This is a genomic window from Allobosea sp. Leaf344 (genome assembly GCF_001426225.1).
GTDB lineage: Bacteria > Pseudomonadota > Alphaproteobacteria > Rhizobiales > Beijerinckiaceae > Allobosea.
This window is the reverse complement of the sequence record NZ_LMRT01000013.1, coordinates 503,004-559,877: the sequence shown is the minus strand read 5'-3', so window position 1 is coordinate 559,877 and position 56,874 is coordinate 503,004. Positions and strand designations below refer to the sequence as shown.

The 56,874-nt window shown below is 67.9% G+C and carries 52 protein-coding genes and 2 pseudogenes (1 of these 54 cut by a window edge); 29 read left to right on the top strand and 25 right to left on the bottom strand.

Going from position 1 to position 56,874, the window contains the following annotated elements:
* Positions 1-1,865: the 3' portion of a hypothetical protein gene (locus ASG72_RS11300; protein WP_056712287.1), read on the top strand. 1,570 nt of this gene lie to the left of the window's left edge; the window shows 1,865 of its 3,435 coding nt (coding positions 1,571-3,435); its start codon lies beyond the left edge, outside the window; it ends in the stop codon at positions 1,863-1,865.
* Between the two features lie 81 nt (positions 1,866-1,946).
* Here the strand turns inward: ASG72_RS11300 and fliP are convergent, their stop codons facing one another.
* A complete protein-coding gene (gene fliP / locus ASG72_RS11295; RefSeq protein WP_056712284.1) occupies positions 1,947-2,714 on the bottom strand; it encodes a flagellar type III secretion system pore protein FliP in 768 nt (255 codons plus the stop codon).
* A 154-nt stretch (positions 2,715-2,868) separates the two neighbouring features.
* The gene (locus tag ASG72_RS11290; protein ID WP_156395904.1) at positions 2,869-4,419 is read right to left on the bottom strand and encodes a flagellar biosynthetic protein FliO; all 1,551 of its coding nucleotides are present in this window, start codon (positions 4,417-4,419) and stop codon (positions 2,869-2,871) included.
* Between the two features lie 257 nt (positions 4,420-4,676).
* On the opposite strand from ASG72_RS11290, the gene flgB reads away from it, so the two are divergent.
* From flgB to ASG72_RS11255, 7 genes are all read left to right on the top strand, one after another.
* Entirely contained in the window at positions 4,677-5,072 is a 396-nt protein-coding gene (gene flgB / locus ASG72_RS11285) for a flagellar basal body rod protein FlgB (RefSeq protein WP_056712278.1), read from the top strand.
* A 10-nt stretch (positions 5,073-5,082) separates the two neighbouring features.
* A complete protein-coding gene (gene flgC, locus ASG72_RS11280; protein ID WP_056712277.1) occupies positions 5,083-5,493 on the top strand; it encodes a flagellar basal body rod protein FlgC in 411 nt (136 codons plus the stop codon).
* Positions 5,494-5,522: 29 nt separating this feature from the next.
* Complete coding sequence (locus ASG72_RS11275) at positions 5,523-5,843, top strand: flagellar hook-basal body complex protein FliE (RefSeq protein WP_056712274.1); 321 nt, start codon at positions 5,523-5,525, stop codon at positions 5,841-5,843.
* A gap of 34 nt (positions 5,844-5,877) precedes the next feature.
* Positions 5,878-6,144 (top strand): flagellar biosynthesis protein FliQ, encoded by a 267-nt coding sequence (gene fliQ, locus ASG72_RS11270; RefSeq protein WP_056712271.1) that lies wholly within the window; start codon positions 5,878-5,880, stop codon positions 6,142-6,144.
* A gap of 71 nt (positions 6,145-6,215) precedes the next feature.
* On the top strand, positions 6,216-6,974 hold the full coding sequence (fliR, locus tag ASG72_RS11265; protein ID WP_056712268.1) for a flagellar biosynthetic protein FliR: 759 nt from the start codon (positions 6,216-6,218) through the stop codon (positions 6,972-6,974).
* Between the two features lie 6 nt (positions 6,975-6,980).
* Positions 6,981-8,048 carry a flagellar biosynthesis protein FlhB gene (gene flhB / locus ASG72_RS11260; RefSeq protein WP_056712265.1) on the top strand — a complete coding sequence of 356 codons (1,068 nt, stop codon included), beginning with the start codon at positions 6,981-6,983 and terminating at the stop codon, positions 8,046-8,048.
* Positions 8,049-8,149: 101 nt separating this feature from the next.
* Positions 8,150-10,651, top strand: coding sequence for a PAS domain-containing sensor histidine kinase (locus ASG72_RS11255; protein ID WP_056712262.1), 2,502 nt, complete (start codon positions 8,150-8,152; stop codon positions 10,649-10,651).
* 14 nt (positions 10,652-10,665) lie between these two features.
* On the opposite strand, the gene ASG72_RS11250 is transcribed toward ASG72_RS11255, so the two are convergent.
* Together ASG72_RS11250 and ASG72_RS11245 are read right to left on the bottom strand one after the other, a co-directional pair.
* Positions 10,666-12,123 carry a methyl-accepting chemotaxis protein gene (locus ASG72_RS11250; protein WP_244488768.1) on the bottom strand — a complete coding sequence of 486 codons (1,458 nt, stop codon included), beginning with the start codon at positions 12,121-12,123 and terminating at the stop codon, positions 10,666-10,668.
* A 298-nt stretch (positions 12,124-12,421) separates the two neighbouring features.
* On the bottom strand, positions 12,422-12,790 hold the full coding sequence (locus tag ASG72_RS11245; protein ID WP_056712257.1) for a hypothetical protein: 369 nt from the start codon (positions 12,788-12,790) through the stop codon (positions 12,422-12,424).
* Positions 12,791-13,051: 261 nt separating this feature from the next.
* Between ASG72_RS11245 and recA the strand changes: the two genes are divergently transcribed.
* The 3 genes from recA to ASG72_RS11230 all read left to right on the top strand — a co-directional run bounded on the left by recA (position 13,052) and on the right by ASG72_RS11230 (position 17,946).
* Complete coding sequence (gene recA, locus ASG72_RS11240) at positions 13,052-14,137, top strand: recombinase RecA (protein ID WP_056712254.1); 1,086 nt, start codon at positions 13,052-13,054, stop codon at positions 14,135-14,137.
* A gap of 496 nt (positions 14,138-14,633) precedes the next feature.
* Positions 14,634-17,276, top strand: coding sequence for an alanine--tRNA ligase (gene alaS / locus ASG72_RS11235; RefSeq protein WP_056712251.1), 2,643 nt, complete (start codon positions 14,634-14,636; stop codon positions 17,274-17,276).
* A gap of 4 nt (positions 17,277-17,280) precedes the next feature.
* Entirely contained in the window at positions 17,281-17,946 is a 666-nt protein-coding gene (locus ASG72_RS11230) for a hypothetical protein (protein ID WP_056712248.1), read from the top strand.
* A 93-nt stretch (positions 17,947-18,039) separates the two neighbouring features.
* On the opposite strand, the pseudogene ASG72_RS11225 reads toward ASG72_RS11230, so the two are convergent.
* The 3 genes and pseudogenes from ASG72_RS11225 to ASG72_RS11215 form a co-directional block, all read right to left on the bottom strand.
* A pseudogene (locus ASG72_RS11225) lies at positions 18,040-18,468 on the bottom strand (ATP-dependent Clp protease proteolytic subunit); the annotation flags it as partial.
* A gap of 311 nt (positions 18,469-18,779) precedes the next feature.
* Positions 18,780-19,241 carry a GFA family protein gene (locus ASG72_RS11220; protein WP_056712245.1) on the bottom strand — a complete coding sequence of 154 codons (462 nt, stop codon included), beginning with the start codon at positions 19,239-19,241 and terminating at the stop codon, positions 18,780-18,782.
* Positions 19,242-19,332: 91 nt separating this feature from the next.
* Positions 19,333-20,547, bottom strand: a complete 1,215-nt coding sequence (locus ASG72_RS11215; RefSeq protein WP_056712242.1) for an NADP-dependent isocitrate dehydrogenase — start codon at positions 20,545-20,547, stop codon at positions 19,333-19,335.
* A gap of 245 nt (positions 20,548-20,792) precedes the next feature.
* On the opposite strand from ASG72_RS11215, the gene ASG72_RS11210 reads away from it, so the two are divergent.
* Positions 20,793-21,512, top strand: a complete 720-nt coding sequence (locus ASG72_RS11210; protein ID WP_056712608.1) for an SDR family oxidoreductase — start codon at positions 20,793-20,795, stop codon at positions 21,510-21,512.
* Between the two features lie 118 nt (positions 21,513-21,630).
* Positions 21,631-22,176 (top strand): 2,4'-dihydroxyacetophenone dioxygenase family protein, encoded by a 546-nt coding sequence (locus ASG72_RS11205; RefSeq protein WP_056712239.1) that lies wholly within the window; start codon positions 21,631-21,633, stop codon positions 22,174-22,176.
* 13 nt (positions 22,177-22,189) lie between these two features.
* Here ASG72_RS11205 and ASG72_RS11200 read toward each other — a convergent pair whose 3' ends face one another.
* Positions 22,190-22,609 carry a flagellar assembly protein FliX gene (locus ASG72_RS11200; RefSeq protein WP_156395903.1) on the bottom strand — a complete coding sequence of 140 codons (420 nt, stop codon included), beginning with the start codon at positions 22,607-22,609 and terminating at the stop codon, positions 22,190-22,192.
* A gap of 224 nt (positions 22,610-22,833) precedes the next feature.
* Here ASG72_RS11200 and ASG72_RS11195 point away from each other — a divergent pair, with 224 nt between their 5' ends.
* The 10 genes from ASG72_RS11195 to flaF all read left to right on the top strand — a co-directional run bounded on the left by ASG72_RS11195 (position 22,834) and on the right by flaF (position 32,514).
* On the top strand, positions 22,834-23,967 hold the full coding sequence (locus ASG72_RS11195) for a flagellar basal body P-ring protein FlgI (RefSeq protein ID WP_056712234.1): 1,134 nt from the start codon (positions 22,834-22,836) through the stop codon (positions 23,965-23,967).
* Positions 23,967-24,326 carry a rod-binding protein gene (locus ASG72_RS11190; RefSeq protein ID WP_056712232.1) on the top strand — a complete coding sequence of 120 codons (360 nt, stop codon included), beginning with the start codon at positions 23,967-23,969 and terminating at the stop codon, positions 24,324-24,326. Before ASG72_RS11195 ends, ASG72_RS11190 begins: the two co-directional genes overlap by 1 nt.
* A complete protein-coding gene (locus ASG72_RS11185; protein ID WP_056712230.1) occupies positions 24,313-24,801 on the top strand; it encodes a hypothetical protein in 489 nt (162 codons plus the stop codon). Before ASG72_RS11190 ends, ASG72_RS11185 begins: the two co-directional genes overlap by 14 nt.
* A gap of 197 nt (positions 24,802-24,998) precedes the next feature.
* Complete coding sequence (locus ASG72_RS11180; protein WP_056712227.1) at positions 24,999-25,415, top strand: hypothetical protein; 417 nt, start codon at positions 24,999-25,001, stop codon at positions 25,413-25,415.
* A gap of 225 nt (positions 25,416-25,640) precedes the next feature.
* Entirely contained in the window at positions 25,641-26,939 is a 1,299-nt protein-coding gene (locus ASG72_RS11175; RefSeq protein WP_056712223.1) for a flagellin, read from the top strand.
* A gap of 391 nt (positions 26,940-27,330) precedes the next feature.
* On the top strand, positions 27,331-28,629 hold the full coding sequence (locus tag ASG72_RS11170) for a flagellin (RefSeq protein ID WP_056712221.1): 1,299 nt from the start codon (positions 27,331-27,333) through the stop codon (positions 28,627-28,629).
* Positions 28,630-28,875: 246 nt separating this feature from the next.
* Complete coding sequence (locus tag ASG72_RS11165) at positions 28,876-30,198, top strand: flagellin (RefSeq protein WP_056712218.1); 1,323 nt, start codon at positions 28,876-28,878, stop codon at positions 30,196-30,198.
* Positions 30,199-30,400: 202 nt separating this feature from the next.
* Positions 30,401-31,729, top strand: coding sequence for a flagellin (locus ASG72_RS11160; RefSeq protein ID WP_056712215.1), 1,329 nt, complete (start codon positions 30,401-30,403; stop codon positions 31,727-31,729).
* Positions 31,730-31,766: 37 nt separating this feature from the next.
* Complete coding sequence (gene flbT / locus ASG72_RS11155; protein WP_056712212.1) at positions 31,767-32,159, top strand: flagellar biosynthesis repressor FlbT; 393 nt, start codon at positions 31,767-31,769, stop codon at positions 32,157-32,159.
* Complete coding sequence (gene flaF, locus ASG72_RS11150) at positions 32,143-32,514, top strand: flagellar biosynthesis regulator FlaF (RefSeq protein WP_056712209.1); 372 nt, start codon at positions 32,143-32,145, stop codon at positions 32,512-32,514. Before flbT ends, flaF begins: the two co-directional genes overlap by 17 nt.
* 70 nt (positions 32,515-32,584) lie before the next feature.
* Here flaF and ASG72_RS11145 read toward each other — a convergent pair whose 3' ends face one another.
* From ASG72_RS11145 to ASG72_RS11115, 7 genes are all read right to left on the bottom strand, one after another.
* On the bottom strand, positions 32,585-34,129 hold the full coding sequence (locus ASG72_RS11145) for a hypothetical protein (protein ID WP_056712206.1): 1,545 nt from the start codon (positions 34,127-34,129) through the stop codon (positions 32,585-32,587).
* A gap of 11 nt (positions 34,130-34,140) precedes the next feature.
* The gene (gene flgK, locus ASG72_RS11140) at positions 34,141-36,003 is read right to left on the bottom strand and encodes a flagellar hook-associated protein FlgK (protein WP_056712203.1); all 1,863 of its coding nucleotides are present in this window, start codon (positions 36,001-36,003) and stop codon (positions 34,141-34,143) included.
* Positions 36,004-36,046: 43 nt separating this feature from the next.
* Positions 36,047-37,450, bottom strand: coding sequence for a flagellar hook-basal body complex protein (locus ASG72_RS11135; protein WP_082540271.1), 1,404 nt, complete (start codon positions 37,448-37,450; stop codon positions 36,047-36,049).
* Positions 37,451-37,637: 187 nt separating this feature from the next.
* Entirely contained in the window at positions 37,638-38,630 is a 993-nt protein-coding gene (locus ASG72_RS11130; RefSeq protein WP_056712198.1) for a TIGR01620 family protein, read from the bottom strand.
* A gap of 13 nt (positions 38,631-38,643) precedes the next feature.
* A complete protein-coding gene (locus ASG72_RS11125; protein ID WP_244488781.1) occupies positions 38,644-40,074 on the bottom strand; it encodes a YcjX family protein in 1,431 nt (476 codons plus the stop codon).
* A 28-nt stretch (positions 40,075-40,102) separates the two neighbouring features.
* Positions 40,103-40,618, bottom strand: a complete 516-nt coding sequence (locus ASG72_RS11120) for a histidine phosphatase family protein (protein ID WP_244488767.1) — start codon at positions 40,616-40,618, stop codon at positions 40,103-40,105.
* A 100-nt stretch (positions 40,619-40,718) separates the two neighbouring features.
* On the bottom strand, positions 40,719-41,564 hold the full coding sequence (locus ASG72_RS11115; protein ID WP_056712188.1) for a MoxR family ATPase: 846 nt from the start codon (positions 41,562-41,564) through the stop codon (positions 40,719-40,721).
* A 165-nt stretch (positions 41,565-41,729) separates the two neighbouring features.
* Here ASG72_RS11115 and ASG72_RS11110 point away from each other — a divergent pair, with 165 nt between their 5' ends.
* Positions 41,730-43,520, top strand: a complete 1,791-nt coding sequence (locus ASG72_RS11110; RefSeq protein WP_056712185.1) for a cation:proton antiporter — start codon at positions 41,730-41,732, stop codon at positions 43,518-43,520.
* Here ASG72_RS11110 and ASG72_RS11105 read toward each other — a convergent pair.
* Complete coding sequence (locus tag ASG72_RS11105; protein WP_082540270.1) at positions 43,486-44,568, bottom strand: glycosyltransferase family 1 protein; 1,083 nt, start codon at positions 44,566-44,568, stop codon at positions 43,486-43,488. The two genes, ASG72_RS11110 and ASG72_RS11105, sit on opposite strands and share 35 nt — an antisense overlap.
* Positions 44,568-45,392, bottom strand: a complete 825-nt coding sequence (locus tag ASG72_RS11100; RefSeq protein WP_056712180.1) for a UDP-2,3-diacylglucosamine diphosphatase — start codon at positions 45,390-45,392, stop codon at positions 44,568-44,570. The genes ASG72_RS11105 and ASG72_RS11100 overlap by 1 nt, the downstream gene beginning before the upstream one ends.
* 124 nt (positions 45,393-45,516) lie before the next feature.
* Here ASG72_RS11100 and ASG72_RS11095 point away from each other — a divergent pair, with 124 nt between their 5' ends.
* The 3 genes from ASG72_RS11095 (at position 45,517) to ASG72_RS11085 (ending at position 48,127) form a co-directional block, all read left to right on the top strand.
* Positions 45,517-46,296: an SDR family oxidoreductase gene (locus tag ASG72_RS11095; RefSeq protein WP_056712178.1), complete on the top strand. Its 780-nt coding sequence runs from the start codon at positions 45,517-45,519 to the stop codon at positions 46,294-46,296.
* A 149-nt stretch (positions 46,297-46,445) separates the two neighbouring features.
* Positions 46,446-47,369 carry a DMT family transporter gene (locus ASG72_RS11090; protein WP_056712175.1) on the top strand — a complete coding sequence of 308 codons (924 nt, stop codon included), beginning with the start codon at positions 46,446-46,448 and terminating at the stop codon, positions 47,367-47,369.
* A 137-nt stretch (positions 47,370-47,506) separates the two neighbouring features.
* A complete protein-coding gene (locus tag ASG72_RS11085) occupies positions 47,507-48,127 on the top strand; it encodes an XRE family transcriptional regulator (protein ID WP_056712605.1) in 621 nt (206 codons plus the stop codon).
* Positions 48,128-48,151: 24 nt separating this feature from the next.
* Here ASG72_RS11085 and ASG72_RS11080 read toward each other — a convergent pair whose 3' ends face one another.
* From ASG72_RS11080 to lysM, 8 genes are all read right to left on the bottom strand, one after another.
* Positions 48,152-49,093, bottom strand: coding sequence for a cytochrome c (locus tag ASG72_RS11080; RefSeq protein WP_056712172.1), 942 nt, complete (start codon positions 49,091-49,093; stop codon positions 48,152-48,154).
* A 130-nt stretch (positions 49,094-49,223) separates the two neighbouring features.
* Positions 49,224-49,658, bottom strand: coding sequence for a cytochrome c (locus ASG72_RS11075; RefSeq protein WP_056712169.1), 435 nt, complete (start codon positions 49,656-49,658; stop codon positions 49,224-49,226).
* Positions 49,659-49,790: 132 nt separating this feature from the next.
* Entirely contained in the window at positions 49,791-52,100 is a 2,310-nt protein-coding gene (locus tag ASG72_RS11070; protein ID WP_056712166.1) for a xanthine dehydrogenase family protein molybdopterin-binding subunit, read from the bottom strand.
* Between the two features lie 163 nt (positions 52,101-52,263).
* A complete protein-coding gene (locus ASG72_RS11065) occupies positions 52,264-52,578 on the bottom strand; it encodes a rhodanese-like domain-containing protein (RefSeq protein WP_056712164.1) in 315 nt (104 codons plus the stop codon).
* Positions 52,579-52,593: 15 nt separating this feature from the next.
* Positions 52,594-53,913 (bottom strand): TRAP transporter large permease, encoded by a 1,320-nt coding sequence (locus ASG72_RS11060; protein WP_056712161.1) that lies wholly within the window; start codon positions 53,911-53,913, stop codon positions 52,594-52,596.
* Positions 53,910-54,413, bottom strand: a complete 504-nt coding sequence (locus ASG72_RS11055) for a TRAP transporter small permease (protein WP_056712158.1) — start codon at positions 54,411-54,413, stop codon at positions 53,910-53,912. Before ASG72_RS11055 ends, ASG72_RS11060 begins: the two co-directional genes overlap by 4 nt.
* Before the next feature lie 6 nt (positions 54,414-54,419).
* Positions 54,420-55,472, bottom strand: a complete 1,053-nt coding sequence (locus tag ASG72_RS11050; RefSeq protein WP_056712153.1) for a TRAP transporter substrate-binding protein — start codon at positions 55,470-55,472, stop codon at positions 54,420-54,422.
* A gap of 166 nt (positions 55,473-55,638) precedes the next feature.
* Positions 55,639-56,076: a peptidoglycan-binding protein LysM gene (lysM, locus tag ASG72_RS11045; protein ID WP_056712150.1), complete on the bottom strand. Its 438-nt coding sequence runs from the start codon at positions 56,074-56,076 to the stop codon at positions 55,639-55,641.
* Positions 56,077-56,194: 118 nt separating this feature from the next.
* Here lysM and ASG72_RS11040 point away from each other — a divergent pair, with 118 nt between their 5' ends.
* Positions 56,195-56,629 carry a heme-binding protein gene (locus ASG72_RS11040; RefSeq protein ID WP_056712147.1) on the top strand — a complete coding sequence of 145 codons (435 nt, stop codon included), beginning with the start codon at positions 56,195-56,197 and terminating at the stop codon, positions 56,627-56,629.
* Positions 56,630-56,754: 125 nt separating this feature from the next.
* Positions 56,755-56,874, top strand: a pseudogene (locus ASG72_RS20735) (ferredoxin--NADP(+) reductase); the annotation flags it as partial.

Below are 56,874 nucleotides of genomic sequence, written 5' to 3'. Positions count from 1 at the left end.
GCGGCAACGGGCTGACCGTCTCGCTCGACCCGCTCGGCGAGAAGGGCAGCGAGGAGCAGAAGGGTCCCGCGCCGGCCACGCCGCTGATCGACCCCGCGCAATGGGCGGCGCTGCGCACGGAGGATGTGCTCGGCCGCTCGCGCGAGATCATGCAGGACGTCGCCGACGCCTCGCGCGGGCGCAAATCCGAGGCCCGCCTCGGGCTCGCCCGCTTCTACGCCGCCAATGACCTGATGCCGGAGGCGAAAGGCCCGCTGATCGCGCTGCTCAAGGACGATCCCTCGATGCGCGGCCATCGCGAGGCGCTGTTCCTGACCGGCCTCGCCGCGCTGCGCCTCCACCGCAACCAGGAGGCGCTCGCGGCCTTCGACGCGCCGCCGATCAAGCAGGATCCCGAGGCCGGGCTCTGGCGCGCGCTCGCCGAGCAGAGGCTCGGCCGCAACGGCGCCGCGCTGCTCGGCTTCCGCCGCGGCGAGGCGTTTCTCGACCGGTATCCGCCGGCGCTCCAGGCCGAGCTGCGCCCGGCTCTCGCCCGGGCGGCGCTGGCGATGCGGGACGTCACCATCGCCGAACGCGAGATCGAGAAGCTCACCGTCCTGCCCGCCGCCGTCGCGCCGGACCAGCAGACGGCGCTGCTGCGCGCGATGCTGGACGATCTCAGCGGCCGGCCGGAAGCCGCGCTGAACGGCTACAGGGCGCTGTTCGACTCTCCCGACCGGCCCGTCGCCGCCGAGGCGCAGCTGCGCGCCGTGCAATTGGCCCAGGCCGAAAAACGCAGCGACTTCACGCCGGACGAGGCCATCGCCAGGCTCGAGACGGTCTCGATGATCTGGCGCGGCGGGCCGATCGAGATGGAGGCGCTGGCCGAGCTCAGCCGGTTTTACGCCGACAGCCAGCGCTGGCGCGACGCTTTCATGATCGCGCGGCGCGCCAATGAGGTCTTCCCCAACGACCCGCTGACGCGGCGCATGCATGACGAGACCGCCCAGCGCTTCGCCGAGCTGTTCGGCGGCGACAAGGCCTCGACGCTGCCGCGGATCGACGCCCTCGCCCTGTTCTATGATTTCAAGGAATTCTTGCCGGTCGGACGGCGCGGCGACGAGATCACCAGGCTGCTCGCCGACCGTCTGGTCGAGCTCGATCTGCTCGACCAGGCCTCCGAGATCCTGCTCTACCAGCTCGACAAGCGGCTGAGCGGCGCCGCCCGCTCCACGGTCGCGGCGCGGCTCGCCATGATCAACCTGATGAACGGCAAGCCGGCCGAGGCGATCCAGAATCTGAACCGCACCCGCCTCGTGGAGCTCGCCAGCGATGTGCAGCGGGCGCGGCTCCTGCTCGAGGCGAAGGCGCTGTCGGATCTCTCGCGCACCGACCAGGCGCTGGAAATGCTGGAGGGCGAGAAGGGCCCGGAGATCGACCGGCTGCGCGCCGACATCTACTGGACGGGGCGCCGCTGGCGCGACGCCGGCGAGGCGCATGAGCGGCTGCTCGGCGAGAGCTGGCGCGGCGACGCGCCGCTGACCGATGGCGAGCGCGCCGAGGTGATGCGCACCGCCATCTCCTATGTGATGGCGGATGAGACCCTGTCGCTGGACCGGCTGCGCAGCAAATTCGCGGGCAAGATGACCCATAGCAGCGATGCCAGGACCTTCGCCTTCATCACCGGCTCGAGCCGCGCCAGCGCCGCCGATATCCGCGAAATGGCGCGCCGCGCCGCCGGGGCCGATAGTTTCACCGATTTCATGAAGGCCTATCGCGAGCGCTATCCCGATTACTCCACCTCCGTGCGCCAGCGGCCGAAGCCGGAGCAGCCGCCCGCGACCGGGACCGACGCCGCGGCCCCCGCCGCCGCCGCCCGCGGCTGACACAGCGCGGACGCTCTTCGCAAACCGGTCGAGACAAGGACGGCAGGGCCTTGTCGCAGCAGCGCTTTGGCCGGAGCTGCGCTAGCTTCCGTAACTCTTGACCAGCGAGCCCGCGACCAGCCCCCAGCCATCGACCAGCACGAAGAAGATTAGCTTGAACGGCAGCGCCACCGTGACCGGGGGCAGCATCATCATGCCGACCGACATCAGGATCGAGGCGACGACGAGGTCGATGATCAGGAAGGGCACGAACAGCAGGAAGCCGATCTCGAAGGCGCGGCGCAGCTCCGAAATCATGAAGGCCGGCACCAGCACCTGGATCTGGATGTCTTCCGGACGCTGCGGGCGCGGCTCCCGCGACATCTCCATGAACAGCATCAGATCCTTCTCGCGGACATGCTTGAGCATGAAGGTCTTGAACGGCACCACCCCGCGATTATACGCCTCCTGCGGCTGGATCTGCCCGGCGACCAGCGGCTCGACCGCATTGGTATAGGCTTCGCGCAGGGTCGGCGCCATCACGAAGCCGGTCAGGAAGAGCGCCAGACCGAGGATGACCGCGTTGGGCGGAGCGGTCTGCGTGCCGAGCGCCGAGCGCAGCAGCGACAGCACCACGACGATCCGGGTGAAGGACGTCACCATGATCAGGATCGACGGCGCCAGCGAGAGCACCGTGATCACGGCGATCAGCTGCAGCGCCCGTTCCGCCACGCCACCGCCCTGGCCCAGATCGAGCGACAGCGTCTGCGCCTCCGCGGTCCCCGCCAGCCCAGCGACGAGCAGGACCGCGGCGGCGAACAGGCTCAGCGGCAGGGGCCGGCTCGGGGATTTCGGTTCGTTCGGCGACACGTCTCTCGGACCGGCGCCCGACTCAGGCGACCGGGCCGTCAGACGCTAGAGCCCCGCCCCGGTGCGGGGCAACGGCCCGTGCCGTGACATCGGGGCGCGGCCCCGAACTTTCCTGTTGACCGCACCCGGTCCCGGCCGGTGCGGCGTCGCCGCCTCAGCCCTTGGCCTTCGGATCGCGGCCGAGCAGCCGCGCGAATTCCGCCTCGATCGCATCCACCGAGAAGGGATCGATCGCCGCAGGCTGGACATCCGCCTTCTCGTCCTTCGGCTCCTCGGCCTTCGTCGCGGGCGGCAGGCTCTCATCCTCATCCGCCTCCGACAGCACCGGTTCGGGCGCTTCGGGCTCGGACTCCGGCTCATGTTCGGGCTCGGGCTCCGGCTCATAGTCGGGCTCGGGCTCCGGCTGGACGAAGGCCGGCGCGCCGGTGCCGGAGGCCTGCCGCTCCGCCATGGCTGGCGCCTCGGCGACAGACGCCTCGGCTGCGGGAGCGAAGACGCTCGCGGCCGCGGCGCCCGACCTGCCGTTCGCCGGAGCCGGAGCCGGAGCCGCGGGCGCGGGCCCCTCGCTCCGGCCGATGGCCGGCACGGGCGGCGGCGCCGGCTGGGCGCCCGGCCGCGGCGCGCCCGGCTCCACATCGGCTTCTGCGGGCGCCGGCTGCGCGGGCGCCGGCGTATCGGTGCGCTTGGGCTTGAGACCGAGCGCGAATTCCAGCTCGGCCTCGACATCGATCGGCGTCGGCACCGGCCGTGCGGCGGCCTGCGGCGCCATGGCGGGCTCGGCGGCCGGCGCATCGAGCTCCGGCTCCGGCTCGTCCTCCGGCTCCGGCGCGCGCCGGGATTCGGTCAGGAAGGCGGGCGGCGTCCGCGGCTCCATGCGCACCTCCGGCGCACGGCTCGGCGGCGGCGGCGCGCGATCCTGGGGCTCGACCGCGGGGGCCGGAGCCGAGCCGGCCGGACGGACGGCGGAGAAAGGCCGCTTCAACGCCTCCTCGAGCTGGCGGGCCATGGCGTCGAGCTCGACCGTGCTCGCCGTCGGCGAGGGCGCATGGTCGCGCGTGAAGGGCGGCGGCGACACGCTCGGCGCCGGTTCCGGCGCGGGCTGCGCCGGTTTCGCCGTCACCCCGGCCGCGGCGCCCAAAGCCGCTCCGACCGCCAGCGCGGCCTCGACCTCGGCAGCGGGATTGCGCGGGGCGGATCGCGGCGCGCTCGGCTGCGGCGCGGCACCGGGCGGGGGCTCGGCCGCGGGCGGCGGCGCGGCGCGCGTCGGCAGCGTCGGCAGGAGATCCGGGGCGACGGGCTCCGTGCGGATGGTCTCGGCACGCGCAGGCTCGGCCGGCGCCGGCTCATAGGCCGGCGGGCGCTCCATCGGCGGCGCCTGGTCGAAGGGCAAGGGCGCGGGGGCGCGGCCGGCGCGGACGATATTGGTCTCCACCACCACGTCGGAGGCGCCGCCGATCATGATGAGATGCTCGACATTGTCCCGCCTGATCAGGACGAGCTGGCGCTGCCGGTCGAGATCATGGGTGTCGACGATGCCGAGCCGCGGCTGGCGGGCGCGCCCGCCGCTTTGCCCCTTCATCCGCAGCCGGCCGCCCTGGATCTGGCGGACGAACAGGCCCAGCAGAACGAGCAACACCAGGATGACGACCGAGGCCACCATGACCTTCTGGGCGGTCGAGAGATCGAAGCCAAACAACGTCTGCAAGGGCGGGCCTCATGAACGACGACGACAAGCTGCGCGTGATCGGCAATTCCGCACAAGCTTCAACGCCTTGCCTATAGCACAGGCTTCCGTCTGACGAAAAACATGGTGAATGCGTGGTTAACGCCGTCCACGGAAAACTGCGGGATTAACCACCCGTTAACCCTATGCCCGGCAATATTTGCCGAGTTGGCCCCGCCTGATCGCGGTGCCGACGGGGCGCGAGGCCCGGTGCGGCGCGCGAAACGGGGCAGATCAGCATGGCCAACACGACCCTTGGCGCCGGTGGCAACCTGATGCAGGCGCTGAAGACGCGCATGCATTGGAACCAGACCCGCCAGAAGCTCCTGGCCGAGAACGTCGCCAATGCCGACAGCCCGGGCTTCCGTCCGCGCGATCTGCGCGCGCCCGCCACGGAGAAGAGTTCGGTCGCGCTGGTGCAGACCAGCCCGGCGCATATGGGCCCGGCCGGCCAGCGCAACGGCTTCGACGGCGCGGCGGCCCGGCGTTTCGAGGTCACGCCCCGCGGCAATGCGGTCAATCTCGAGGACGAGATGCTGAAGGTCGCGCAGAACCAGGGCGAGTTCCAGCTCGCCGCTTCGCTCTACAGCAAGAGCCTCGGCCTGATGAAGATCGCCATCGGCAAGGGCCGCTAGGATAATCGCCATGGACCTGCTCAAGAGCATCGCCGTCGCCGCATCCGGACTGCGCAGCCAGTCCGGGCGCATGCGCGTCATCGCCGAGAACATCGCCAACGCCGATTCCGGCCCGGAACGCGCCGGCGGCGACCCGTATCGCCGCAAGATCCCGACCTTCAAGCAGCGCTTCGACCGGGAGCTCGACGCGCAGCTCGTCGATCTCGGCCGCGTCCAGCGCGACCAGAGCCAGTTCCGCAGCAAGTTCGATCCCGGCAACCCCGCCGCCGACGCGACGGGCAATGTCCGCATGCCCAATGTCAACGCCCTCGTCGAAAGCATGGACATGCGCGAGGCCCAGCGCAGCTACGAGGCCAATCTGAACCTGATCTCCTCCACGCGCCGGATGATCCAGCGCACCATCGACATCCTGCGCGCCTGAGCGCGCCGCAACCGGCTGGAGCCGACGCCATGGCCACACCGAATTTCGCTGCCGGCGCCTACGCATCGATGCAGGGCCTCGGCGCCGGCAATCTGATGCGCAAGCCGCAGGGTGCCGCCACCGGCGCCGGCGGGCCCGATTTCGCGGCGATGATCGGCCAGGCGCTGGAGACGACCGCCGATTCCGGCCGCAAGGCCGACACCCAGATGGCCAGCGTCGCGGCCGGCCGCGCCGATGTCGTCGACGTCGTCACCGCGGTCGCCGAGAGCGAGGCTGCGATCGAGACGCTGGTCGCGGTCCGGGACCGGGTCATCGCAGCCTATGAAGAAATCATGCGGATGCCGGTCTGATGACCGTCGTCCCCACCAGCACAGGATCACGCTGATGACCTCCGGCGCCATTCTCGACGTCGCCCGCGACGGCATGATCGTCTTCCTCAAGGCCGGCGGCCCCCTGATGCTGGTGGCCCTCGCCGTCGGCCTCGTGGTCTCGCTGTTCCAGGCGCTGACCCAGATCCAGGAGCAGACCCTGATCTACGTGCCGAAGATCCTCGCCACCTTCGGCGCGCTGATGCTGTTTCTCCCATTCATGGGCGACGCGCTTGCGGGTTATATGGGACGGATCGCCGTCCGAATCGCCACGGGCGAATGACCCTGCCGCATCGGCCGCCGGCCCGGCCCGACGCGCGGGCGTGTCACTGGCGCGGAGCCTGGAACCGGCCGATGCAGATCGCCATCCTGCCCGAGATCAGCGCCGTCTTCGCGCTCGTCTTCGCGCGCGTCGGCACCCTGGTCATGCTGATGCCCGGCATCGGCGAGCGCTTCGTGTTCTCGCGCGCGCGGCTGTCGCTCGCCTTCTTCGTCGCGCTGATGCTGGTGCCGATGGCGCGCCCGCTGCTGCCCATCCCGGCGAGCGTCCCCGGCATCGTCGGGCTGCTGCTCGGCGAGATCCTCACCGGCCTGGTCATCGGCCTCTGCGCCCGTTTCGTCATGGCCGCGCTGCAGACGGCGGGGACGCTGGTCGCGCAGAGCATGGGGCTCGGTTTCGCGATGACGGTCGATCCCTCGGGCGGGCTGCAGAACCCCTCGATCGGCAATCTCCTGACCATGCTCGGGATCACGCTGATCCTGGTGACGGACCTGCATCACGTGGCGATCGTCGCCATCCATGAAAGCTACCGCCTGCTGCCGCCGGGCGGGCTGCCGGGCATGGGCGACGCGCTCGGCCTCGCCATCCGCACGGCCTCGCAGGGCTTCTCGCTGGCGGTGCAGATCGCCTCGCCTTTCATCATCTTCGGCCTGTTGTTCAATGTCGGGCTCGGCGTGCTCGCCCGGATGATGCCGCAGCTGCAGGTGTTCTTCCTCGCCGTCCCGGCCTCGATCCTCGGCGGAATGCTCGTGCTGATGGTCGTGATGGGCGTGATGATGAGCGTCTTTCTCGAATCGCTCGGCGCCTTCCTGCGCCAGCTGACGGTAGGCTGACCGGCGATGTCCGAGGATGCCGAACAGGACGACAGGACAGAGGAGCCGACACAGCGAAAGCTGGACGAGGCGACCGAGAAGGGCGACGTCCCCAAATCGACCGAGATCGGGACCTTCTTCGTCCTGTCGGGGCTGACGCTCGCTTTGCTCGTCTCGGCCGGATGGTCGGCCCGCGATGCGGCGCTCTCGCTGCGCGGCTTCCTGATGAACGCGCATCAGGTGCCGAGCGACGCGGCCGGCTTCTACGCCGTGACCAGCAAGGGCGTGATGACCGGCTTCATGGCGCTGGGACTGCCCTTCGCCTTCATTCTCTGCGCCGCCCTGGCCGGGGCGCTGATCCAGCACAGGCCGCTCTGGACCTTCGAGCCGATGACGCCGAAGCTCGACCGGATTTCGCCGATGGCGGGGTTCAAGCGGGTCTTCGGCAAGGAGGCCTGGATCAACTTCGCCAAGGGCCTCGCCAAGACCGGCCTGGTCGGCGTCGTCCTCTGGATCACCTTCTGGGGCGAGCACGACCGGCTCGAGAGCTTCGTCCAGATGGACGTCCAGGCGATGCTGCCGACGACGCTGACCTTGACGATCAAGCTGCTCGGCAGCGCGCTCGCCCTGTTCGCGGTCATCGCCCTCGGCGACTTCGTCTGGCAGCGCTTTTCCTGGCACCAGCGCCAGCGCATGACGAAGCAGGAACTGAAGGACGAGTACAAGAATTCCGAAGGCAATCCCGAGGTCAAGGCGAAGCTGCGCCAGATCCGGGCGCAGCGCGTCCGCAAGCGCATGATGGCCGCCGTCCCCAAGGCGACCGTGATCATCACCAACCCGACCCACTTCGCGGTGGCGCTGCAATATGAACCCGGCATGGCCGCCCCGCTCTGTCTCGCCAAGGGCGTCGACGCGGTGGCGCTGAAGATCCGCGAGGTCGCCGGCGAGCACCGCGTGCCGATCGTCGAAAACCCGCCGCTCGCGCGTGCGCTTTATGCAACGGTCGAGATCGATGACGAAATTCCTGTCGAACACTACAAGGCCGTGGCCGAAGTGATCGGATACGTCTTGCGCCTGAAGGGCCGCCGCGCCTAACTCCCAGATATGCTCGACGCCCAGGAATCCCAGGAGCGCAGATGCGGCCCGCCGCCCGGCCCGGCCGCATGGCTCCCAGAACAACGGACGGAACGGCCGCAATGAGCGGAAGCACGGCGACCACCGCCATCGATCGCTCGGACAAGCCGGGCCATGTCGGCATCATCCTGCTAGTGGCGGGGCTGCTGGTCGGCGCCGCGATCGCGCTCGGTTTCATCGCCAATCACTGGGCGCAACCGCTGATCCTGGGGCTGCTCGCCCTGCTCTCCGTCATCGGCGTCTTCGGCCTCTTCGCCTTCGCCATCGGGCTGGTGCAATTCGCCGGCCGCGCCGCCCGCAACGATCTCACCAAGGCGATCGTGGACGGTTCCGAGACCGGCATGGTGGTGACCGAGGGCGAGAACCGCATCGTCTATGCCAACGAGACCTATCTCGCTCTGGCCAGCGCCCGCGGCGCCAGCGATATCCGCCCCGTGGAGCGGCTCTTCACCGGCAGCCCGGAAGTCTCGGAGGCGATCTACCGCCTCGCCACCGCGGCGCGGGAAAGCCGACAGCTCGCCGAGGAGATCCGCATCGAGCCCGGTCTCGGCGGACGCAGCGGCGTCGGCTGGTACCGCATCCGCGTCGCGCCGGTGCGCCGGGAGGGGCGGCCGGGCACGCTGTGGAGCGTCTCCGACATCACCCCCGAGCGCGAGCGCCAGGAGAACGCCTTCCAGGAGCTGCAGCACGCGATCGACTATCTCGATCACGCCCCGGCCGGCTTCGTCTCCATCGATGCCGATGGCGAGGTCTCCTATCTCAACGCCACCCTCTCCGGCTGGCTCGATTTCGATCTCGCCCGCTTCGGCTCCGGCGGGCTGCATCTCGAGGATATCGCGACGCCCAACGCCGCGGCCCTGATCCGGGCGATCCGCGGCCAGCCCGGCGATGTGCGGATCGAGGTGCTGGATGTCGACCTGAAGCGCCGCAACGGCGCCACTTTGCCGGTGCGCCTGCACCACCAGGTCGCCTTCGGCAGCGACGGCCGCGCCGGCCTGTCCCGCACGCTGGTCCTCAACCGCACCTCCGGCGAGGCGGGCGCGGATGGACGCAGCGACGCCGAGGTCCGCTTCTCCCGCTTCTTCCACTCCACGCCGATGGCCATCGCCACCGTCGACAAGAGCGGCGCGATCCTGCGCTCGAACGCCGCCTTCACCCGCCTGACCCAGAACGGCCCGCAGCCCGCGACCATCCAGCAGCTGCTCACCAGCGGCGCCCCTTTGGAGCGCGCCCTCTCGGAAGCCATGGCCGGCCGCGCCGACATCACCCCGCTCGACGTCACGCTGGTCGGCGAGGACGGCCGCTCCGCGCGGCTGTATCTGACGCCGGTCGCCAATGAGGATGCCGATGGCGAACGCGCCATCATCTACGCGCTGGAGACCACCGCCGAGCGCAAGCTGAAGGACAATATCGACCAGGCCCAGAAGATGCAGGCGGTCGGCCAGCTCGCCGGCGGCATCGCTCACGACTTCAACAACGTGCTGCAGGTCATCATCAACGCCTCGGAGTTCCTGCTGGCCAGCCATCGGCCGACGGATCCCTCCTTCCCCGACATCATGCAGATCAAGCAGAACGCCTACCGCGCCGCCGCGCTGGTGCGCCAGCTGCTCGCCTTCTCGCGCCGCCAGACGCTGCGGCCGCAGGTGCTTGAACTCGGCGACGTGCTCTCCGACCTGTCGCTGATGCTGAAGCGCGTGGTCGCCGACAAGGTCGCGCTCGACGTCCGCCAGGGTCGCGACCTCTGGCCGGTCAAGGCCGATCTCGGCCAGCTCGAGCAGGTGATCGTCAATCTCGCGGTGAATGCCCGCGACGCCATGCCCGATGGCGGCAAGCTCACCGTCCGCACCCGCAACGTCGCCGCCGCCGAATGCGCCGGGCTCGGCTATGCCGCGCTCCCGGCCGAGGATTATGTGCTGCTGGATGTCGAGGATACCGGCACCGGCATTTCGCCCGAGCATCTCGACAAGATCTTCGAGCCCTTCTTCACCACCAAGGAGGTCGGCAAGGGCACCGGGCTCGGGCTCTCCATGGTCTATGGCATCGTCAAGCAGACCGGCGGCTTCGTCTTCTGCGATTCGGTGATCGGCCAGGGCACGACCTTCCGCATCTTCCTGCCGCGCCATGTCCCGACCGAGGAGGACATCGCGGTCGAGGCGGCGGCGAAGGAGCCGCCCAAGCGCCTCGCGGCGGACCATACCGGGGCGGGCGTCATCCTGCTGGTCGAGGACGAGGACGCGGTGCGCGCGCTGAATGCGCGCATGCTGGTCTCCCGCGGCTATACGGTTCACGAGGCGGCCTCCGGCGTGGAGGCGCTCGACATCTTCCTGCAGCATGACGGGCAGATCGACCTCGTCGTCTCCGACGTGGTGATGCCGGAAATGGACGGGCCGACGCTGCTCGGCGAGCTGCGCCAGCGCAACCCGCGCACCAAGGTCGTCTTCGTCTCCGGCTATGCCGAGGAGGCCTTCCGCAAGAATCTTCCCGAGGGCGAGGATTTCCAGTTCCTGCCCAAGCCCTTCACGATGAAGCAGCTGATGGAGACGGTGAAGGCGGCGATGGGCTGAGCCCGCGCACCGGCTCAGGCGGCGCGGATATCGCGCAGGAACCGCGTCACCGCCTTGTCCAGCTGGTCGGCCTCGCTGCTCAGCGCCGTCGCCAGCTCCAGCGCCTGCCCGCCCAGCGCGCCCGCCCCGCTCGCGGCTTCCGTCGCGGCCAGGATATCCTCCGCGGTCGCCCGCGCGCGAGCCGCGGCCTGGCCGGCGCCATCGGCGATATCGGCGACCATGCCCGTCTGCGCCGTCACCGCCGCGGCGATCTCCAGCGCCGCTTCCGACATCGCCTCGACGATGCCGATGACCTGCCCGACCGCCTGCGAAGCGCCCGCCGCCTTCTCCTCGATCAGCCCGATCTGCGCCACGATGTCCTCGGTCGCGCGCGCCGTCTCCTGGGCGAGCTCCTTCACCTCCGCCGCCACCACCGCAAATCCCCTTCCGGCCGAGCCCGCCCGCGCGGCCTCGATCGTCGCGTTCAGCGCGAGCAGATTGGTCTGCTTGGCGATGCCCTGGATGACCGAGACGACACCCTCGATCTTCATCGCCGCATCGCTCACGGCCGAGACGGCGTTGACGGTGTCGCGGGTGCGATCGAGCGCCGCGCGCCCCACCGTCACCGACTGCGCGGTCTTCTCCGCGATGCCCCCGATCGTATGGCGCATCGATTCCAGCGCATCGACCGACTGGCCCACCGCCGCTTCCGAGACCGAGGCGCCATGCGTGGCGGAGCGCCCCGAGGCCTCGACCCTGTCGGCCGTGGCGACCAGCGATTGCGACGAGACCCGCAGCTGGGACGAGACATTGGCCATGCGCTGCAGGACGAGCGCGATCGCCTGGGCGAAGACTTCGGTATGGGATTCGATGCGCTTCGTCCGGCCCTGCTGCAGCTGCGCCGCCTCGGCATCGGCCGCCTGCATCTGCTCGTTGCGCATCTCCGCGACGAAGCGGTCGATGAAGGAGCGATAGGTGATCCTGGCGATGACGCCGACGATGAAGAAGTAGTTGAGATAGATCACGATCATCACAGGCAGCTGGTCGCCGGCATTCATCGTGACGAAGACGAAGCCGCTGAACGCGATCGGCGCCGCATAGGCGATCGAGGCCGAAGGCAGGCTGATCATCGACAGGAAGCCGTTGCCCATCAGAGCGGTGATCATCATCGCCAGGATGACCCGGTGATCGTCCGTCGGCGGCACCACCAGGAGCCCCGGCACCGCCCATAGGCAGCCATGCATTCCCGCCACGATGGTGACCTTTCGGCAGCCGCGACGCGAGGCCCTGAGCCTCGGGGTGACGGAGCGATTGCGCATCCAGTCCAGCAGGCCCAGCGCGGCGAGCGTCACAGCGAGCAGGCTCCACACCAGCAGCGGAAGCGAGCCCGGCGTCGGCGCGAAAATCGCCGCCAGGGCCATGGCGTTGACGATGTTGCAGAACATCAGGATCGGCGAGAGCCGCGTCACCGCCTCCATCTGACGTGCGCGCAAGCGCCCCGCGACCTCTTCATGGGAAGGGTCCAGGAACTCGAATTTGCGCGGTACATCTTGAACGAGCACGACCCTTGACCTCACCCGTTTTAGGTAATACCGCCCATCTTTACGTAAGGTCGTAAATATTTCACTGATTATCCGCCATATCTGTCGGCGTATCCCTTGGGGCAGGTCGTGAGATGGCATCCGGCCGGCATGCCGCAGTGCTGGTCTCGTGCCGCGAGAGCGGTCGGCGAACCATGTCGCTGCTGAGGGAGCCCCGCCGGCGCGCCGCGCACGATGCGGCCAGGGCGAGCTAGCGCGGCCTCTTGCGGCGCACACCCTGCCGGCGGCCGAGAGTTTGGCCGTCATTGCGATAGATGGGGACGGTGAGTGCGCGCGAGGACGGCACCGCCTGCCCCGTCACGCCGCCGCCGATCGGCGGGCCGGCGCCCGGAATGCCGTTGCCGGGGGCCCGCAGCCGCATATCCGGCACGTGATCGGTGATCGAGGGAGGACCGAGGCCCTGCCTGGGGCCACCGGGCGTCAGCGGCGCATTGCCCGGCGTGCCGATCTGCGCCTGGGCGCTATCCACCATGAGCAGGCCGGCGAATGCGAGGGCCGCTCCGACGCCGCGGGACCGGGAAAGCGCAAAGCCGGATCGTTTGAAGAAAAACCCGTCCATGCCCTGTCCCTGCGCCAGCGGATCAACCTGGTCCGGCGAGATCTTGTTCCGGCCGCGGATGATTGCGCGGAGTGTACTACCGTCGGAGCAGCGCCGCGAGGCCGAGGCTTTTGGCGACCCTCGCCTCCCGCGCCCACTGGACGTGGTCAGGGATGACAAGAACAAAAAAAGAACTTGCCGCTGAGAACAAAACATGATCATGTCCCGCATCGGCGCGTGGATTGAGATGTCCCTGCGCCCCTGCCATAAGGAGCGGCAATCGTGAATCAGGCGAATCTCAAGCTCGTGGAAGGCTCTTCGATGGACAAGGCCAAGGCGCTGGACGCGGCGCTCTCGCAGATCGAGCGCGCCTTCGGCAAGGGCTCGATCATGCGCCTGGGCAAGAACCAGCAGGCGATCGAGATCGAGACGGTATCGACCGGCTCGCTCGGCCTCGATATCGCGCTCGGCGTGGGCGGCCTGCCCCGCGGCCGCGTCATCGAGATCTACGGGCCGGAATCCTCCGGCAAAACGACGCTGGCGCTGCACACCATCGCTGAAGCCCAGCGCAAGGGCGGCGTCTGCGCCTTCGTCGATGCCGAGCATGCGCTCGACCCCGTCTATGCCCGCAAGCTCGGCGTCAATCTCGACGATCTGCTGATCTCGCAGCCGGATACCGGCGAGCAGGCGCTCGAGATCACCGACACCCTCGTCCGCTCCGGCGCCATCGACGTGCTGGTCGTCGATTCCGTCGCCGCGCTGACGCCGCGCGCCGAGATCGAGGGCGAGATGGGCGATGTCCAGCCCGGCCTCCAGGCCAGGCTGATGAGCCAGGCCCTGCGCAAGCTGACGGCCTCGATCTCGCGCTCCAACTGCATGGTCATCTTCATCAACCAGATCCGCATGAAGATCGGCGTGATGTATGGCTCGCCCGAGACCACCACGGGCGGCAACGCGCTGAAGTTCTACGCCTCCGTGCGCCTCGACATCCGCCGCATCTCGACCCTGAAGGATCGCGAGGAAGCGACCGGCAACCAGGTCCGCGTCAAGGTCGTCAAGAACAAGGTCGCACCGCCCTTCAAGCAGGTCGAGTTCGACATCATGTTCGGCGAGGGCATTTCGAAAGTGGGCGAGCTCATCGATCTCGGGGTCAAGGCCGGCATGGTCGAGAAATCCGGCGCCTGGTTCTCCTTCGACAGCCAGCGTCTCGGCCAGGGTCGCGAGAACGCCAAGGCCTTCCTCAAGGCCAATCCCGACATGGCCGCCCGCATCGAGGCGACGATCCGGCAGAATTCCGGCCTGGTCGCCGAGCGCATCCTGGACGAGGCCACGCCGACCGAGGATGATCTGGACGAAGGCCAGGCCTGAGCCGGGCCGGGTGGCGCGGGCGTGACCGCTGCTGCCGATACCACAGGGCGGCGCCGGGTCGGCGCTGCCGCCTGACGGGATCCATCGGGCGCTGCCCCGAGCCGGGCGGCGCGCCTGGCTTTCGATCCGGCCAGGCCCGCCGCGCCCACGACCCGGCTTTCGGGGCTCGCGCGATGAAGCGATGCTCCGCCCATGATGGTCGGCGCTTCAGCGGACCAAGGCAGGGGCGGTCTGCCTACAGACCGTCCGCGCGTGAGGGCGGCGCTAAACCGGCGACTACTGCGCGAGACGCTTCGGTGGGCTTGCATAGCCAGCGGCTCAGACCGGCCGACCTCATGCGCCCACCGTAGAAAATGTCCCCATCGCGAAAGATGCGCCGATCGTGAAAAATGCACGGCAGCGCGCCATTTCTGGACAGCCGCGCGCGGCCTGACTAGAAGCGGGTTCCCGTGCCGGATGACCGGCCACCCTGCCCCAGACCAGAGCGCAAACAGCGATGAGCGGCGTCAACGAGATTAGGTCCACCTTCCTGGATTATTTCAAGTCGACCGGCCATGAGGTCGTGCCGTCGAGCCCGCTGGTGCCGCGCAACGACCCGACGCTGATGTTCGCCAATTCCGGCATGGTGCAGTTCAAGAACGTCTTCACCGGCCAGGAGAAGCGGCCCTATGTCAGGGCGACCACCGCCCAGAAATGTGTCCGCGCCGGCGGCAAGCACAACGACCTCGACAATGTCGGCTACACCGCCCGCCACCACACCTTCTTCGAGATGCTGGGGAATTTCTCCTTCGGCGACTACTTCAAGGAACAGGCGATCAGCCATGCCTGGACGCTGGTCACGCGCGAATTTGGGCTGCCTAAGGACAAGCTGACCGTCACCGTCTTTTCCGAGGATGACGAGGCGCATGCGCTCTGGAAGAAGATCGCGGGGCTGCCCGATTCCCGGATCATCCGCATCCCCACCTCCGACAATTTCTGGCGCATGGGCGATACCGGCCCCTGCGGCCCCTGCTCCGAGATCTTCTACGATCACGGCGACCACATCCCCGGCGGCCCGCCCGGCTCGCCCGACGAGGATGGCGATCGCTTCATCGAGATCTGGAACCTGGTCTTCATGCAATATGAGGAGGCGGCCGGCGGGGTCAGGACCGATCTGCCGCGCCCCTCGATCGATACCGGCATGGGGCTGGAGCGCATTGCCGCGGTGCTGCAGGGCACGCATGACAATTACGAGATCGATCTCTTCGCCGCGCTGATCCGGGCGATCGCCGATCTCACCTCGGTCTCGTCGGACGGCCCGATGAAGGCGAGCCACCGCATCATCGCCGACCATCTGCGCTGCTCGGCCTTCCTGATCGCCGATGGCGTCCTGCCCTCGAATGAAGGGCGCGGCTACGTGCTGCGCCGGATCATGCGGCGCGGCATGCGCCATGCGCAGCTGCTCGGCGCCAAGGATCCGCTGATGCACAGGCTGGTGCCGGTGCTGACCCGCGAGATGGGCCGAGCCTATCCCGAGCTGCTGCGCGCCGAGGCGCTGATCACCGAGACCCTGCAGCTCGAGGAGACGCGCTTCCGCACGACGCTGGCGCGCGGCCTCTCGCTGCTCGACGACGCCTCGAAGGATCTGGTCGCCGGCCAGAGCCTGCGCGGCGATGTCGCCTTCACCCTCTACGACACCTATGGCTTCCCGCTCGATCTGACGCAGGATGCGCTGCGGGCCCGCGGCGTCACCGTCGACACCGAGGGTTTCGACGCAGCCATGCAGCAGCAGAAGGCCAAGGCCCGCGCCGCCTGGTCGGGCACCGGCGAGGCCGCCACCGAGAAGCTCTGGTTCCCGCTGCGCGACCGGCTCGGCGCCACCGAATTCCTGGGCTACGACACCGAGAGCGCCGAGGGCGTCATCACCGCGCTGATCAGGGACAATCAGGAGGTCGAGACGCTGGGCCAGGGCGAGACCGGGCTGGTGATCCTCAACCAGACGCCGTTCTACGGCGAATCCGGCGGCCAGCTCGGCGATACCGGCACGATCCGCGCCGCCCAGGCCAGCGCCGAGGTCGGCGACGTGCAGAAGAAGCTGGGCGATGTCTTCGCCCATGCCGTCACGGTGAAGCAGGGCGAGCTGAAGCGCGGCCAGCCGGTCGAGCTCGCCGTCGACCATGCCAGGCGCACCGCGATCCGCGCCAATCATTCGGCCACGCATCTGCTGCACGAGGCGCTGCGCCTGGTGCTCGGCGACCATGTCGCGCAGAAGGGCTCGATGGTCTCGCCCGACCGGCTGCGCTTCGATTTCTCGCATCCCAAGCCGATCAGCGAGGCGGAGCTCGCCAAGGTCGAGGACATCGCCAACGCCATCGTGCTGCGCAACGAGCCGGTGACCACGCGGCTGATGAGCGTCGACGAGGCGATCGCCTCCGGCGCCCGCGCTTTGTTCGGCGAGAAATATGGCGACGAGGTCCGCGTCGTCGCGATGGGTACCCATGAGGGCGGCAAGGCGTTTTCGGTCGAGCTCTGCGGCGGCACCCATGCGCTGCGCACCGGCGATATCGGCATGATCAGCGTCGTCGGCGAAAGCGCCGTCGCCTCTGGCGTGCGCCGTCTCGAAGCCATGACCGGTGCGGCCGCCCGCCGCCAGCTCAACGAGGACAGCCGCCGTCTGCACGGTCTCGCCTCGCTGCTGAAGGTTCCGGCCGGCGAGGCCGAGGCCAGGCTCGCGGCACTGATCGAGGAACGCCGCAAGCTCGACCGCGAGCTGACCGAGGCCCGCAAGAAGCTGGCCATGGGCGGCGGCGGTGCCGCCGAGGATCCGGTGCGCGAGATCGGCGGGACGAAGCTGCTGGCCCGCGCCGTCACCGGGGTCGAGATGAAGGATCTGAAGAGCCTGGCCGACGAGGCCAAGGCCCGCATCGGCTCCGGCGTCGTCGCGATCATCGGCGTCGCGGAGGATGGCAAGGCCGGCGTCGTCGTCGGCGTCACGCCGGATATGACGGAGCGCTTCGATGCCGTGGCGCTGGTGCGCGCCGCCTCCGAACAGCTCGGCGGCAAGGGCGGCGGCGGCCGGCGCGACATGGCCCAGGCCGGCGGCCCCGATGGCGACAAGGCGCAGGCCGCGCTGGACGCCGTGGCCGCGGCGATGGGGTGAGCCGGTGACGGCGCGGCCATGGCCGGCACGGGCTTTCGCGCTTCGTGCCGCTCTCGCCGGCCTCGCCGCCGCCTGGCTGTCCGTCGGCCTCGCCTCGACCTCCGTCCAGGGCCAGCCGCGGCGCGCCCCCGAGCTCCCCGCCCTCTCGGCCTCGCGCCAGGCCATGGCCGGCGCGCCGCTCACGGTCGGGGTCAGAAGCGCGCCGCCGGGCGCCCGCCTCGCCATCGCCCGTCCGGACGACCCCGCCGACAAGGCGATCGTGGTGGTCGAACTCGGGCCGCGCAGCATGGCTTCGCTGCCATTGCCCGGCCTGGCCGGAGCCTATGAGTTGCGGCTGACGGCCGATCGCGGCGGCGCCCCCGCCATCCTGCTGCGCCAGCCGCTGTCCACCACCGAGCCCAGCGCCACGGTCGCGGCGCCGGCCCGGATCCGGCGCGGCGCCAGTTTCGCTGTCCGCGGCATCGGCCCCAATGGCGAGCGCGACCGGGTGGTGCTGGTTCCGCCGGGATCGCCGGCCGAGGCGACCGGCCCGCTCTTCTACCCCCATGAGAACATCGAGGCGACGCTGGAAGCGCCGGACCAGCCCGGCGCCTATGAGCTGCGCTATGTCATGGAGGCGCCGTTGAGCGGGGTGCTCGTGCTGGCGAGGCAGGCCGTGACGATCGAGTGAAGCGCGCGACGACCGCCACCTCTGTCGCCTTCTCCCGTTGCGAGAGCAGGTTGCCGTGGGGGAAGCATGAGGGTTTGGCCGCACGCTTGATCGTCAGTGCGGCTGGAGCGTCGCCCCTTCGGTCTCGCTTTTCTGGACGATGCGGTCGATCAGGCCCCACTCCAATGCCTCTTCCGCCGACATGAAGCGGTCGCGATCCATCGCCTGCTCGAAATCCCGATAGGGACGTCGGCAATGCTGCGCATAGAGCCTCGTCATGCGCTCCTTGGTTTTTCTGATTTCCTCGACATGGATGACCATGTCGGAGGCTTGCCCCTTGCATCCGCCCGATGGCTGATGGACCAGGATGCTGGCATTGGGCAGGGCGACCCGCTCACCCGGCTGGCCCGCCATCAGGAGAAAAGACCCCATCGACCAGGCCGTACCCATGCACAAGGTGTGGATGGGGGACTGGATGTACTGCATCGTATCGTACATGGCGAAGCCGCTGGTGACGACGCCGCCGGGAGAGTTGATGTAGAGGTTTGCTTCTGCTCGTCACGAACCTCGAGGGCGCAGACCGCGCGAACGGTCGCCTTGGTGATCTCGCATAGCCGGACGCTCACCTCGCCTCCCCTTCATCGCCGCCCGGTCGCGCCATCATGCGCGGCTCCCTCTCGCGCACCACGCCCGCGCCAGAGCCACCGGAAGCTGGTCCGAGTGCCGGCCGATCACGGTTCCTCCGCAGTCTCGCTTTCAACACGACGCCTGTAACCGGATCCGCCTGAAGACGAGAGGTCGCGCGGCTTGGGGTGCAGTCAATCCTTACGTTCGACGCAGCGCCAATGCCGCGCTCAGACCTCGTGGTCCGGATGCTGGCGCGAGCGATAGCGCGCTCTGTCCTGCTCTGGAATGTCGTCCTCCGTGCGCGTGCCTTGCAGGCGGCAGAGCTCGTCGAACCAACGCGGCCGGCCCTCGATGCCGTAGGCGATGGTCGGCGGATGGTGGGCAGGGTCGTCCAGGCTGCCCGCGCTGACCGAGGTCCTGCCTGTGCCAGTATAGGCGAAGGTCAGCGGCGTGCCGCAGGACGGGCAGAAGCCGCGCTCGGCAGCCTCGGAGGAGGCGAAGATGGCCGGCGCGACCTTGGTCCACTCCAAATCGGCGGTCGCAATACTGGCATAGGCGCCGAAATAGCCGCCCACCGCCTTCTGGCACATCCGGCAAAAGCACACCGAGACCTCTTTCGGCGAGCGCTTCAACCGATAGCGCACCGCCCCGCATTGGCACCCGCCGGTGATCGTCTCGGCCTCTGCCATCGCTGCCTTCTCCCATGCCCATGAAAAAGCCCGGCCAGTCTGGCCGGGCTCGGTCTGTTCGGCAAGACGCCTGTTTTCAGGAGTTCCCGGCTCAGGCGGCCATGGCCTTCTTCATGTTCTCGCTGACCTTCTCGAGGAAGCCGGTGGTCGAGAGCCATTTCTGCTCGGCGCCGACCAGGAGGGCGAGGTCCTTGGTCATGTCGCCGGCCTCGACGGTGTCGACGGTGACCTTCTCGAGCAGCGTCGCGAAGCGGGCGAGCTCGGCATTGCCGTCCAGCTTGGCGCGGTGGGCGAGGCCACGGGTCCAGGCGAAGATCGAGGCGATGGAGTTGGTCGAGGTCTCCTTGCCCTTCTGGTGCTCGCGGTAATGGCGGGTCACCGTGCCATGCGCGGCCTCGGCCTCGACGGTCTTGCCATCCGGCGTCATCAGCACCGAGGTCATCAGGCCGAGCGAGCCGAAGCCCTGGGCCACCGTGTCGGACTGCACGTCGCCATCATAGTTCTTGCAGGCCCAGACATAGCCGCCCGACCACTTCATCGCGGAGGCCACCATGTCGTCGATCAGGCGATGCTCGTAGGTGATGCCGAGCTTGTCGAATTCCGCCTTGAACTCGGCTTGGTAGATCTCCTCGAAAATGTCCTTGAAGCGCCCGTCATAGGTCTTGAGGATGGTGTTCTTGGTCGAGAGATAGACCGGATACTTCCGGATCAGCCCGTAATTCAGCGAGGCCCGCGCGAAATCGCGGATCGATTCGTCGAGATTGTACATCGCCATGGCGACGCCGGCCTCGGGGGCCTTGAAGACCTCCTTCTCGATGATCTTGCCGTCCTCGCCGACGAACTTGATCGAGAGCGTGCCCTTGCCCGGGAATTTGAAATCCGTGGCGCGGTACTGGTCGCCGTAGGCGTGGCGGCCGATCACGATCGGCTGGGTCCAGCCCGGCACGAGGCGCGGCACGTTCTTGCAGATGATCGGCTCGCGGAAGATCACGCCGCCGAGGATGTTGCGGATCGTGCCGTTCGGGCTCTTCCACATCTGCTTCAGATTGAATTCCTTCACCCGGCCTTCGTCGGGGGTGATGGTCGCGCATTTCACGGCCACGCCATGCTTCTTGGTGGCGTTGGCGGCGTCGATGGTGACCTGGTCGTCGGTCGCGTCGCGGTTCTCGACCGAGAGATCGTAATAATCCAGCTCGAGGTCGAGATAGGGGAAGATCAGCGTGTCCTTGATCTTCTGCCAGATGATACGGGTCATCTCGTCGCCGTCCATGTCGACGACGGGATTGGCGACCTTGATCTTGTTCATGTGAAACGACCCCTGATGCTGGCCAGACTGAAACGGTCCCGGCGCTGCGACAGCGACGCCGCAGGCGGGTTGGCCGCTTCCTAGCGGGTTCCGGGCGCAGGGGGAAGCGCGGCTTTCGGCGGAAAGGGGGCGGCGGCCGTGCGGCACGAGCATCCCCGCCACAGCGCGCCGGGCTCTGGCCCCCTTCGCGTCTTCCGTCCTATTGAAGGACAGAGCATCCCTGTCAGCCGATGGATCCGCCGATCATGAAATTCGCAATCGTCACGGGCGGCGCGCGCGGCATCGGCGCCGGAGCCGCGCTCGCTCTGGCCAAATCCGGATATGAGGTGCTGGCGACGGGGTTGACCGAGGCCGAGGTCGCGGCCGCGCCGGCTCATTCGGCCATCCGGCACGCCCGGCTTGACGTCACCAGCGACGAGCAGGTCGCGGCGCTGGTGGCCGGCTGCCCGCGCATCGACGCACTGGTGAATTGCGCCGGGATGATCCAGCGCAACGGGCTGGAATTCGAGATCGACCGGTTCCGTCAGACCATCGAGGTCAATCTCAACGGCACCATGCGGATGTGCCTCGCCGCCAAGCCCAAGCTCGCGGCAAAAGCGGAAGGCCAGAGCGGCGGCGCGATCGTCAACATCGCCTCGATGCTGACCTTCCACGGCTCGGCCTTCGCGCCGGGCTATGCCGCCTCCAAGGGCGCGATCGGCCAGCTCACCAAATCGCTGGCCGCCGCCTGGGCCGGCGACGGCATCCGCGTCAATGCGGTGGCGCCGGGCTGGATCGCCACGGAGCTGACCCGGCCGCTGGTCGAGGACAGCGCCCGCTCGGCCCCGATCCTCGCCCGGACGCCGATGGGCCGCTGGGGCGAGCCGGGCGATGTCGGCGGGGCCATCGCCTTCCTGCTCTCGGAGGCGGCGGGCTTCGTAACCGGCGCCATCCTGCCGGTCGACGGCGGCTATCTCGCCGTCTGAAACGCCTGCTGCGGCAAGGGTTTCCTGCCGTCGCTTGAATCGGTTCGCCAGCTTTCCCGCCTTGCCTGCGGGACCTATGATCGGCCTCAGCCGACAGATGTCACAGGGAGTTTACGCCATGAACAAGGTCAGCCCCATCCCGGTCGCCGCCTCCGATGCCGAGCGCTGGACGCCCTATCGCCACCCCCAGCCGAAGGATTCGCCGCCGGAGCTGATCGTCCCGAACGTCATCCCGCAGGATGAGCGCGTCTGGGTCCCCGTCGACGACAATGTCTGGTTCCGTCCGCTCTGCCTGAGCGTGACCCGCGGCTATTGGATGAACCTGCTGCGTGTCCGCCGCGCCGGCGTGCTTTCCCGCCACCGCCACCCGCAGCCGGTGCATGGCTATGTGCTGAAGGGCCAGTGGCGCTATCTCGAGCATGATTGGGTCGCGACCGAGGGCGCCTATGTCTATGAGGCGCCGGGCGAGACGCATACGCTGGTCGTCGACCCAGACACCGAGGAGATGATCACCATGTTCCAAGTCAATGGCGCGATGATCTATGTCGATCCGGACGGCAAATGCCTCGGCTATGACGACGTCTTCACCAGACTCGACAAGTGCCGCGCGCATTACGCCGCCAACGGGCTGGGTGCCGATTACGCCGACCAGTTCATCCGCTAGGCGCGCGGCGGCGTCAGCGCTGCCGCTGCAGCTTCGCCAGCTCCACCGCGGCGCGCAGCTCGATATGCGCCAGCACCTCGTCGAGGCGCGGGTCGTCGGTCGTCTCGCGCCGTGCCGAGAGCATGGTCTTCAGCCGCTCCAGCTCCGAGAGCTGCACCCGTCCGCCGAGCAGCGCGGCCTTCAGCCGATCGAGCCCGTCCAGCAGATCATGGCCGCGCCGGGCCTGGCGCCGCTTGCGCTCGCCCGGCTCCTCATCGGCCTGCAGGGCGATCAGCGTGTCGAGCGGCCCGGCTGCGCTCAAGGCCTGGGACGCGCTCGCGCCGGCGCTGGACGCCGTCTTGCCGGGTAGCGTGAACGCCGCCCCGCCGCTGCGCCGCGCCGCATGGGCGGCGTTGGTGCCGATGACGGGCGCGCGCTGGTCGATCCTGATCATGGCGGCCTCGCAAATCCTGCCGCCAACTAGGCGGCGCCAGGGTTAACAGCCGGTAAACCGCCCGGCAAAAACTGCCGGCCCGGCAGGAACGACAGGGCCCGCTCCCTGCCGCAGAGCCTGAACCGGAAATCCAAACAACTGATAAAGCACGTGTTTCCATTTGTCCGGGCATGGCACGGGCTTCGCAAGGCAGGACCGGATGATGCCCTCCGACCGGTGACTGCATGTTCAACCTGCCCGCCTTCCCGACCCTGCTGAGACCGCTGGCGGCGCTGCTGGCGCTGGGCGCCGTCCTCGCATCGGGGCCGGCCGAGGCCCTGTCGCGGATCAAGGATCTCGCCTCGGTCGAAGGCGTCCGCACCAACCAGATCCTGGGCTATGGCATCGTCGTCGGCCTGAACGGCACCGGCGACACGCTGAACAACGCCCCCTTCACCAAGCAGTCGCTGCAGGCGATGCTGGAGCGCCTCGGCGTCAATACGCGCGGCGCCAATATGCGCACGGCCAATGTCGCGGCGGTGATGGTCACGGCCAACCTGCCGCCCTTCGCCACCCAGGGCACGCGGCTGGACGTCACCGTTTCCGCGCTCGGCGACGCGAAATCGCTGCAGGGCGGCACCCTGCTGGCGACGCCGCTGCTCGGCGCCGATGGCGAGGTCTATGCGGTGTCGCAGGGCCCGGTGGCGATCGCCGGCTTTTCCGCCGAGGGCGAGGCCAGCAAGATCACGCGCGGCGTCCCCACCGTGGGGCGCATCGCCAATGGCGGCCTCGTCGAGCGCGAGATCGACTTCGCCCTGAACAAGCTGAAGACGCTGCGCCTCTCGCTGCGCAATCCGGATTTCACCACAGCGCGCCGCATGGCGGCGGCGATCAATGATTTCCTGGGCGGCGAGGCGGCGGAGCCGACCGATCCCTCGACCGTGGTGCTGCAGATCCCGCCGCGCTTCCAGGGCAACATGATCCGCATGCTCACCGATATCGAGCAGCTCAAGATCGAGCCGGACCAGCTCGCCCGCATCGTGATCGACGAGCGCTCCGGCATCATCGTGATGGGCAAGGAGGTCCGCGTCTCCACCGTCGCGGTGGCGCAGGGCAACCTCACCGTCACCATCAGCGAGCAGCCGCAGGTCAGCCAGCCCAACCCGCTGGCCGAGGGCCGGACGGTGGTGACGCCGCAGACCAATGTGAAGGTCGATACGCAGGGCGGCAACAAGCTCGCCCTCGTGCGCGACACCGTGACCCTGGCCGAGCTCGTCGACGGGCTCAACGCGCTGGGCATCGGTCCGCGCGACCTGATCTCCATACTCCAGGCCATCAAGTCCGCAGGTGCCCTGCAGGCTGAAATCGAGGTGATGTGATGACCGCAGCCCTGCTCGCCGCTCCCGCGGCCAAACTCGCGCTCGGCGCCGCCGGAACCGTGCTCGATGCGGTGAAATCCGCGATGGATCCGGCCAAGGCCAAGGCCAAGCAACAGGCCGAGGATTTCGAGACCATGTTCCTGGAGCAGATGACGCAGCATCTCTTCGCCACCGGCGAAGGCAGCGAAGGTCCGCTCGGCGAGAACGGGACCGGCGGCGGCATCTTCAAATCGCAGCTGACCCAGCAATATGCCCAGCAACTGCAGAAGGCCGGCGGCGTCGGCCTGTCGAACCAGATCATGCAGGACCTGTTGCGCGTCCAGGAACAGGCTGCGGGAGCTGCGAATGTCGGTCGCTAAACGCGTTCTCGACGAGAGGCCGCGCATCGCCAGCGCCCTCGAGGCGCGCGCGCTGATCGAGGCCGTGCTCGAGACGCTGGCGGCGCTGTCGCATCTGATCGGCGAGGAGACCGAGCTCGTCCGCGCCGGGCGTCTGCCCGAGGCGATGCAGCGCGAGCCGCGCAAGGCGGAACTCGCCGGCATCTATATGCGCGGGGTCGAGCAGGTGAAGCTCAACGCCGTCGCTCTCGCCCGCTTCGCTCCGGACCAGGTCAGGCGGCTGAAGGAGGCCCATGGCGGCTTCCAGGGGCTGGTCGAGACCAACCAGCTGGTGCTCGCCACGGCGCGCGCCGTCTCGGAGACGATCGTCCGCGAACTGGCGAGCGACGCCAACCGCCCGTCCCGCGCCGCGGGTTATGGTCCGACGGCGACGGTCGGCGCCGGCGCTTTCGTCCGGCCGAATTCCGGCCCGCTGGTGATTTCCCGGCAGCTCTGAGCGGACGCGCCGGCTGGCCCCGTCGCGGCCTGGTCGGCAAAATGGGCGGCTGCCACATAAACTATAAAAATTGACCTAATTTCCTTACGGGGAATTCAGATCCCTGTGCCACCTTGAGGTGTAGAGGTGGGGTATGTTCCCCGCCCCGAGCAGGCCGTCGGCCGTCGGGCCGGCCGAAACTCCAGAAGGAGTGTGCCATGGACTTCAGCGGCGCCAACAGAAGTGCGCCGGTCAGCGGGACGCCAGCCGTTGTCCGCGCCGACGTCATCGCGACGCGCAACAGCGTCCCGGTCGAGCTCTCGCCGGACCGGACCGTCCAGTCCCTGAAAGCCGGGGACGCCGTCCGCGTCGATATCCAGCAGAAGGACCAGCGCGCCCAGCAGCGGGCGGCCAGCGATCAGCAATCGCGCCTGCAGACCGCCAAGGATCGGCTCGTCATCGAGCCCGAGACGCAGACGGTGGTGCTCGAGCGGCTCGATCCCGAGACCGGTGAGACCGTGTCGCAGCTGCCGGACGAGACGCTGCTGAAGCTGAGGATCTTCTCCAGGCAGCTGGCGGAGCGCGCCCTCGAACGCAAGGCCAGCGCCTCCTCGGATCTCGCCCAGACGGCCTGAGCCCCCTCCTCGACGACGGATCGACGCCCGCCTCGTGCGGGCGTTTTGCGTTCCGGCGCTTGCGGGCCGGTCACCTCCCGTTAACCATGACGAACATGTCGCAACGTCAGTTCAATAACATGCTTACTCGTTAACCATTCTTTTCGACAAACCCTGCAATTGTCCTTACGTCATTTTCGGAATGTTCCGAAGTCGAAGGACGCTGTCCCAGAAGGGTTTTCGAGCATGTCCGCATCTCTGTCCGTCGGCGTCCGCAACGCCCTCTCCTCTCTCGCGAATATCGGATCCGCCGCGCAGGAATCGCAGTACCGCCTGTCGACCGGCAAGAAGGTCAATTCGGCGATCGACAACGCCGTCAACTATTTCACCTCCGCGCAGCTGCGCTCCCGCGCCCTCAGCTTCACCAATCTGCTCGACGGCATCGGAGCCGGGATCAAGACCATCCAGACCGCCTCCAAGGGCCTGGATGCGATCATCAAGCTGGTGCAGTCGGCCCAGTCGACGATCAAGCAGGCGCAGGGCGATATCGGCAGCCGCCCCGCCGTCACCGGCGCCGCGGCCATCGGCACGGCGAACTCCGTCACCGCGACCGGCAAATCCCTCAAGGATGTGACGCTTTCGACCGAAATCGGTGGTCCCGCGGGCGATGCGACGACCACCGCCAACCAGAAGCTCGGCATCGCCGGGCCTGCCTACACTCTTTCCCTCGCGGTCGGCGACAAGACCTATACCGAGAACTTTTCGCAATCCGCGACGATCAAGGACATCGTCGCCTCGATCAACAAATCGGGCCTGGCGACCGCTTCCGTCGGCGATGACGGCAAACTCTCCATCAAGACCTCGACCTCCGACAAGCTGACCTTCGGCATCGGCACCGGCGCGGATTCGGCCGCCGCCAAGCTCGCCGCGGAGAGCGACACGGCGAATTCCAACGACAAGTTCGGGCTCGACAAGACCCTGGCCAAGACCGGCAAGGAGCCGGAAGTCAGCGCCGTGCGCAACGCGCTGGTCAGCCAGTTCAATGATCTGCGCACGCAGATCGACCAGCTCGCCAAGGACGCCAGCTATAACGGCATCAACCTGCTCACCGGCGACAAGCTCTCGGTGATCTTCAACGAGAAGACCGGCAACAACCAGAACAAGCTCGATGTCCAGGGCCAGAACATCGACTCTGACACGCTGGGCATCAAGAAGGCCACCACCGACAAGACCGAGACCTTCAACATCAACTTCCAGAGCGACAGCTCGCTCGCCAAGACGGCCGACGCCCTGACGGCGGTGCTCGCCACGCTGCGCTCGACCGCCTCGACCTTCGGCGCCAATCTCGGCGTGGTGCAGACGCGCCAGGATTTCTCCAAGGAGCTGATCAGCGGGCTGAAGGCCGGTGCCGATGATCTGGTGCTGGCCGACACCAATGAGGAAGGCGCCAAGCTCCTCGCTCTGCAGACGCGGCAGCAGCTGTCGCAGCAGGCCTTGTCCCTGTCCAACCAGGCCGACCAGGCGATCCTGCGCCTGTTCTCCTGATCCGTTCCGCATTCGACGAAGCAGGGCCGGCCGGCCTCCCCGGCCGGCCGCAGGCCTGTCCGGCCTAACGCCGGCCCGCCCACCCCCTCCGGTGACGCGCCGCCTCCAGGCGCCTCTGGCACCGAGACAAATTTCCCCCTGCGAAAAAAGCCGCCGGCTGCCGGCGACGATCGGATCGTCGCCCAGACGACCCGCCGCTCATCTCGGTTGCCCTCCTCCGCCCCCCTGCGAGAGCGCTAATCATTGATTAAGCATGTCAATAATTCCGCTGCGTCAGTTATAATCTCAGCTCCGAAATTTACGATTTTTAGCGACAACCGAACCCAGTGTCGCAACGTCATTTCCAGAAGGAAACGACGTCGTCGACATCATCCCAGAAGGGTTCCTGATCATGTCCATTTCCGTTTCGGCCGGCGTCCGCAACGCCCTCACCTCTCTCGCCGGCATCGGCTCCGCCGCCCAGGAAGCGCAGGCGCGCCTGGCCTCCGGCAAGAAGGTCAATTCGGCGGTCGACAACGCCGTGAACTACTTCACCTCGAGCTCGCTGGCGGCCCGCGCCGGGCAGTTCGGCAATCTGCTGGACAGCATCGGCAACAGCATCAAGACGATCCAGGCGGCGTCGAAGGGCCTGGACGCCATCACCAAGCTGGTGCAGTCGGCGCAGTCGACGATCAAGCAGGCGCAGGGCGATATCGGCAGCCGCCCGACCGTCACCAGCTCCGCGTCCATCGGCACTGCGGCCTCGGTCACGGCGACCGGCAAGACGATGCGCGAGGTCACGCTCGCCGCTCAGCTCGGCGGCACTGCGGGCGCCGCGACCACCACCACCGCCCAGCAGCTCGGCATGGGGCCCGCCGCCTATCACCTGCAGCTTTCGGTCGGCGAGAAGACCTATACCGACACCAGCCTGAGCGCGACGTCGACCGTCAAGGACGTGGTGGACTCCATCAACAAATCGGGCCTGGCGACCGCTTCCGTCGGCGATGACGGCAAGCTCTCCATCAAGACCTCGACCTCCGACAAGCTGGTCTTCGGCATCGGCACCGGCGCGGATTCGGCCGCCGCCAAGCTCGCCGCCGAGAGCGACACCGCGAGCTCCAACGACAAGCTCGGGCTCGACAAGACCCTGGCCAAGACCGGCAAGGACCCGGAAGTCAGCTCCGTGCGCAACGCGCTGGTCAGCCAGTTCAACGATCTGCGCAATCAGATCGACCAGCTCGCCAAGGACGCCAGCTTCAACGGCATCAACCTGCTTACCGGCGACAAGCTCTCGGTCGTCTTCAACGAGAAGACCGGCAACAACCAGAACAAGCTCGACATCCAGGGCCAGAGCATCGATTCCGACACGCTCGGCATCAAGAAGGCCACCACCGACAAGACCGAGACCTTCAACATCAACTTCCAGAGCGACAGTGCCCTGGCCAAGGCCGCCGACAGCCTGACCGCGACCTTGGCCACGGTCCGTTCGACCGCCTCGACCTTCGGTGCCAATCTCGGCGTGGTCCAGACCCGCCAGGATTTCTCCAAGGATCTGATCAGCACGCTCAAGGCCGGCGCCGACGATCTGGTTCTGGCCGACACCAATGAGGAAGCCGCGAAGCTCCTCGCCCTGCAGACGCGGCAGCAGCTGTCGCAGCAGGCCTTGTCCCTGTCCAACCAGGCGGACCAGGCGATCCTGCGCCTGTTCTGATCCTGCGAAGCTTGCGCCGGCGAGACGATCGCCGGCGCATTCGCCCTCTCCGCGGACCGAAAGCGCGTACTACAAGAATGGAGACGTGATTTTCAGTTTGATTAACTATGCTCAGCATTGCCCCTTCAGACTTAAAAACTGAAGGCTGCGATTCACTAATTGTTACGGGCTCGAGGATGAGTGTCGTGACGTCAAGGCCAGGACGGCCTGACGCCAGAAGGCACACTCCCAGAAGGGCTCGATACAATGGCTGTCACTCTCTCCTCCGGCGTTCGTAACGCCGTTTCGTCGCTCTCGTCGGTCCAGTCCCAGGCGAGCGCCATCCAGAACCGTCTCGCCACCGGCAAGCGCGTCAACTCCGCCATCGACAGCCCCGTGAACTTCTTCACGGCCGCCTCGCTGAACGAGCGTTCCTCGGCGCTGACCGGCCTGCTCGACGGCATTTCCAACGGTATCCAGACCATCCAGTCGGCCTCGAAGGGCATCGACGGCATCACCAAGCTGGTGTCTTCGCTGCAGTCGACCGTGAAGCAGGCTCAGGCCGATGCGGCTCAGAACCGCCCGACCAAGGCCGGCACGGCTCTCGCCACGGCGGCCGAAGCGGCCGTCACCAGCAAGAGCCTGAAGGATATCGCGCTCGACAAGAAGCTCGCCAGCGCCGACGCCGTCGCCACCGCGGCGACCGCTTCGACCCCTGGTGACATCGGCATCGACACCAGCGCCAGCCCGCAGTCCGCGATCTCGATCACGGTCGGCTCCACCACCTATGAAGCCAACTTCGCCAACGCCAACGCGACGGTCCGCGATCTCGTCAACGAGATCAACAAATCCGGCCTCGCGACCGCCTTCGTCGACGAGAAGGGCCAGCTCAACGTCAAGGGCAACGGCTCCGAGACCGTCGACTTCGGTTACGGCGTCGGCACCGACGCCGCTGCCGCTCGCACGGCGGCCGGCACCGGCACGGGCAACGTGGCGATCGGCTTCCTCGCCGCCGACGCCGCGGTCGGCACCTCGACGCTCACCTCGTCGAACGTGACCTCCGCCGTCCGCTCGAACCTCATCCAGCAGTTCAACGACCTGCGTACGCAGATCGACCAGCTGGCCAAGGATGCTGGCTTCAACGGCGTCAACCTGCTGCAGGGCGACAAGGTCTCGATCCAGTTCAACGAGAAAACCGGCTCGAACCAGTCCAAGCTGGACATCCAGGGCTCGACGCTCAGCGCCGACAACCTCGGCATCTCCCAGGCGACGAACACCCAGCTGACCGGCTTCTTCAACTTCCAGAACGACTCCGATCTGGATGCCGCCACCAAGTCGCTGACCGGCGCCTTGACCTCGCTGAAGTCTCTGTCCTCGTCGCTGGGCGCCAATCTCTCGGTGGTCCAGACCCGTCAGGACTTCACCAAGGATCTGGCCAGCGTGCTGTCGCAGGGTGCCGACAACCTCGTCGCAGCCGATGGCAACCAGGAGGCCGCCAGCCTGCTGGCCCTCCAGACCCGCCAGCAGCTGTCGCAGACCGCTCTGTCGCTCTCGAACCAGGCCGACCAGGCGATCCTGCGCCTGTTCTGATCCTTCTTCGTCCCGCAGGAGCGGGGCAACCACAGAATGTGGTCGAAGACCATGGCGGCGGGGCGAAAGCTCGGCCGCCTTTTTTTGCGAAAGCGCAATCGCGTCAATCAGTTTGCGCTGTTAACGGTTTATTATCCCTAAGAAGGAATGATTGTCTGAAGTCTAACAGACCAAACATGAATTCGCGCGTCAGGGGATTGAAATGGCCGGACCGATTTTATCAAGCGGCGTTCGCAACAACCTGCTCACCCTGCAGCAGACGACCAGCCAGCAGGGGGTCATCCAGAACCGCCTGGCGACCGGCCGCAAGGTCAATTCGGCCATCGACAATCCGGTCAATTATTTCACCTCGCTCGCGCTGAACGACCGCTCCTCGCAGCTGAACGGGCTGCTGGACGGCATTTCCAACGGCATCCAGACCATCCAGGCGGCGTCCAAGGGCATCGACAGCATCACCAAGCTGGTGCAGTCCCTGCAGTCGACGGTCAAGCAGGCCCAGGCCGATGCGGCTCAGAACCGTCCGACCAAGGCCGGCACGGCGCTCGCGACGGCGGCCGAGGCGGCGGTCACCAGCAAGAGCCTGAAGGACATCGCGCTCGACAAGAAGCTCGCCAGCGCCGACGCCGTCGCCAATGCCGCGACCGCCTCGACCCCCGGCGACCTCGGCCTCGACACCAGCGCCAGCCCGCAATCGGCGATCTCGATCACCGTCGGCTCGGTCACCTACGAAGCCAATTTCGCCAATGCCAACGCCACGGTCCGCGATCTCGTCAACGAGATCAACAAATCCGGCCTCGCCACCGCCTTCATCGACGAGAAGGGCCAGCTCAACGTCAAGGGCAACGGCTCCGAGACCGTCGATTTCGGCTATGGCGTCGGCGCAGACGCCGCGGCCGCGCGCACGGCGGCCGGTACCGGCACGGGCAACACCGCGATCGGCTTCCTCGCCGCCGACGCCGTGGTCGGCACCTCGACCATCACCTCCTCGAACATCACCTCGGCCGTCCGCTCCAATCTGATCCAGCAGTTCAACGACCTGCGCACGCAGATCGACCAGCTCGCCAAGGATGCGAGCTTCAACGGCATCAACCTGCTGCAGGGCGACCGTCTCTCGATCATCTTTAACGAGAAGACCGGCACCAACCAGACCAAGCTCGACATCCAGGGCTCGACGCTCAGCGCCGATAATCTCGGCATCTCGCTGGCGACCAACACCCAGCTCGCCGGCTTCTTCAACTTCCAGAACGATCTCGACCTCGACCGGGCCACGGCCGCGTTGACGAGCTCGCTCACCTCGCTCAAATCCCTGTCCTCGACCCTGGGCTCGAACCTCTCGATCGCCCAGACCCGGCAGGATTTCACCAAGGAACTCGCCAACGTCCTCACCACCGGCGCCGATACGCTGGTCGCGGCCGATTCGAACGCCGAGGGCGCCAGCCTGCTGGCTCTCAACACGCGCCAGCAGCTGTCGCAGACCGCGCTTTCGCTCGCCAACCAGGCCGATCAGGGTGTATTGCGGCTGTTCCAGTAAAGGCAGCACCCCCCTCCAGCCAGAAGGCAGGATCGACATGGCTCTCAAGGTCGAACTCAAGCCGCGCGAGCGCATCATCATCGGCCAGGTCGTCATCCGCAACGACGAGCAGCGCACGCGCTTCTTCATCGAGGGCGACGCGCCGATCCTGCGCGAGAAGGACATTCTCACGGCGACCAGCGCGGATTCGCCGGCGAAGAAGATCTATCTGTCGATCCAGCTGATGTATCTCGCGCAGGATGCGGCGCATGGGCACCAGACCTATTTCGAGCTGGTGCGGGATTTCCTGCAGGCGGCACCGAGCGCTATGCCGCATATTCACGAGATCAATAACCGCATCTTAAGTGGTGATCTGTACAAAGCTCTCAAGGCGGCCAAAAAGCTGATCGCTTACGAAGCGGAACTCATCGAGAATGCAACACGGGTTTAACGCCTACGCCTCTGCCGCCCGCTCCAACCAAGCGATCGACACGCCTCGCGAGCTGGAAGCCTCCCTCCTGATCAAGGCCGCGACCCGGCTGCAGCTGATCGCCGACGACTGGCTCGCCCGCGAGCAGGATCTGGACGAGGCCCTGACCTATAACCGCAAGCTCTGGACGCTGCTCGTCTCGGCCGTGATCAAGGAGGAGAACCCCCTCCCGGTCGAGATCAAGCGCAATATCCTGGGCCTCGCCAATTTCATCTTCAACCACACCTTCCGCGTCGCCGCCGAGCCGGCGGCGGCCAAGCTCGGCGTGCTCGTCAACATCAACCGGGACATCGCGGCGGGCCTGCGCGGCCGCTGACGTCTTTGCCTCGAACGCAAAAAGGGCGCCCGTTCTCGCGGGCGCCCTTTTTCATGAGCCGCGGCCCGGCTCAGAGATAATTGGTCAGGTTCAGCTTCGACAGGATCGACGTCACCTGATAGCTCGCCTGCATCGTGTTCTGCAGCGCCAGGATCTGCGCCGCCACCTCTTCCGTGGTGACGTTCTCGACGGAATCGGCGAGGCTCGTCAGCTGGTTCTTCGTCGCCGTGTGGCGCTCCTTGGCCTGGGCCATGCTGGCCTTGGCGGCGCCGAGCTCGGTGATGATCTCGGCCGGCTTCTGCGCGGTGTCGCCGAAGCCGAGCTTTTCGCGGGCACGCTCGATCATCGCCTCGTAGCGGGTCTGCGAATTCGCATCCGCCTGCGGAAAATTCTCATGCGCCAGGACGGCGAAGGCGGCGAGCCCGGTCTGGAAGGCGTTCTCATTGGCCCGCGCGCCGACGGCCACCGCCTGGCCCTTGTCGACCTGGACGGTCGCGGTGGTGCGCGCCTTGTCGTTCGCCGCGCCGAGCTCGCCCCGGTACCAGACCGTCGTATCGGCGGCCGTGCCGCGGATGCGGGTGGTCGCCGTCTCCGGTGTCCCGACCACCCGCCAGGGCAGGATCGGCGGATCGCCAGGGGCCGCACCCGGAGAGGGCGCCGCGAAGAAATCGGTCGCCGTCGCCATCGCCGAAGCCGACATCAGCGTCGTCTCGGCCTCCTTCTTCATCCCGGCGCGCAGCGAATCGCGCAGCGAGGTCGCCGTCTCGGTGGTGTCGGCGCCGATCGTGAAGGTCTTGCCGGGCTGCGGCGTGGCGCCGGCCGCGATCGCCGTGAGCTCGATCTCCTTCTGGGTGCCGTCCGGGAGATCGAGCTTGATCCGCACCGTATCGCCCGGCTGCGGCTGGGCGTTGACGTCGACACTCAGATTGACCGGCGGCCCGGCATTGCGGGCGACGGCGATCGCCGCCGTGTTCGATGAGGTGGCCGCCGTGAGCTTCAGCCCGAAATCGCCGCCGGCCTCGGTCATCGTCGTGTTGGTCGGCCCTGTATTCGAGAAGGCGACGCGGCCCCAGTTCGGCGCCGTGCCGAGATCGGCGCGCTGGCGCTCCTTGATCAGCTGGCTCAGCCCGGCCCGGCCCGGCGCATCGCCGTTCATGATCTCGCTGTAGCTCGCGACCGGGTTCACGTCGCTGGTCCGCCCGGAGAACAGGTAGCGGCCATTGACCTGGGTGCTCAGCAGATCCAGCGTCTGCTTGAACTTCTCCTCCGCCATCGTCTGCGGCGAGGACCGGCCGCTGGCGCTGGGAACATAGGTGTTCGAGCGCAGATCGTTGCGCGTCTCGGAGGTCATCTTCGCGTAGTTCTCGATCGCCTTGGTCTGCAGATCGACATTGACGTTGCCGAGCTGGATGCCCGCCAGCCAGGAGTCGATCGAGGAGATCTTGCTGGCGACGTCGAGGCTGGTGCGACGATCCATGCCGAGATCGCCGAAGGTCTCGCTCCGCTTCTTGGTCGCGAGCTGGCGCTGCAGCTCCTCGAATTGCGAGCGATTGCTGACGAGATCGTTGGTCCTGGCGGCGCGATAGGCTCCGGTCCCATAGGATGTGATCGTCATCGTGGTTCTCCTCAGACCCGCATCAGGACGTCCATCATCTCTTTCACGGTCGAGATGATGCGGGCATTGGCGGCATAGGCGGCCTGCAATTCGATCAGCGTCGACATCTCCCGGTCGACATTGACCTGCGACGTCGCCTGGAACCGGCTCTGCACGGCGGCCAGGGCGATCTTCTGCCCCTCATCCAGCCGCTTGGCGGCCTCGACCGCCTGCCCCTGCGAGGACACGACGCGCTGGACATAGGTGGAGACGGAGAGCGAGGAGGTCGCGGTCTGCCCGTCGAGCCCGGTCACCCGGGTGAAGTCGCGCTGGCTGGTGCTCAGCCGCTCGAGCATCTGCCGGGGGCGGGTGGCATCGCCCTGGGGCGTGGCCGGGGAGGTGTTGAACACGACGAGGCCGGAGCGATCGGCGATCAGCGACGGGTTGACCGCGATGCGGGAGGCGAAGCCCACCGTCTGCGAGCCGCCCTCATAGGATCCGGTGAAGGCGGCGTTGCCCTTTCCGGAATCCACGAAGAAGGGCAGTTCGGCGGTCCCGCCGGCGATGCTCGTCGCGGTCGGATGGGCGGAGAGCCCCACCACGTCGCGCGTGCCGCCTGCGCCGTCGTCGACGATGCGCAGGGTCGATCCGGTGTTCGAGACGGTGAAGCCGCCGCCGATGGCGGCCTGGATCTGCGCCGCGACCGAAGCCGGCCCGCCCGAGAAGTCGATCCCGACGACGCTGTTGTTGGCGTCCCCGCCCGTGCCCTGCGGCAGCGGCAGCGACGCGGCGGAATCGACCCGGACGAAGGTGAATTTGCGGACCGCGCCGCCGGGGGTGACCTTGTATTCGAGCGTCATGCGGTTGCCCGCCTGCAGCCCGGTCATGTCGACGTCGAAGCCCGTCGCCGCCCCCGCGGTGACGGCCGTGCCCTTGATGTCGCGGTCGGACAGCGCGCTCGCCATCTGCGCCGCGAGTTCGTCCAGCTGGGCCTGCGCCTGGTTCAGCGTCTTGTCGCGCAGCTCGATATTGGCGGCGATGGTACCGGAGCGGAACAGGTTGTTGGCGATGGCGTCGATCGCGCCGCCGGTGCCGTCGCGCATCGTCACGGTGCCGACGCCGCGCCTCGCCGGGTCAGCATCCCATTGCGAGCCCGCGCCGACATTCGCCCGCTCGTCGAAGGAGAAGGTCACGGCCGGGCGGCCGTCGAAGATCTGCGTGCCCGAGGTGGTGACGATGCTCAGCGAGCCCTGGTCGTTCTCGCTGGTCTTGATGTCGATATATTGCGAGAGCTCGGCGACGACGCGGTCGCGCTGGTCCTTCAGCTCCGCCAGCCCGGCATCCTGCGGGCTGCCGGTGATCCGCGCATTGAGCGTGGTCAGCGTGTTCAGCAGCGAATTGGTCTGTTTGACCGCTTCGGCGATATTGGATTCGGCCTGCTGGCGCTGCGCCTGCACGCCCGCCGACAGTCCGTTCAGCCGCGCCGCCAGCTGGGTCGCGGAATCGACGACGCCCGAGCGCAGGCTGTAATTGCCGGGGTCGTTCTGCAGGGCCTGCAGCGCGCTGGTGAATTTGTTGTAGACGGCGTCCAGCGCATTGGCGCTGCCCGGCGCGCCGTAGAGCTTGTCGATCTGCGCCATGGCGCCGGCCCGGGTCGAGGTATAGGCGGCGCTGGAGGTCTCCTGCCAGAGCTGGTGCTGGACGACCCGGTCGAGCAGCCGCTGGACCGCCGACATCTGGGTGGTCGAGCCGTTATTGCCCTCGATCGTCGTGATCTGGCGCCGGACATAGCCGGCGCGCCCGGAATTGGCGACGTTCTGCGAAACGATGCCGATGCCGGCCTGGTTGGCGGCGAGGCCGCCGACCGCGATGTTGAGGGATGTGCTCAGGCCCATTTCCGACTCCCGTCTTCACCCGCCCGTTCTGGACGGCTCAGCCTCAGCGGATGATGCTGAAGACGTCGCGCAGCATCTCCTGCGCCGTGCTGATCACCTTGGTATTGGCCGAATAGGCCTGCTGGGTGACGATCATCTTCGAGAATTCGTCGGCGATATCGGTGTTCGACTGCTCGACATTGCCGCCGATCAGCGAGGACGAGCCGGAGCCGACGATCGGCGCCCCGGATTCGATCGTCTCCTCGAACGCGCCGCCATCGAGCCGCTTCAGCGCGTTGTCGGCGTTGAAGCGGGCGACCGCGATCTGCGCCAGCGCCTTCACCTGGCCGTTGCTGAAGGTGCCGACCACCTGGCCGGTGGCGGTAACCGAAACGCGATCCAGCGTGCCGGCGGTATAGCCGTCCTGGCGGATGCTGCGGGCGTTGATCTGGCCGCTGGTATCGCCGTTCTGGGTCAGCCCGTCGGTGCCCACCTGCAGGTTGATGCCGCTGATGGCGGTGCCGTTGATCGTGACGTTCGGCAGCGTGATGTTGCCGGAGGCCGGGGCGGTCATCTTGCCGGTGCCGTCGAAGGTCACGGTCTGGCCGGCGGCGCGATAGGCCGGGGTGGCGCCGGTCGCGGAGGTGTTCTCGGCGACGAACAGCGCCCAGGTATCGACCGCGCCGGGCGGTGTGCCGGCGTTCACGGTCTTGGCCCAGCGCATCTCGACGGTGGTGGCCTGGCCGAGCGCGTCATAGACGGTGACCGAGCCGCCCGGGATGGAATCGCTCAGGAAGGTGCTGACATCCTGCCCCTGCACCACGCCGGTCCCGGGCGCGGGCAGCGGGTTGCGGGCGCCGGCGCCGTAATTGGCCGGGTTCAGCAGGCGCAGTGCCGGATTGGCCGGATCGGATTTGCTGCGCGTCGTGGCCGGCAGCGACGGGATGTTGGCGCGGTATTCGATCGCCGTGGTCGCCTTGGCCGGGTACTGCTCCTGGGTGATGCGGAGCACTTCCGGCTGCGTGCCGATCACCTCGCCGGTGACGGTGTCGATCTTCTGGCCCTTCAGGAAATATCCCGCGCCATTGACGAGATAGCCGTTGGCGTCGAAATCGAAATCGCCGCGGCGGGTATAGTAGCTCGCATTGTTGAAGGTGGTGTTCGAGCCGACGCCGCTGAGGCGCTTGTCGACGACGAAGAAGCCGTCGCCGTTGATCGCGACATTGGTGTCGATCTTGGTGGCGTTCAGGTCGCCCTGGGTCGAATTGGTGGCGCGGCTGAAGGCGCCGACCGAACCCGAGATCTGCCGGTTCAGCGCCGAATCGGGCACCAGATCGGCGAAGGTCGTGTCGACACGCTTGAAGCCGGCGGTTCGCGAATTGGCGATGTTGCCCGAGATGTTCTCGAGCGCATAGGACTGCGCCTGCATCCCCGAAACCGCTGTCGTCAGCGCACTGAAAACACCCATGGCAACCTCACCTCGAACTGGCGGCTAACAGCCGACGCACAACTTTCGAGAGGGGCTTTGCATGGCGCGTGCCATGCGCGGCTCTGCGCCTTTTCAGAGGGTTAGATGGTTGTCGATCGGTAACGCAGCGCTTTCGACCGGGCAGATCCGGGCGCGCCCGGCAAAATCTGCCGGGGCGGACTCGCCGTCACTGCCGCAGCGCGGTCAGATCGCCCACCACCTCGGAGAGGGAGGGCGGGCGCGCCTCGATGAAGGGCAGCGGCCGGCAGACGGCCAGCGCGGCGAGACCGATCCGCGCCGTCAGCAGCCCGTTGAGCACGCCTTCGCCGAGCTTGGCCGAGAGCCGCGCGGCCAGCCCCTGCCCCACCACCTGCTGGATCACCGCGTCCCCGGCCGCGACGCCGCCGGTGACCACGAGATGCCCCAGCACCTGCCGCGCCAGGCGCAACAGGCCGAGCGTGCCGGGGCGGCCGGCATAGACTGCGGCGATGGCGCGCAGCAGCCGCGCGCAGGCCACCAGCACGAAGACGATGTCGATCAGCGCCCGCGGGCTGACCGCCGTGACGAGCGAGACGCGCCGCGCCGCCTGCGCGATCAGCGCCTGCGCCTGCGCGTCGCGGGAACTCATCAGATGGCGCTCGGCCAACGCCAGCACGTCGCGCGGCGCGAAGAGCTGGGGCAGCGCGTCCTCCAGCGCGGCGCGGCCCTTGGCCGTGTCGGCGCGGCGGGCATAGAGGCCGGTCAACTCGGCGGCCAGCGCCTTGGCCTCGGCGAGGGTGCCGCCGGCGAGCGCCGCCGTCGCCCGCAGGCGCAGCCCCTCGACCTTGCGCTCGCGCAGGATATCCCGGGCGATCCCGCCCAGCATGATGCACAGCGCCAGCAGAGCGACCGCGGCGAAAGCCAGCGCCGCATAGCCCAGCGCCGGGTTCTGCGCCATCAGCCCGGCGATGGTCCGCTCCGCCCAGACGGCGAAGCTCAGCCCCAGAAACCCGGTGAGCCCGGCGACGAACAACCCGCCCCAGGAAAACCGCCGCCGCGTCACGGCGACCGGAACCGGCTCGGCCGGATCCAGCGGCTCGGTCTCGGGCAGGACGGCCACGCTCTGGTCGCGGGCCACGATTTCCTCGCTGGCGAGCCCCGCGCTTTCGAGCCGGACCGCACGCGGCGTCTTGCTGCTCATGGCGCCCTCCTCCTCAAGCCAGCCTGTCGCCGATCAGGAATTCCAGCGCACGGTCGAGGCGGATCTGCGGCGGCGGTCGGGTCCGCCCGCCGGCATCGGGCTCCACCGCGGGCGGCCGGAACCGCGGCGCGCGGATCTGCCAGCGCGCCTTGGGATCGAAGATCGCCGCCGGGTTCTCCGGCAGCTCGCCGGGATAGATCGCCGCTTCCTCGGTCCCGTCGAAAATCTCGCCGCCGACCTCCTCGCCGGCCTCCGGCACGCCGGCGATCGCCGGCAGCTCGTCGCGCCCCTGCCGGATCCTGACCTCGCGCGTCGCCTGCACGGCGGCGAGCGCCATGCTTTCGACCTTCGCGCCGGCGCCTTCGGCCCGCGAGGCCGCGCGCCCGACGAGATGCGCCATCACCGCCGCCAGCCGGTCATGGCTGGTATGATGGATGTGGTCGGCCTTGGTCGCGGCGAAGAGCACGCGCTCGATCCGTGGCGAGAACAGGCTGCTCAGCCAGGAATTGCGGCCCACCTGGAAGGCCGCCAGCGCCTGGCCCAGCGCCGTCTCGAGATCCGCCAGAGCCGGGGCGCCGGCATCGAGCGCCGCCAGCGCGTCGACCAGCACGATCTGCCGGTCCAGCCTGGCGAAATGCTCGCGGAAGAACGGCGTCACCACCACGCGCTTATAGGCCTCGAAACGCTCCGCCATCAGCCCCGCCAGCGTGCCCGGCCGCGGGTCGGTATCGTGGGGCAGATCGAGCGGCGCGAAGGTCAAGGCGGGCGAGCCTTCGAGATCCCCCGGCATCAGGAAGCGCCCGGGCGGTGTCACCGCCACCGCCTCGGGATCGGCCCGCAGCCGCGCCAGATAGCGCTTGAACAGATCGCTCGCCGCCTCGGCCGCCATTTCATCGGCCGGGCCGAGCGGGTCGCGCCTGCCGAGATCGTCGAGCCATTCCTGCGCGCTGGCGCGGCGATGCGCCTTGCGCGCGTCGCTCACCGCCTGCGCCGACCAGGCCTTGTAGTCCTGGCCGATCAGCGCGAGATCGAGCAGCCATTCCCCGGGATAATCGACGATGTCGAGCGTCAGCGTCGCCGGGCCGCGGAACCAGCCGGCGGCGCGTTCGTAATCGATCTCGATGCGAAGTTCGGAAATGCGCCGCGTCGAGTCCGGCCAGCGCCGCGCCGGCCCGGTCAAAGCCGCGCGATGCGCCTCATAGGGAAAGCGCGGCACGTCCGGATCGGGCTGCGGCACCAGCCGGACGCGCGCGATCCGGCCTTCGCTGGCCGCCTTGAAGACCGGCAGCTTCCCGCCCTCGATCAGGTTCTGGATCAGCGCCGTGGTGAAGACGGTCTTGCCCGAGCGCGACAGGCCGGTGACGCCGAGCCGCAGGCGCGGCCGCGCCAGCCCGAGCAGGCTGTCGCCGAAGGCGAGCGCGGCGCTGCGGGCGCCGTCGAACAGGGAGTCCTGGCTCAAGGGAGACCGCCCTTCACGCGTCGGGACCTTCGCCGAGCGAAGCGGGCGTGACGAAACGGTCGAGCCGGCCGCTGCGCGGGCCGAGGTCGCGCCAATCCTCGATCTCGAAATCCAGCACGGCCAGGCCGCAGGTCGGGTATTTCTGGCTCATCCTTGCGGCGGCATAGCGGTCGCCATGGCTGGTGAGAGCGGCGGCCAGCTCCTCCAGCCCGGGATTATGCCCGATCAGCAGCAGGGTCCGCACCGCCGGCTCCACCTCCTGCGCGACCTGGAGCAGGCGCTGCGAGGGCGCCTCGTAGATGCGCGGCTCGATCCGGCTCGGCGGCCTGTCCGGCAGCATCGGCGCCACGAGCTCCCAGGTCTCCGCCGTGCGCCGCGCCGGCGACACCAGGACCAGCTCCGGCAGCAGCAGCTCCTCGGCGAGATAGCGACCCATCACCGGCGCCGCCTCGCGCCCCCGGCTCGCCAACGGCCGGTCGCGATCGGCCATGCCTTCGGGCCAGTTGGACTTCGCATGGCGGAGGAGCATCAGGCGGCGCATGGCGATGATCTAAGCATCCGGGCGGCGAATGGCGAGTGGCGCGGGTGCGGTTCGACGCATCGCGGTTTGCAGGCGCGCCGCCGGCGCCTCACCTCTGCTCGCGGCGGGTCATGAAGGCGAGCTTCTCGAACAGCGAGACATCCTGCTCGTTCTTCAGCAGCGCGCCGTGCAGCGGCGGGATCAGCTTGCGCGGATCGCGCTCCCGCAACATCTCCGGCGTCATCTCGTCGGCGACGAGCAGCTTCAGCCAGTCCAGCAGCTCGGAGGTGGAGGGCTTCTTCTTGATGCCCGGCACGTCCCGCACCTCGAAAAACAGCTTGAGCGCCTCCTCCATCAGCCGCTTCTTGATGCCGGGAAAATGCACCTCGACGATCGCCTGCATCGTCTGAGCGTCGGGGAAGCGGATGTAATGGAAGAAGCAGCGGCGCAGAAAGGCGTCCGGCAGCTCCTTCTCGTTGTTGGAGGTGATGATGATCACCGGGCGCTGCGCCGCCCGCACCGTCTCGCCGGTCTCGTAGACATGGAACTCCATCCGGTCGAGCTCGAGCAGCAGATCATTGGGAAATTCGATATCCGCCTTGTCGATCTCGTCGATCAGCAGCACCGGCCGGCGCGGCGCGACGAAAGCCTCCCAGAGCTTGCCGCGCTTGATGTAATTGCCGATCTCCGAGACGCGGGGGTCGCCGAGCTGGCTGTCGCGCAGGCGGCTGACCGCGTCGTATTCATAGAGCCCCTGCTGCGCCTTGGTGGTGGATTTGATGTGCCAGGTGATCAGCGGCGCGCCGAGCGAGGCGGCGATCTCCTCCGCCAGCACCGTCTTGCCGGTGCCGGGCTCGCCCTTCACCAGCAGCGGCCGCTCCAGGCGGATCGCGGCATTGACCGCGACGGTGAGATCCTCGGTGGCGACATAGTTTTCAGTGCCGGCAAATCGCATTGTCCATCCCTTGGCCAGAACCGGCGAAGCTAAACCATCGCTCGGCAAAGCGGAAACCGTAAAGCCCGCGATCGCGGCCGGAAACACGGCGCGGCGGTTGTGTTGCGCCTGCTCAGGCGGCACTGTCGGCGGGCTGTTTCACAGACGAATCGAGCGGATTGAGCATTGGCCAGCGCGACCGATCCCACCATCTACAAGGACGCCGTGGTCGTGCTCGCCACGGCGGGGATCGTCGTGCCGCTGGCGCGCAGCTTCAAGGTCAATTCGATCGTCGCCTTCATGGCCTGCGGCGCGCTGCTCGGACCCTTCGGGCTCGGCGGGCTGGTCGCCTCCGTGCCGGTTCTCGGCGCCATCACCGTCTCCAGCCAGGAGGCGCTGTCGGGGCCGGCGGAGCTCGGCGTCGCCTTCCTGCTCTTCGTCATCGGGCTGGAGCTCTCCTTCGAGCGGCTGCGCACCATGCGCCGCCTGGTTTTCGGGCTTGGCCTCGGACAGATCGCGCTCTCCGGCGCGGTCATCGGCGCGGTCGCCTTTGCGCTGGGCCAGCCCAAGACCGCGGCGCTGATCATCGGCTTCGGGCTGGCGCTCTCATCGACCGCCATGGTCGTCGAACTTCTGGCCAGCAAGCGGCGCACCACGACCTCGGCCGGGCGCGCCAGTTTCGCGGTGCTGCTCTGCCAGGACATCGCGGTCGTCCCGCTGCTCTTCCTGGTCAGCGTCCTCGGCGCACAGACCGGGCAGAATTCGCTGCTCGCCGGGCTGGCCCAGGCGATGGTCCAGGCCGTAGCCGCCATCGCCGCCATCATCGTCATCGGGCGGCTCGGCCTGCGGCCGCTGTTCCGGATGGTCGCCGCGACCGATTCCTCCGAGAGCTTCATGGCGGCGACGCTGCTGGTCGCCCTCGGCACCGGTGTCGTGGCCGCCGCGGCCGGGCTCTCCATGGGGCTCGGCGCCTTCATCGCCGGGCTGCTGCTGGCCGAGACCGAATATCGCCGCGCCATCGAGGTCACGGTCGACCCGTTCAAATCGCTGCTGATCGGCGTGTTCTTCCTGACCGTCGGGATGAGCGTCGACCCGGCGCAGATCGCCAGCCAGCCGCTGGCCGTGCTCGGCATCGCGCTCGGCCTGTTCGGGGTGAAGGCGCTGCTGGTCTATGGCCTCGCCCGCTGGTTCAAGCTCTCCGCGGCGACGGCGATCGAATCCGCCATCATGCTGGGGCCGGGCGGCGAGTTCGCCTTCGTGCTGTTCGGCGCCGCCGTGTCGGCCAAGCTGCTGGCGCAGGACGTCGCCAGCCTTGTGCTGACGGCGGTCTCGCTGACCATGGTCGCCCTGCCCTTCCTCGCCCGGCTCTCCCGCCATCTCGCCAAGCGGCTGGTGCCGCCGAGCGTCCTGCCGGACGAGGCTCTCGCCACGCCGCCGGACGATCACGCCGCCCGCGCCATCGTGGTCGGCTGCGGACGTGTCGGGCGGCTGGTGGGCAGCATGCTGGAAGAGCATCGCAAACCCTATATCGCGATCGATTCCGACCCGGTCCTGGTGGCGAGCCAGAGGCGGGCCGGCCGTCCGGCCTTCTATGGCGACGCGACCCGCGGCGATTTCCTCAGGCTCTGCGGCCTCGGCGAGGCGACGGCGCTGATCGTCACCATCGACAATCCCCGCGCCGTCGACGAGACCGTGCAGGCCGCCCGTGCGCTGCGGCCGGACATCATCATCGTGGCGCGCGCCCGCGACGGCGCCCATGCCCGCCATCTCTACGAGATCGGCGTCAACGACGCCGTGCCGGAGACGATCGAGGCCAGCTTGCAGCTCTCGGAGGCGGCGCTGGTCGGGCTCGGAGTGCCGATGGGGCTGGTGATCGCCGCCGTGCATGAGCGCCGCGACGCCTTCCGCGCCGAGTTCAAGCCGGCCGAACCATCCTCGCGGGCTATTCCCCGGGACAGGCGCTCGCGAAGGCTCTGACCTCGCCGACTCCGGTTTCGGCCGGGCTGTGGTCGCGCGGCGCCGCGCGCTGCATGACGGTGCGGATATGGCCGTAGAACTGCTCGGCGCTGCGCCGCCAGCTATGGGCGGCGGCGAGCGCGAGGCAGGTCTCGCGCGGGATGCGCAGCGCCGCCAGCGCCGCGGCCCGCAGATCCTCGCCCAGCACCGCCGCCTCGCTGTTGCCGAACACGTCCTTGGGGCCCTGGACCGGAAAGGCCGCCACCGGCAGCCCGCTCGCCGCCGCCTCCAGCAGCACGATGCCGAACGTGTCGGTCAGGCTCGGGAAGACGAAGACATCCGAAGAGGCGTAGATCGAGGCCAGCCGCTCGCCCTCGCAGATCCCCAGGAAGAGCACCTCCGGATAGGCCCGCTGCAGCTCGGCCCGCGCCGGCCCGTCCCCGACCACGACCTTGCTCCCCGGCAGCCGCAGCGAGAGGAAGGCGTCGAGATTCTTTTCCACCGCGACACGGCCGACGCTGAGGAAGATCGGCCGCGGCAGATCGAGCACGCTCTCCCGGCGCGGATGGAACAGCGACAGGTCGACGCCCCGCCCCCAGCGCACGATGCGCTCGAAACCATGGGCGATCAGCTCGGCCTCGACCGTCGCGGTCGAGACCATCACCGCCGCCGCCGGTCCGTGGAAGCGGCGCAGGAAACGGTAGCTCCAGCTTTCCGGGATCGGCCAGCGCGCCGCGACATATTGCGGGAAGCGCGTGTGGTAGCTGGTGGTGAAGCCCCGCTTCTCGGCGAGACAGACGGCCCGGGTCAGCCAGCCGATCGGTCCTTCCGTCGCGATATGGATGTGATCGGGCGCGATCGCATGGATGCGTCTGGCGATCTCGCGCTGGGTCGCCAGCGCGATGCGGATATCGGGATAGGAGGGCAGGCCGATCTGCCGGAAGCCTTCCGGCGTCAGCATCTCCGTGGCGACACCGAAATCCGGGCCCGCCTCCCGCATGCGCTCGAGCGAGCGCACCACGCCGTTGATCTGCGGCCGCCAGGCGTCGGTCGCGATCAGCAGCCGCATCAGGCGGCCTCCACCAGCGCGGGCTGCAGCTGCGCCGGCACGACGACCGGCACCGGCTTCTGGCCCTTTAGCCGGTATTGCGGCCACAGCACCAGCTCGAAGCGGCCGTCATGATGCTCGACGACCGCGGTGCAGCTCTCCACCCAATCCCCGGTGTTGATATAGACAAGCCCGTCGATCTCGCGGCAGGCGGCGTGGTGGATATGGCCGCAGACCACCCCGTCGGCATTGTGGCGGCGCGCCTCGGCGGCCAGGCAATGCTCGAACTCGCCGATGTAATTGACCGCGTTCTTGACCTTGAGCTTGGCCCAGGCCGACAGCGACCAATGCGGCAGGTGCAGCAGCCGCCTGACCCGGTTGACCACGACATTCGAGGCCAGCGCCACCGTATAGGCCCAGTCGCCCAGCAGGGCGAGCCAGCGGGCATTGCGCACGACCAGGTCGAAGAGATCGCCATGGATCACCAGCAGTCGCTTGCCGTCGGCGGTCTCGTGAATGACGTCGTCGACCAGGGCGATGCCGCCGAAATGCAGCCCGGTGAAGTCCCGCAGGAAATCATCGTGGTTGCCGGTGACATAGGTCAGCTTCGCGCCCTTGCGGACCTTGCGCAGCAGCTTCTGCACGACGTCGTTGTGGGTCTGCGGGAAGTACCAGCCATTCTTCAGCCGCCAGCCGTCGATGATGTCGCCGACGAGATAGATCTGCGGCGCGTCATAGGCTTTCAGGAATTCCAGCACCAGATCGGCCTGCGCCCCGCGCGTCCCCAGATGCAGGTCCGAGATGAAGATCGCGCGGACCTGCTTCGCTCCCGTCTCGTCGCTCATCACCCGCCACCCAGCCGTTTCCATGCCCGGGGCGTGTGCCCGACTCGCATTGCGCTTTGATGACGGCACGGCCGAACCCTGCTCAATTGGGGCGGGAATCGCCTCAACGCATCGGGAGACCGCCATGGATCTGGGAATCGCCGGCCGCACGGCCATTGTCTGCGCCTCCAGCAAGGGGCTCGGCCGCGGCGCCGCGCTGGCGCTCGCCCGGGCGGGCTGCACCGTGGTGATCAACGGGCGCGACCAGGCGACGCTGGAGCGGACGGCCGAGGCGCTGCGCGCGGCGACGGGCGCGACGATCATCCCGGTCGCGGCCGATGTCTCCTCCAAGGCGGGCCAGCAGGCCTTGCACGCCGCGGCGCCCGAGCCGGCCATCCTCGTCAACAACAATGGCGGCCCGCCGCCCAAGCCGTTTCGCGACGTCACGCGCGAGGCCTTGCTGGAAGGCGTGGTGCAGAACATGGCGACGCCGCTGGAACTGACCCAGGCGGTGATCGACGGGATGATCGCGCGCCGGTTCGGGCGCATCATCAACATCACCTCGATGAGCGTGCTGACCCCGCTGGCGGGGCTCGACGTATCCTCGGCGGCGCGCGCCGGCCTCACCGCCTTCCTCGCCGGCGTGGCGCGCGAGGTCGCCGGGTCCGGTGTCACAATCAACAACGTCCTGCCCGGCTATTTCGACACCGATCGGCTGCGCGGCTCCACCACGCGCATGGCCGCCGCCAAGGGCATCAGCGAGGAGGAGATGGCGGCGTCGCGGCGGGCGGAGGTCCCGGCCGGGCGCTTCGGCACCGCCGAGGAATTCGGCCAGATCTGCGCCTTCCTGGCCAGCGCCCATGCCGGCTACATCACCGGGCAGAACCTGCTGATCGATGGCGGGCTGTTCCGCGGCAGCTTCTGAGGCATAGCGCGACGGCGCCCGCGGCCCCGCCCGCCCAAGCCGGGCGGGGTTGCAGAGAGCGCGCTTTCAAGCCCCGCCCGCCCATGGTCTAAAGGCGAAGCTGGCCACTGCTTCGCGCCGGCACCTCCCCTCGCGCATGCCGGTTGCCCTTGTCGCCCCTCCTCGGAATCAGTCTCAAGCTGCTCTCGGCGCTGGCCTTCACCTTGATGTCGGCGAGCATCAAGGCGATCTCGACGCGCTATCCCACCGGGGAACTCGTCTTCGTCCGCTCCTTCTTCGCGATGATCCCGCTGCTGCTCTGGCTCGGCTGGCAGGGCGGCGTCGGCGCGGCGCTGCGCACGCGCAACCTGCGCGGCCATCTCAAGCGCGGCATGTTCGGCTCGACCGGCATGTTCTGCGGCTTCGCCTCGCTGCAATTCCTGCCGCTCTCCGATTCCGTCGCCATCGGCTACGCCGCCCCGCTCCTGGTCGTCGTGCTGGCGGCACTGGTGCTGAAGGAGCGGGTCAGGATCTATCGCTGGACCGCCGTCGGGGTCGGCTTTATCGGCGTCATCATCATGCTCAGCCCGCATCTCGGCGTCGCCAGCCATGGCGCCGGCAACGGCCCGCTGATCGGCGTCGCCTTCGGCCTGGCCGGCGCCCTCTGCTCCTCCTTCGCCTCGGTCGAGGTGCGCCAGCTCACCCGCACCGAGGGCACCGGCGCGATCGTCTTTTACTTCATGCTGCTGACCAGCGCGCTCGGCCTCTGCACCATCGTCTTCGGCTGGCAGATGCCGGGCTGGCAGGATGCCGGCATGATGGTGGTGATCGGCATTCTCGGCGGGCTCGGCCAGATCCTGCTGGTCCAGGCCTATCGCTATGGCGACGCCTCCCTCATCGCCCCCTTCGAATACTCGACCATGCTCTGGGCCGTCGCCATCGGCTGGTTCGTCTTCGGCGAATGGCCGGTCAGCGCGGTGCTGCTCGGCGCCAGCATCGTCATCGCCTCCGGCATCTATGTGATCCTGCGCGAACAGCAGCTCGGCCTGCTCAAGCGCGAGCAGCGCGAGGTCGGCTCCTCGCGCGGCACATGATGCGGCGTCCCTGACATTTCGCGAAAGCGGCAGGCCCCGCGGCACCGCTTGCTCCGGCACGGCGCAGCGGGCATTGTCCTGTAGGACAAACGATTATTCGCTTGGACAAACAGCACTCACGGTCGGGAATGGCAGGCATGGGCATCGAGACCAAGGAACGCGGCGGGCGCGAGCTGGAATCGGGCGCGCAGGTGATTTCCGGCCAGCTCGGCAAGACGATCCAGCGCCTGCGCAAGGCCTATAATCTCTCGCTGTCGGAACTCGCCGAACAATCCGGCGTCGCCAAATCGATCATCAGCCAGATCGAGCGCAACGAGACCAATCCGACGCTGGCGACGATCTGGCGGCTGTCGCAGGCGCTCGACATCTCGATCGAGCGGGTGCTCTCCAGCGGCGAGGAAGAGCCCTTCATCGAGAAGACCTCGCGCTCCGACACGCCGATCCTGGTCTCCGAGGACGGCAAGCTGCGCCTCGCCATCATCGGCTGGATCAAGACGGTGGAATGGCTGCAATGGTATGACGTGCAGTCGGAGCCGGGCGGCGAGCTCGACTCCGAGGGGCACCAGCGCGGCTCGATCGAATCCCTCTCCGTCACCTCCGGCGAGTTCGAGGTCGAGGTCGGCGACATCGTCCAGCGCGCCAAGGCCGGCGACACCTTGCGCTATCGCTGCGACCGCCGCCATATCGTGCGCTGCGTCGGCAGCGAGCCAGGCACCGCGCTGATGGTCTGCATCCTCAAGGCCGCCGTGATGGAGTGAGGCGGGCCGCCGGCGCCGGCGCCTTCAGCTGCCGGTTCTGGCCGGCCGCACCGGCCCCTGCACCGCCGGCAGCGACTTCAGATATTCCGCCATCGCCTGCCGGTCGGCCTCCGGCAGCTGCGCCGTATTGCGCACCACAGCCGCCATGGTCCCGCCGACACTGTCGAAGCTCGGGGTGAAGCCGCTCTTGAGAAGCTCGGCGATCTCCGCCTTCGACCATTTCGCCAGCGCGGTCTCGGCCTGGGTGATGTTGGGCACCCAGCCCTTGCCCTCGGGATCGGGCCCGCCCGCGAAGCGCGTCGCCTTGACGATGGCACCCAGCGCATTGCGGTTGGAATGGCACTCGGCGCAATGGCCCGGCCCGTTCACGAGATAGGCGCCGCGGTTCCATTCCTCGCTCTTGGAAGGATCGGGCCGGAAGGCCGCCCCTTCGAAGAAGAGCAGCTTCCAGCCGCCGACGACGCGGCGGATATTGAAGGGAAAGCCGAGCTCATGCGGCGGCGCCCGGCCCTCGACCGGCGTCAGGGTCCGGATATAGGCGAAGAGGTCCGCCAGCGCCTTGGGCGGCATCAGCCGATAGGAGGTGTAGGGGAAGGAGGGGTAGTAGTGCTGCCCCTTGGGCGAGACGCCCGCCGCCATCGCATCGACGAAATCCTGGACGCCCCAATTGCCGATGCCGTCGCGCGTATGCGGCGAGATATTGGGCGCGTGGAAGGTCCCGAAGGGCGATTCCAGCGCCAGCCCGCCGCCGAGTCTGAGCTTGTCGTCCTGTCCCGGCGTCGCATGGCAGGAGGTGCAGCCACCGGCGGCGAAGAGCAGCTTGCCGTTCTCAATATCGGGCGCCGGTAGCGTGCCGATCTCGGGCGAAGGCGAGACCACCCGCGGATCGGTCAGCAGGAGAAACCCAGCCAGCCCCGCCACGGCGAGCACGACCAGGGTGACCAGCAGGCGACGCAGGCGCAGCATTGAGATCTCTCCGGCTCCGTTGGAACGGAGCATAACGTGGCGCGCGGTCAAAAGCTCCGCGGCCGTCGAAGGGGCGTCCCCGTCGGGCGCCCCTCCTGGCTGAGGCGCGCCGGCGGGGAAGCGCCTTCGCTCACTTCTTGATGCGGTAGAGCTCGTGGCAGGAACCGCAATTCTTGGTGACGCCGCCGAAGGCGGTGCGGAAGCTCGCGAGATCGGTCGAGGCCGTGGCCGCCGCGGCCGATTCCGTCTCGAACTTGACGAAGGCCGCCTTGAACCCTGCCTGATCCTCCCAGATCTTCGGCGCCGCGGTGGTTTCGCCGCCGGTCTTGGAGTTCTCCGGATAGAGCGTCGGCATCTTCTTGGCGACGTCGGCATAGACCTTGAAGATCGACTGGACCTTCGCGGCGTCGAAAGCGGCCTCGCCCTTGGCGATGGCGGCACCGTCGCGCGTCGCGGCGCCGACGGCCTTCATCGCGTCGCGTCGCTCGCTGATGGCATTGGACTGCGCGAACACGGCGGTCAGGCCAAGGCCGAGCCCGGCGACGACGAGAGCGGTACGGATCATGTGTTTCCCCTGAAGAAAGGGGCCCGCTGTCCGGGCCCCTGTTTAGAACATCTCCAGATCACATTATCCGCCCTGTGACGCCAAGTCGCATTCTCGCGATCTCGCTTGCACAGGAACAAGCCGCTCCTTGCGTCAGAGCGGATACCCCGCCTGTTTCAGGGCATTGTGGACTTTGATCGGCGTGGCCGGCATGTCGATCGCCTTGATGCCCGCGGCGCGGTTCAGCGCGTCGACCATGGCGTTCATCACTGCCGGGCAGGCGCCGATCGCGCCGGCCTCGCCCGCACCCTTCACCCCGATGGCATTGGTCACGCAGCGGACATTGCGGGTCTCGAAATGGAAGTTCGGGATGTCGACGGCGCGCGGCATGGCGTAGTCCATGAAGGTCGCCGTCAGCATCTGACCGGAGTCGTCGAAGCGGATCTCCTCCATCAGCGCCTGGCCGATGCCCTGAGCGGCCCCGCCATGGACCTGGCCCTGCAGCATCAGCGGGTTCAGCGTCACGCCGAAATCATCGACCACGACATAGTTCTTGATCTCGGTCGCGCCGGTCTGCGGATCGACCTCGAGCTCGCAGACATGGGTGCCGTTCGGATAGGTCGCTTCCGGCGGCTGCCAGCTCTGATGCACCCGCAGCCGCTCCGGCGTCGCGCCCGGCAGCGCCGCGATGGCAGCCAGATCGAGCGCCTTGTCGGTGCCGACGACGCGCACCGCGCCATCGACGAATTCGAGATCGCCGATGCCGGCTTCGAGCTTCTCGGAGGCGAGCTGCTTGAGGTTGTCCGAGAGAATCTCGGTCGCCTTGTTCAGCGCCGCGCCACCGACCGGGATCGAGCGCGAACCGCCGGTGCCGGAGCCGGTCTCGACCTTGTCGGTATCGCCCTGGATCACGCGGATCCGGTCCATGGGAATGTCGAGATGCTGCGACACCAGCTGGGAATAGGCGGTCTCATGCCCCTGCCCGTTCGACTGCGTGCCGATCAGCACGGTCACCATGCCGTCCTTCTCGAGGATCACGGTCGAGCTTTCCGGCCCGCCGCCGCCGCAGGCCTCGATATAGCAGGCGAGGCCGATGCCGCGGATCTTGCCCGCCTTGGTCGAGGCGCGCAGCCGCGCCTTGAAGCCCTTCCAATCCGCCACCTCCATGGCGCGGCGCATATGGCCCTCGAACTCGCCGGAATCATAGGTCGGCCCGGTCTGCGTCTTGTGCGGCATCTCGCTCGGCTTGACGAAGTTCAGCGCGCGCACCGCATCCGGCGTCTTGCCTGTCTCGATGGCGATGGCGTCGACCAGCCGCTCGATCAGGTAGGCCGCCTCCGGCCGGCCCGCGCCGCGATAGGCATCGACCGGCGTGGTGTTGGTCAGAACGCCCCGGAAGCGGACATGGACGGCCGGGATATTGTAGCAGCCGGGGGTCATGGTCGTGCCGACCCAGGGGATGAAGGGTCCGTATTGCGAGAGATAGGCGCCCATCTCGGCCGCGAGATCGACCTTGAGGCCGATGAACCTGCCGCGGCCGTCCAGCGCCATCGTCGCCGTCGCGAGATTGGCGCGGCCATGCGTGTCGGCGAGGAAATGCTCGGTGCGGTCGGCGACCCAGCGCACCGGCCGCTTCAGCTTCTCGGCCGCGACCATGGTCAGCGGGTATTCGCGGTACATGAAGATCTTCGTGCCGAAGCCGCCGCCGACATCCGGCGTCACCACGCGGATCCGCGACGGATCGACCTTCAGGATGTTCTTGGCCAGGATGTCGCGCGTGCCATGGCTGCCCTGGCTGCCGAGCGTCAGGGTCCAGCGCTTCGCCGCCTTGTCGTATTCGGCGATGCAGGCGCGCGTCTCAATGTAGTTCGACGCCAGGCGGTTGTTGTAGATCGTGACCGAGACGGTGCGCGCCGCCTTGGCGAAGGCCTTGTCGGTCCGGGCGATGTCGCCCTGCTCCGCCTCGAAGGCGACATTGCCGGCGCGGTCCGGCCAGATCTGCGGCGCCTTCGGATCGAGCGCCGCCTCGATCCCGGTCACGGCCGGCAGCGGCGTCCATTCGATGTCGATCGCCTCGGCCGCATCGCGCGCCTGCACAAGCGTCTCCGCGACGATGAAGGCCACGGCCTCGCCGACATGGCGCACCGTATCGGTCGGCAGCACCGGCACGGGCAGCGGCTTCACCGGCTCGCCCGAAACCGTCTTGATCAGGCCCTTGCAGGGAATGTCGCCGAGATGGGCGACATCCTCCCCGGTCAGGATCAGCTTCACGCCCTTCAGCGCCAGCGCCGCGGCCTTGTCCCGGATCCTGAAAGTGGCATGCGCATATTGCGAGCGCAGCACGAAGGCATGCAGCGCACCCTCCACCGCCGTGTCGTCGGTGTAGCGGCCGGCGCCGGTCGTCAGCCGGTGATCCTCGACCCGGCGCACGGGCTGGCCAAATCCGAATTTCATGGGGCGCATGGGATCATCCTCACCGGTCGTCTTGATGGTCGTATCGGCAGCATTCGAAATCGACTTGTTCTAAAACTGGCGCAAGTCCTGAAACTGGCGCAAGCCGCGTCGTTCGTCAGCCCCGCGCGGCGGCTTGCCGCGATGCACGCAGCGCAGGCTGAAACCTTTGCGGCTAGGTCTCGACCGGCCGGCCTTGCATCACCCAATCCTTGAAGCCGCCGCGATAATGGCTGTCCAGGTCGAGCCCGGCCGATTGCGCGAATTCGATGGCGCGCAGCGAGCGAATGCCGGCGGCGCAGGAGAACACCACCTGCTTGCCCGCCACGGCGGGGATGGCGGCGGGGTCGAACTGCGAGAGCGGCAGGGAGACCGAGCCGGGGATGCGCCCGGCCGCGAATTCATGCGGCTCGCGGACATCGACCAGCAGCATCGTGCCATCGGCCAGCCCGGCCTCGACGGCTTCGATATCCAGATCCCTGACGACCACGCGCGAAGCTCCCGCTCAATCCAGCAGCTTCACCAGATAGAGCGTCAGCACGGGAAACGCCACCACGAGGCCGAGCCTGACGATGTCGGCGAGGACGAAGGGCATGACGCCGCGATAGATCCTGGTCACCGGGACATCGCGCGCCAGCGAGGCGACGACGAAGACGTTGAGCCCGATCGGCGGCGCCGTCATGCCGATGCCGACGACGATCAGCACCAGAATGCCGAACCAGAGCGCGATATCGTCGGTCGGCATGCCGAAATCCAGCGCCGTCACGATCGGGAAGAACACCGGCAGCGTCAGAAGGATCATCGCCAGCTCGTCCATCACCCCGCCCAGCACGATGTAGAACAGCAGCAATCCGACCAGGACGGTATAGGGGCCCCAGCCCGAGCCGGCGATCATTTCGGCCGCCGCCGTCGGCACCTGGGTCAGGGCCAGGAAGGCGTTGAAGATCTCCGCCCCGAGCAGGATCGCGAAGATCATCGCCGAGGTTTCGGCCGTCTGCAGGATGGCCTGCCCGATCTCCTTCGGCCCCAGCGTGCGGCGCAGCAGCCCGATCGCCAGCATCACGAAGGCGCCGACCGAGGCGCCCTCCGTCGGGGTGAAGACGCCGCCATAGATGCCGCCGACGACGATCACCGCGACCAGCGCGGCCGGCAGCACGCCGAGCAGCGGGCGCACCCGCTGGAGCCAGGGCAGGCGCGGCTGCGCCGGGCCGATCTGCGGGTTCAGCCGGGTCATGATCGCGATGGTGAGGCAATAGAACGCCGCCGCCATCAGCCCGGGGATCAGCGCCGCCATGAACAGCTTGGCGATGTTCTGCTCGGTCGAGATCGCATAGACCACGAGGATCACCGAGGGCGGGATCAGGATCCCCAGCGTGCCGCCGACGGCGACGATCCCGCAGGAAAAGCCGGGATCGTAGCGATAGGCCCTCAGTTCCGGCAGGGCCGCACGCGCGAAAGTCGCCGTCGTCGCCACCGCCGAGCCGCAGATCGCGCCGAAACCGGTGCAGGCGCCGATCACCGCCATGCCGAGCCCGCCGCGGCGATGCCCGACCAGCGAGGCGGCGGCGCGAAACAGATCTCCCGCCAGCCCCGACCGCTCGGCGAAGGCGCCCATCAGAACGAAGAGCGGGATCACCGACAGCGTGTAATTCGCGAAGATCTGGTAGGGCGTGGTGCGGATGTAGTTGAGGAAGGGGTCGAGCCCGTTGAGCTGGATATAGCCGGCGCCGCCGACCAGCATCATGGCGAGCCCGATCGGCAGGCGCAGGGCCATCAGCCCCAGCATCACCGCGAAACCGGTCGCCGCCAGCGCGAAGCCGCTCACGCGCTGCCCCGGAGCAGCCGCGCCGCGCTGACGAAGGCCGCGGCCGCGACCAGCGCCGCCAAGGCCGCGCAGAGCCCGATCGGCCAGTAGCTCGGCCATTGCAGGACCATCGTGTTCTCGCCGCTGGCAAAGGCGGCGCGCGCCCCGACCGCGAGCCGCCAGGCGATCAGCAGCATCACCAGCCCGTAGACGACGTCCCAGACGGCATCGATGCCGTGCTGCACGCGCAGAGGCAGCTTCATCGTGAAGGTGTCGACGAAGATGTTGCCGCGCCGCAGCTGGCAATAGGGCAGGAAGCAGAAGGCGGCGACGGCGGTGGCCATCTGCACCAGCTCGAAATCACCCGGCACCCCGGCCTTGCCGACGAGGTCGCTGCGCAGGGTCACGCTGATCGTGACCATGGTCGCCAGCGCCACGAGCAGCGCGCCGCCGAGCAGCGCCACCGCCTGCACCGCCCGGTCGAAACCGGGCGGGCGCCTCTCCTGCCTGCCCCCCGTCATTCCCGCTCAGGCCGCCTTCTCGTGCTTGGCGAGCGCCGCGCGGGCCGAGGCGAGCAGCTTGTCGCCGTCCATCCCCTTGTCCTTCACCGTCTTCAGCCAGCCATCGATCACCGGCTTCGTCGTCTCGCGCCAGCGCGCCGCCTCGGCCTCGTCGAGCACGGTGATGGTGTTGCTGCGCTTCTTCACCATCTCGGAGACGACGACGGCCTGCTCGTCCCAGACCTTGCCGGCCATGGCGGAGGCCGTGGCTCCGGAATTCTTGTCCAGGATCGCCCGCAGATCGGGCGCCATCGCGTCGTATTTCGCCCGGTTCATCGCCAGGATGAAGGTCGCGGTGTAGAGCGTCGGCGAGCCCGGGATCTCGGTGTGGAACTTCACCAGCTCCTGCACCTTGATCGAGGGCACCACCTCCCAGGGGATGACGCAGCCGTCGATGACGCGCTGTGCCAGCGATTCCGGCACCTGCGGGATCGGCATGCCGATCGCATTGGCGCCGAGCGCGCGCAGCGCCTCGCCGGCGAGCCGGGTGGGGAAGCGCAATTTCAGACCCTTCAGGTCATCCATCGTCTTCACCTGCTTGTTGGCGTGGATCAGCCCGTGATCATGCGCCCAGAAGCAGAGCGGCTTCACGTCCTTGAACTCGTCCTGCAGGTTCTGCTCGGCATAATCGGCGAGCGCCAGCGAGTTCACCAGAGCGCGCTTGTTGGCGACGAAGGGCAGCTCGAAGGCCTCGATCCCCGGGAAGCGGCCGGGCGTATTGCCGGGCAGCGTCCAGACGATGTCGGCGACGCCGTCGCGGGCCTGGTCGAAGAGCTGCGGCGGCGTGCCGCCGAGCTGCATCGACGGGAAGATGTCGATCTTGATGCGGCCGTTGGATTCGGCCCCGACCTTGTCGGCCCAGGGCTTCAGGAATTTCGAATGCCCATTCGCGACCGGCGGCAGGAAATGATGCATGCGCAGCGTCACCTCCTGCGCATTCGCGCGGGTGACGCGCATGATCGCAGGCGCTGCGACGGCCGTGCCGGCAAGACCGAGAAACAGGCGGCGGTTCACTGTCATGTCTGTCCCCTCCCAGGGATGGTTCGATCACCCTGCGTCAGCTGTGCACTCTGCATGCTGCCCGTCATTGGCGCGAGCATGCCCAACAAGCCAAGGCCGGCGCAAGAGCGCCAGCCTGAAAAAAAGTTGCTTCCGCAACTTTTGCCGGGGGTCAGTCTGCGGCGGCTCAGAGCGCCGGGATGCGCAGCACCCAGCCGGGCTGGATCAGATCGGGGTTCTTCACCGGCGGCGTATTCGCCTTGACGATCTCCGGATATTTCCCGCCCTGGCCCTTGCCGTAATGGCTTTCGGCGATCTTCCAGAGGGTATCGCCCTTCTGCACGGTGTAGAACACCGCCGCCGGGGCCTCCTTGGTGACGATCAACTCCGACTCGACCTGCGCCACTCCCACCGTATTGCCGAGGGCGAGGATGATCTTCTCCGCCTGCTCCGTCGACATCGCCTGGCCGGAGATCTTCACCCTGTCGCCATCGACGGCGATCTTCACATCCGAGGGCAGGCCGTGGCCGGCCAGTTCCTTCTGCAGATCCTCGGCGCTCGCCGCCTTGGCCGAGCCGCCGAAGATCTTGGCGCCGGCTTCCTTGATAAAGCTGAACAGTCCCATCTGCGTCCTCCCTGTAGGGCGCTCATCAAGCCCCTGCCCCATGACAAGTTCAAGACCGCAATCGAATTAGGTCTTCCGTGATCCGCCCAAGGCTGGCACAAGCGCTGATCTCCAGGAGCTGACCATGCTGACCCTCGCCCAGGCCCAGACCATTCTGTCCACCGCGCTCGCCTATGCCGGCGAGCACGGACTCAAGCCCCTCGCCATCGCGGTGCTCGATGCGCGCGGCGCCCAGAAGGCCTTCATCGCCCAGGACAGGACCAGTCTGAAGCGCGGCGAGATCGCCATCGGCAAGGCGCATGGCGCTGTCGCGATGGGCATCGGCTCGCGGGCCCTGCACAAGATGGCGCTGGACCGGCCCTATTTCGTCGAGGCGGCGACCCATGCGGTGGGCGGCCTGCTGGTTCCCGTCCCGGGCGGCGTGCTGATCAAGGACGAGGCCGGGCTGGTGCTGGGCGCGGTCGGCATTTCCGGCGATACCTCCGAGAATGACGAGGCGGCCGCCGTCGCCGGCATCGCGGCCGCGGGGCTGCAGGCCGATACCGGCGCCTGAAAACCACCCGGAACGAGGGCGCCGCCGCAGTTTTTACCGCGCGGCCTCTTGCCATCGGCCGCGTCAGACTTCATTGCGTGCCGCCCGCCGCGGCGCCGGTTTTTGAACTCTTCGAAGGAAGCTCCATGTCCACCCCCGAGCCCCAGGCCGATGCCATCCAGACCGACGTCGTGATCGTCGGTGCGGGTCCGTGCGGGTTGTTCGCGGTGTTCGAGCTGGGGCTGCTCGACATCAGGGCGCATCTG

Coding starts and splice junctions, on each gene's coding strand:
- ASG72_RS11085 (WP_056712605.1), top strand. CDS start 47,507: ATGGGCATCGAGACCAAGGAACGCGGCGGGCGCGAGCTGGAATCGGGC.
- alaS (WP_056712251.1), top strand. CDS start 14,634: ATGAGCGGCGTCAACGAGATTAGGTCCACCTTCCTGGATTATTTCAAG.
- ASG72_RS11200 (WP_156395903.1), bottom strand. CDS start 22,609: ATGATCAGGATCGACCAGCGCGCGCCCGTCATCGGCACCAACGCCGCC.
- ASG72_RS11115 (WP_056712188.1), bottom strand. CDS start 41,564: ATGCGATTTGCCGGCACTGAAAACTATGTCGCCACCGAGGATCTCACC.
- ASG72_RS11190 (WP_056712232.1), top strand. CDS start 23,967: ATGACCGCAGCCCTGCTCGCCGCTCCCGCGGCCAAACTCGCGCTCGGC.
- lysM (WP_056712150.1), bottom strand. CDS start 56,076: ATGGGACTGTTCAGCTTTATCAAGGAAGCCGGCGCCAAGATCTTCGGC.
- ASG72_RS11210 (WP_056712608.1), top strand. CDS start 20,793: ATGAAATTCGCAATCGTCACGGGCGGCGCGCGCGGCATCGGCGCCGGA.
- ASG72_RS11255 (WP_056712262.1), top strand. CDS start 8,150: ATGAGCGGAAGCACGGCGACCACCGCCATCGATCGCTCGGACAAGCCG.
- ASG72_RS11175 (WP_056712223.1), top strand. CDS start 25,641: ATGTCCGCATCTCTGTCCGTCGGCGTCCGCAACGCCCTCTCCTCTCTC.
- flgB (WP_056712278.1), top strand. CDS start 4,677: ATGGCCAACACGACCCTTGGCGCCGGTGGCAACCTGATGCAGGCGCTG.
- flgC (WP_056712277.1), top strand. CDS start 5,083: ATGGACCTGCTCAAGAGCATCGCCGTCGCCGCATCCGGACTGCGCAGC.
- ASG72_RS11165 (WP_056712218.1), top strand. CDS start 28,876: ATGGCTGTCACTCTCTCCTCCGGCGTTCGTAACGCCGTTTCGTCGCTC.
- ASG72_RS11100 (WP_056712180.1), bottom strand. CDS start 45,392: ATGAGCGACGAGACGGGAGCGAAGCAGGTCCGCGCGATCTTCATCTCG.
- ASG72_RS11055 (WP_056712158.1), bottom strand. CDS start 54,413: ATGACGGGGGGCAGGCAGGAGAGGCGCCCGCCCGGTTTCGACCGGGCG.
- ASG72_RS11220 (WP_056712245.1), bottom strand. CDS start 19,241: ATGGCAGAGGCCGAGACGATCACCGGCGGGTGCCAATGCGGGGCGGTG.
- ASG72_RS11180 (WP_056712227.1), top strand. CDS start 24,999: ATGGACTTCAGCGGCGCCAACAGAAGTGCGCCGGTCAGCGGGACGCCA.
- ASG72_RS11135 (WP_082540271.1), bottom strand. CDS start 37,450: ATGGGTGTTTTCAGTGCGCTGACGACAGCGGTTTCGGGGATGCAGGCG.
- ASG72_RS11070 (WP_056712166.1), bottom strand. CDS start 52,100: ATGCGCCCCATGAAATTCGGATTTGGCCAGCCCGTGCGCCGGGTCGAG.
- flbT (WP_056712212.1), top strand. CDS start 31,767: ATGGCTCTCAAGGTCGAACTCAAGCCGCGCGAGCGCATCATCATCGGC.
- ASG72_RS11080 (WP_056712172.1), bottom strand. CDS start 49,093: ATGCTGCGCCTGCGTCGCCTGCTGGTCACCCTGGTCGTGCTCGCCGTG.
- ASG72_RS11050 (WP_056712153.1), bottom strand. CDS start 55,472: ATGACAGTGAACCGCCGCCTGTTTCTCGGTCTTGCCGGCACGGCCGTC.
- flgK (WP_056712203.1), bottom strand. CDS start 36,003: ATGGGCCTGAGCACATCCCTCAACATCGCGGTCGGCGGCCTCGCCGCC.
- ASG72_RS11170 (WP_056712221.1), top strand. CDS start 27,331: ATGTCCATTTCCGTTTCGGCCGGCGTCCGCAACGCCCTCACCTCTCTC.
- ASG72_RS11205 (WP_056712239.1), top strand. CDS start 21,631: ATGAACAAGGTCAGCCCCATCCCGGTCGCCGCCTCCGATGCCGAGCGC.
- ASG72_RS11245 (WP_056712257.1), bottom strand. CDS start 12,790: ATGGACGGGTTTTTCTTCAAACGATCCGGCTTTGCGCTTTCCCGGTCC.
- ASG72_RS11095 (WP_056712178.1), top strand. CDS start 45,517: ATGGATCTGGGAATCGCCGGCCGCACGGCCATTGTCTGCGCCTCCAGC.
- ASG72_RS11075 (WP_056712169.1), bottom strand. CDS start 49,658: ATGATCCGTACCGCTCTCGTCGTCGCCGGGCTCGGCCTTGGCCTGACC.
- flhB (WP_056712265.1), top strand. CDS start 6,981: ATGTCCGAGGATGCCGAACAGGACGACAGGACAGAGGAGCCGACACAG.
- flaF (WP_056712209.1), top strand. CDS start 32,143: ATGCAACACGGGTTTAACGCCTACGCCTCTGCCGCCCGCTCCAACCAA.
- ASG72_RS11120 (WP_244488767.1), bottom strand. CDS start 40,618: ATGCTCCTCCGCCATGCGAAGTCCAACTGGCCCGAAGGCATGGCCGAT.
- fliQ (WP_056712271.1), top strand. CDS start 5,878: ATGACCTCCGGCGCCATTCTCGACGTCGCCCGCGACGGCATGATCGTC.
- ASG72_RS11195 (WP_056712234.1), top strand. CDS start 22,834: ATGTTCAACCTGCCCGCCTTCCCGACCCTGCTGAGACCGCTGGCGGCG.
- ASG72_RS11145 (WP_056712206.1), bottom strand. CDS start 34,129: ATGACGATCACATCCTATGGGACCGGAGCCTATCGCGCCGCCAGGACC.
- fliR (WP_056712268.1), top strand. CDS start 6,216: ATGCAGATCGCCATCCTGCCCGAGATCAGCGCCGTCTTCGCGCTCGTC.
- ASG72_RS11160 (WP_056712215.1), top strand. CDS start 30,401: ATGGCCGGACCGATTTTATCAAGCGGCGTTCGCAACAACCTGCTCACC.
- ASG72_RS11105 (WP_082540270.1), bottom strand. CDS start 44,568: ATGCGGCTGCTGATCGCGACCGACGCCTGGCGGCCGCAGATCAACGGC.
- ASG72_RS11185 (WP_056712230.1), top strand. CDS start 24,313: ATGTCGGTCGCTAAACGCGTTCTCGACGAGAGGCCGCGCATCGCCAGC.
- ASG72_RS11275 (WP_056712274.1), top strand. CDS start 5,523: ATGGCCACACCGAATTTCGCTGCCGGCGCCTACGCATCGATGCAGGGC.
- ASG72_RS11130 (WP_056712198.1), bottom strand. CDS start 38,630: ATGAGCAGCAAGACGCCGCGTGCGGTCCGGCTCGAAAGCGCGGGGCTC.
- ASG72_RS11215 (WP_056712242.1), bottom strand. CDS start 20,547: ATGAACAAGATCAAGGTCGCCAATCCCGTCGTCGACATGGACGGCGAC.